This is a genomic window from Thermosynechococcus sp. PKX95, from assembly GCF_031583295.1.
Taxonomy (GTDB): Bacteria; Cyanobacteriota; Cyanobacteriia; order Thermosynechococcales; family Thermosynechococcaceae; genus Thermosynechococcus.
Window position 1 is genome coordinate 2558573 of record NZ_CP134171.1, and the last position, 57350, is coordinate 2615922.

The following is a 57350-nucleotide window of genomic DNA, read 5'->3' on the forward strand; positions in this document are numbered from 1 at the left end:
TCGTTCCCTTTCAGCCACGGGAAGAGCCACCGCCACCCCCCATAGAACCAACCTCTACTCCACCCCCGCCCCCTCTCACCACTGCCCCGGATCCTGTGCGTGAATCTGCCGAAAAACTGGCACGATTCTTTAACGGGGTGGTTATTCGCTTACCCGATGAGGGAGAAAGTCCAGACACCCCAATTGCTGAAGCCTCTGAGGAGGATGAGCTTGAGTTTTAAGGGCTGTCGGGGTCTAGGCTTGATCGAGGGATTGCGCAACAGCAAGATGCAATTGAATTTTTGGCTCTGAGTCAAGGGGGGTCTGAAGCTGCGCCTGTAACGCCGCCACTGCCGTCAAAAAGGCTGTCAAATCTAGGCCGCAAAAGTTCGGATCACACTGCTCTAGACGACGCCGCCCTTCCCCCAACAGCAAAATCGCCCCCCGCTGGTTACCCCGACTCAGGTGATAGCAGGCCACGGCAATTTGTAGCAGACCTTGGTAAAACGTGCGCTCAGGTTCACTGGCCTCTAACCAGATGGCTTCGAGGGTGTCATGGCAGGCATAGAATTCGCCGCTGTTGAATTGAGTGATGGCTAGGGCAAGCTCAGGACGCATCATTGATTGGGAAAGCGCAATGGGCGATAATAGTAAAGAATCATGACATTTTTTAACGAATATCGGCAGAGCTTGTGCAAAATCCTCGAACTGTCTCTGATACCAAACGCGCCTTTTATGCAGCTCACACGCGACCGATTCACTCGATCTACCGTCGCTTTATTGAAGAACTGCTGGTCGAAATCCACCTGCTGCGCGTCAATGTAGATTTTCGCTACTCTCCCCTATTTGCCCTTGGGGTCGTGACCGCCTTTGACCAGTTTATGGAGGGGTATCAGCCTGAGGGCGATCGCGCCAGTATTTTTCATGCCCTCTGCGGCGCTGAGGAAATGAACCCGCAACAGCTGCAGGCGGATGCCGCCAGTTGGCAACAGTACCAAGGCCGCCCCTTGAGTCAAATCCTCGATGAACTCAACAGGGGTCAACCCAGTGCCCCCCTCAACAGCCTCAACCACGAGGGCAAATATAGCCGCCTCCATGCGGTAGGACTGTATGCCTTCCTTGAGGAGCTGGCGGGGGATCTGACAACGAATCTCAACGAGACACTGGATCAACTGGCTCCCGTCATTAAGCTGCCGATCGAGAAAGTCAAGCGGGATCTTGAACTCTACCGCAGCAACCTCGACAAAATCAATCAGGCTCGCAGTCTGATGAAAGAACTTGTGGAGCAAGAACGCAAGCGTCGTGCTCAGGAGACCTCTCCCCCACCCGCTGTAGATGCTAGTTCCGATGCACCGGCCTGATCCGCCCCAACTCATTACCCTCGATGCGGTCGGCACCCTCTTTGGCCTACGGGAATCCGTGGGTACCGTTTATGGTCGCTTTGCTGCTGAAGTCGGGGTTCAGGTTGATTCAGCCGCATTAGATGTGGCCTTCTTTAAGGCCTTTAGGGCTACCCCGCCCTGCGCTTTCCCTGATCTTGAGGCTTCACAACGGGCAGAGGCAGAATTGCGGTGGTGGCAAGGGGTTGCGGCAGACACATTTCGCCGCGCGGGCGTCTTGGATCAATTTGCTGATTTTGAGACGTTTTTTGCTCCAGTCTTTGCCTACTATGCCACGGCTGAACCTTGGTCTCTGTATGAGGATGTCTTGCCTGCTTTGAAGAATTGGCAAACGCAGGATATTCCCCTGAGGGTGGTGTCCAATTTTGATAGCCGTTTGTATGGTGTCCTCGAGGCCTTGGGGTTAGCGCCGTTTTTCAAGGAGGTGTGGATTTCCAGTGAGGTGGGGGCGGCGAAACCGAATCGGCTGATCTTTGAGCGGGCGGTGACCCCCTATGCGACCTCTCAGGTTTGGCACATTGGTGACAGTTGGGAGGATGATGTCCTCGGTGCCCAAGGTGCTGGTCTGCAAGCGATTTGGCTGCGGCGCGATCGCCCGCTCTTGCCAGATCCAAGTATCAAGGAGACCCGAGCAGTGCCACAAATTGCTGACCTCTCAGAGGCGCAAGTTATACTGAGTGGGAAAGCGTCATAACGGAATCAGCGGTGACAAGCCAAATTTGTATTCTAGGTGGTGGGTTTGGCGGCCTTTATACCGCCCTCCGCCTTGCTCAATTTCCTTGGTCTGCGCCTCCAGAGATCACCCTTGTGGATCAGAGCGATCGCTTTGTCTTTACTCCCCTCCTTTACGAATTAATTACAGGGGAGCTACAGGCGTGGGAAATTGCCCCGCCCTTTGTTGAGTTGCTCAAGGAGACTCCGGTCGTCTTTCATCAGGGAACTGTGAGCGCTGTGGATCTCAAGGAAAAAACGGTGCACTTGACTGAGGGCACCCCGCTCACCTACGACAAACTGGTTCTCGCCTTGGGAGGGGAAACCCCTAAAAACAGCATTCCCGGTGTCGCAGAGTATGCCTTGACCTTCCGAATTCTCAGTGATGCCTACCGTCTCGAAGAAGCGTTGCAACGGCGGGAGCGCTCCGATCGCGATCGCATCCGCGTGGTGGTGGTCGGTGCTGGTCCTAGTGGCGTGGAATTGGCCTGTAAACTAGCGGAGCGCTTGGGCAGCCGCGGGCGCATTCGTTTGGTGGATCGCAACACCGAGATTCTCAAGTCTTCTCCAGAATTTAATCGCAAGGCAGCTCTGCGTGCCCTTGAAGAGCGGGGGGTTTGGATTGATTTAGAAACAACCCCGGTTGCTGTCACTGCGGATCAGATTTCCCTGCAATACAAAGACCGCGTGGATGATCTGCCCGTTGATATTGTCCTATGGACGGTGGGTACAGCCGTTTCACCCGTGATTGCTGCCCTTGATTTGCCCAAAACCTCCACGGGGCGCCTGCAGGTGATGCCCACATTGCAAGTCGTTGATCATCCAGAGATTTTTGGCCTTGGGGATGCCGCGGATGCGGTAGATGAACAGGGACAACCGATTCCCCATACGGCACAGGCGGCTTTTCAACAGGCGGATTATGCGGCTTGGAATCTTTGGGCCAGTCTGAGCGATCGCCCGCTACTGCCCTGTCGTTATTCCCATCTCGGTGAGATGCTCACCCTCGGAACTGATCGCGCCGCCTTGGCAGGGCTAGGACTGACCCTCGATGGCCCTCTGGCTTACTTGGCACGCCGACTGGCCTACCTCTACCGCATGCCCACCTTTGAACATCAACTGAAGGTGGGGCTGAACTGGATGGCGAAACCAATTTTGGATCTGTTGACCGGCACCGTGAACTAGAACGTGTGCGCATTCTTGGCCTAGACCCCGGCCTTGCTACCCTTGGCTATGGCTGTATTGAGGTGCAGAACAACACCTGCCAAGTGTGTGATTTTGGTGTGATTACCACTCCTGCGGATATGCCCGCGGGCGATCGCCTCCAGAGTCTCTACAGCGATCTGCACACGTTAATTCCTGCCCTCCAACCAGATTTAGTGGCTTTGGAGCGCCTCTTTTTCTACAAAATGAGCCATACGATTGTGGTTGCTCAAGCGCGGGGCGTGATTCTTTTAGTCCTGAGTCAACTGCACTGTCCCCTAATGGAATTCACCCCTCCCCAAGTGAAGCAAGCCCTCACCGGCTATGGCAATGCCGCGAAAATAGACGTTCAACAGGCGGTGCAACGGGAACTCAATCTCAGCACGCTGCCCAAGCCCGATGACGCTGCCGATGCCCTAGCGATCGCCCTCACGGCCAGTCGTCACTGCCCCTGCCTCGACACTTGACCAAGCCATTGCCACCGCTTCACTGAGCCATTGGCGGGTTTTGCGATCTAGCAGATCATCCTCGGCGAGTACCCATTCCTGAACCTGCGCTAGACTGTGGCCTTCGGCACGGCAAATCGTAATCACGCCGGCGATCGCTGCCGCCACCACCTCTTCACTGACAGGCTGCTGGCTGAGGGCTGCTATTTCTTCGAGACTCCTTGGAATGGGATAATGCATAGGGCAACAGGGTAATTCTGAGAAACCGTAAACTCTCTTAAACTGTTTAGTACAGTGAAGTTTACGCCAAATCGTGCCGTTGTCAAGCTCCTTAGCGGACTTTTGAAACAAAATGCAAGAACTGTTATACCTTGAGGTGCCCACTCCCGATACCGCAGCGGTGATTCACTGGCTGCACCACACCTTTGAGCCGCGCATTGGCACCATTGCGCCAAAACCGACCGGGGGTTGCTGGCAGGTTCCTGAGGCGCCCACGGAACTGGCCATTTTCCTGTGGAGCTTGCAGCGAACCACATACCTCAAGGTGATGCGCTGGGGAAAGCGGCCTTTCCCCCAGGAGCGTGCCTGTCTCCAACACCTTCAACAGCATTTGCGTTTGGCCTTTCCACTGCAACCTGAGGCGCTTCCCCCTTGGCCGGCTGGCAAGACAATTTTTGAAGCTTTGGCCGATCGCTATCCGCTGACCGTGAAATACTTCCAACACATGCCCCAAGGTGAGGCGGATTTAGAGCGGGTTTATTGGTGGGAGCAACGCTGGCGCCAAGGGGTACAACAGCCCACGCCCCCGGTTCCTGTTTTGCACACTGCAACGACACCCTGTGATCCCCCTCGCTATGACCTAGTTTATGTGGGGGGTGCCTTGGGGGTGATCCACGCAGCGGTGATGGCGCGGTTGGGCTATCGGGTTCTGGTGATCGAGCGGTTGCCCTTTGGCCGCATGAATCGGGAGTGGAATATCTCCCGCATGGAATTTCAGAGTCTGATTGATTTGGGCTTGTTTACGACTGCGGAGTTTGAGAGCCTGATTGCCCGCGAGTACCGCGATGGCTTTAACAAGTTCTTTGATGCCACTAGTCCTCCCCATTGTCGGGCACCCGTACTGCACACCCCGACGGTTCTCAATATTGCCCTTGACTCGGCCAAATTCCTGCATCTGTGCGGTGAGAAACTGCGCCAAGCGGGGGGTGAGATTTGGGATTGGACAGAATTTGAGACAGCCACGATTCATCCCAATGGTGTGGTTCTGCAAACCCAGCACCGCCAAACCCAAGAACAGCGACAGGCGATCGCCCGTGTCCTCATTGATGCGATGGGCACCGCCTCCCCCATTGCCCGTCAACTGAACGGCGGTCGTGCCTATGATAGCGTCTGTCCGACGGTGGGGGCGATCGTCAAGGGCATTGTCCCAGAGGTTTGGGATGGCAACTATGGCGATGTTCTCTTTAGCCACGGCGATATTTCGCGGGGACGGCAACTCATTTGGGAACTGTTTCCGGGAGCGGGGGAAGAGCGCACCATTTATCTCTTTCACTACCACCACATCCAGCCAGAGTTTCCCGGCTCTTTGCTGGAACTGTACGAGGACTTTTTTACCATCCTGCCGGAGTACCGCCGCTGCGATCTCGATCAACTCACTTGGGTCAAACCCACCTTTGGTTACATCCCCGGCTACTTTAGCCACCACCGGGGCGATCGCGCGGTGGCCTTTGATCGCGTCTTGGCCATTGGCGATGCCGCCTCACTCCAGTCTCCCTTGGTGTTTACTGGTTTTGGCTCCCTGGTGCGCAACCTGCCCCGCTTGACGGATCTACTGGACACCGCCCTGCGTCATGACCTTGTGCAAAAGCAATTCCTCAACCAAATTCGCGCTTATCAGAGCAATACAGCGGTGACATGGCTCTTTTCACGGGGAATGATGGTGCCCAGCGATCGCCCCCTGCCCCCAGAGCGCGTCAATGCCACGTTGAACACCTTTTTTGGCATCCTCGCCCAGGAATCCCCCGAATTGGCCGATCGCTTTATCAAAGACCGTGCGGGTTGGCTCCCCTTTAACCGTATGGCACTGCGAGCTGCTTGGCAAAACCCCGGCCTCCTTTGGTGGATCTACGAAATGGTGGGGGTTGGGGATCTGCTGCGCTGGCTGCAAAGCTACCTCAGTTTTAGCTTGGATGCCCTGTACCATGCCCTCTTTGGCTTTTGGCTGCCCCCCTTGGTGCGCCGTTGTCAACCGTGGCTAGAACCCATGGCACCACAACTTTGGTTTTGGCTCTTGGTGCAAAGCTATGCCCTGAGCTACTCTGTGGGGCAACCCCGCCTTGAGCGTCCTTTGGCACCGCTGCCAACCCCTAGAGTTGATCAAGCGGTTTCCCCTCGCTAACCTTGGGAACAAAGGTGTTGCGGAGAGAATGACGGTGAATGCAGCAGAGCAGGCAGTGACCGTGCAGATGGCCAGCAAATTGGGGGCGATCGTCCACCTCTTTAAGCAGTGCAATGCGGATCTGCGGGCAGACCTGCACCCTTGGGCCGATGACCCCCATACCCGCAACCTAGTGGATCCCGATTCAATTGACATTGGTTTTCACCTACCGGGCTGGAGTCGCCGCTGGCAAGCCCGCAGTTTGCTTCTGCAAATTCGCCTCTATTGCGATCCAGACTCTCCCCAGCGCCGTGCCATTGGTCTAGACATCGTGGGGTTTAGCTATATGAGTGAGCAGTGGCGGTTCAGTAGTATTGGTGCTGGCGTATTCAGTGGTAACAATCTGCCCAGCGAAGACCTCCAACAGCAACTGCGCTCGATTAGTCAAAAAATCCTTGCGGTCTTAAATACTTAACTTGTAGGGCAGCAACTCTTCGGCAATGCTACATCCAACCGTCTCCTTTCTGGTGGGAACCTTGGCTGCATTGTTTCCAATTGCAGACCCCATTGGTGCAGTGCCTGTCTTTTGTGCCCTAACAGCTAGACATCCCCTCAAATACCGTCGGCAGAAAGCCAAAGAAACGGCCGTGAACGTTTTCGCGGTTTTAGTCACCTTCTTTCTCGTGGGTAAGTTTATCCTTGGCTTTTTTGGGATTTCCTTAGCAGTGGTGCGCATTGCTGGGGGCTTAATTGTCGCTCACACCGCTTGGCAAATGGTCACTTCGCATCAGCGCTTAACGCTTCAGGAGCACGCCGAAGCCATTGATAAAGACGATATTGCATTGACACCCATGGCGGTTCCGTTGATTAGTGGCCCAGGGGCGATCGGGGTGACGATGACGTTATCAACACGCTGCCAAATTTGGGAAGAGTACCTCGGTTGTCTATTGGGAATTGGATTGTTTAGTGGCGTAGTTTATCTTTGTCTTTTGTTAGGTGAATCTGTGATGCAAAAGTGGGGCAAAACGGGTGTCGGTGCATTAACCCGTATTCTCGGATTCCTGATTCTGGCGATCGCTGTGCAGTTTATCGCCGATGGCAGTCTGGAATTGATGAGGACAAAGCTATGTGAAAGTCGCTAAACTAAGCCCTTGATGGCATGAACCTAATTGATTTTCAACATGACCCTATTGCGCCTTTTTGTCTATGGCACCCTTAAACCCGGCTATCAACCCCATGAAATCCTCTGTCGGCCTTGGCTGAGTGCCCATCAATCAGCGCTGGTGAGAGGTCGCCTTTATCACCTACCGATGGGGTATCCCGGTCTGACGGCTGAGGAAGGTTGGGTGCAGGGGGAGTTACTGATCTTTCATGATCCACCTCCCAGCGTATTGGCGCGGCTGGATGCCTTTGAAGGCTACCATCCGAACTTGGCTCCCGAAGTAAATGCCTACCATCGCCAACAGGTGCCAGTGTATGACTTGAATCATCAACCTTTGGGCACAGCATGGGCTTATATGATGAGCACTGAGCGGGTGCGGGATGTCAACGGCGAATGGCTGCTAGAGGGGGTGTGGAATCGGCCAACAGACCTACGTGCCTAGACTTGGGTTTTAGCAGTGGTTTTTGCGGGCTTGGCGGAAGCCACATGGAGTTCCTTGAGTTGCTGTGGCTCAACACTGCTGGGGGCACCGGTAAGAAGGCAACGCGCCTGTTGGGTTTTCGGGAAAGCAATGGTGTCGCGAATGGAGTCTTCGCCGGCAAGGAGCATGACTAAGCGATCTAGGCCATAGGCAATACCCCCGTGGGGAGGGGTACCAAATTCAAAGGCCTCGAGAAGGAAGCCAAATTTTTCTTGGGCAGCCGTCTCATCAAGGCCGATGGTTTCAAAAACTTGCCGCTGCAATTCCGGTTGATAAATACGCAGACTGCCGCCGCCCACTTCGTAGCCATTGAAGATCAGATCGTAGGCTTGGGCACGGGCAGTTTTGAGATCCTCAAGGTCGGCGGGATGGGGTGCCGTAAAGGGATGGTGCAAGGCCTCAAGGCGCTTTTCTTCGGCATTCCACTCAAACATGGGGAAATCCACCACCCACAGCAGATGGGTTGCCGTCGGATCAATGAGGTCAAATTCACGGGCAATGGTCTGGCGCAGGCGATCAAGGGTTTTATTCACCGTTGCCGTATCCCCTGCCCCAAACAGGAGGAGATGCCCCGGCTCGGCACCCGTGCGCTCTAAGAGCGTGGCTTTCTGCTCTGGGGAGAGGTTATCCTTGATGGCACCAATGGTGTCAATCTCGCCGTTGTCGCGAACGCGGATATAAGCCAGCCCCTTGGCGCCGGCAGTGGTGGCCTCTTGGAAGAGATCGCCGCCGGGTTTAATGCGCACGTTCGAGATGCGGTCGTTACCATTGGGAATCGGCAAAATTTTCACCACGCCCCCTTGGGCGATCGCGCCACTAAAAACTTTGAAACCAGAGTCTTTCAGAATATCGGAGACATCCACCAGTTCAAGGCCATAGCGGGTATCGGGCTTATCGGTGCCATAGCGATCCATGGCCTCTTGGTAACTCAGGCGGGGAAAGGGGCGCGGCAGATCAATGCCCTTCACGGTTTTGAAAATGTGGCAGATGAGTGCTTCGTTGAGATCAATAATTTCATCCTGATCCATGAAGCTCATTTCCATGTCCAGTTGCGTAAATTCTGGCTGGCGATCGGCCCTTAAGTCCTCATCGCGAAAGCAGCGAGCAATCTGGTAATAGCGATCGCACCCCGCCACCATCAACAACTGCTTGAACAATTGCGGCGATTGAGGGAGGGCAAACCATTCTCCCGGATTCACGCGACTGGGCACTAGATAATCGCGAGCCCCCTCCGGCGTCGAGCGGGTGAGAATAGGAGTTTCCACCTCAATAAAGCCCGCCTCATCCTCGAGGAAGCGCCGCATGGCTTGGACAACGCGATGGCGTAACTGCAAATTCCGTGCCATCCGTTCCCGCCGTAGATCAAGATAGCGGTAGCGCAGCCGCACCTCTTCCCGCACTGGCTCATTCTCGGTGCTGGAGATGGCAAAGGGCAGTTGCTGGCGCACCGTATTGAGGACATCAATGTGATCGGCGTAGATCTCAATGTCCCCCGTGGCCAATTTTGGGTTCACCGAATCCGCAGGGCGCTTGCTGACACGGCCAACAATTTTTACCACATACTCACTGCGCAGGCGATCGGCTTGAGCATAGGAGTCGGGAGTGCGCTGGGGATCACTGACAATTTGGACAATGCCGGAGCGATCGCGCAAATCAATAAAGATCACGCCGCCATGATCACGCCGCCGATCCACCCAACCGTAGAGGGTGACGGTTGTTCCGACATCCGTTAGCCGAACATCGCCACAGTAGTGTGTGCGCATAGACCCCAATGATTTGTGAGTATGTTGGTAAAGCCTTACTATTTTAGCGGTTCACCGCCCTACCGTTAGCGGAGCATCCCCAAAGAATCACAGGTTTGCAGGAGGGCTGCACTTTAGAAATCGCAACAGAAGTTTGCAGGACTTCATGTGGATTCCCTAACTTTAGTTGCAGCTTCAGCAGATTGCGCCCCAATTTCCGAGGGGCAACGTATGGTAGTAGATAGGTAAAATCTAAAGAAAACCTTAAAAGGAGGGCAAGTATGACCCCCTCTCTCCTCCGGCAGTTCTGGCACTTTGTTGAGCAAGTACAGGTGGGACGATTGTTGAGTATGGATGATCACGCCCTACAGGGGTGGCTGGTGACGCAGTTTAGTGACGTTTATCCTTTAGAGCATAACCAGCGCTATCATCTGGAACGCTACATTTCCTCGCGTCTCTCGTTAATCCGCGATGTGGCAAGGGAGCAGGTGCTGCAAGCTAGGGTCGACTGCCCCTAGGGAACCGTGAACTGAGTTCAGCCTTCAAAAGGTGAGAGGATAGTCCTAGTTCGTGTTGCCGTGCAGAATATCAGTACGTGCGAATGATCAACGGGTATCAGCGATTATGGCGGTGGGGAGCGATCGCCCTTGTGACCTTCTTGCTAGCCATTCTCTCTCCTTGGCCAAGTGTGGCTCAGCTCGCCGTACCCGGCATCAGTCAAACCGCAGTCACCCCCCCACCTCCCGGTGTTACCCGCATTGGTGAGCTGGAAATTGCCGATGTTCGCTTCGATGGCAGCACCCTTTTTACCATTGCTGCGCCGACGGTGCGCGATCGCGATAACCCCGGTAACGCAATTCCCGTTGAAGTCCGAGCGGATTTAATTCAATCGAACCTACGGCGGGTACTCCAGAGTGCCCTTGAGCATGGGCGGCGATCGCCCGAACTTGTAAACATTGGTGTGGCTCGCCTCAATAATGTGTTGGTGATCAGTGCCCGCATTGGCCAAGCGGAACGCACCACTCGCCTCCTGACGGTGACAGAGGCCGACAGCGACTACCATCAACTGCCCCCTGAAACCCTTGCCCAGCAGTGGCGAGACATTTTGCAACAGCAGATGAACCGAGCGATTCAGGAACGCACCGACACAGCCCTGATGTCGCAAATTCAGGAGGCTGTCTTGATCTTTATCAAGGTGGGTGCAGGTAGTTTCGTCATTTTAATTGTGCAACGCTTCTTGATCCGCCAACGCAAGCATCTACAAGGGCAACTGGACACAGTGACCACTCAAACGACGGAACCGGAGTGGGTTTTGCCGCTTCTGCCCCATCTGCGGCACCACTTTTTTCTCAAGCAGCGCATCAAGCTCATTAGTCTCGTTCGGTATCTACTGTTGTGGGGACAAGTGGCTTTGTGGCTACTCGGCCTAGCGGCAATTCTGCGCCTCTTCCCCATGACCCGCTGGCTGAGTTCCCAAGTCTATGGCTTGCCGATTCTGTGGATGGTGGTCTGGTTTGGCACGGGGCTGCTGAATCAATTTGCTGACTTGGCCTTTGATCGCATTCGTGTTTTCTGGGAGCAAAATAATCTGCTCAAGTTTGCTGATACCCAGCGTAAAACCCTGCGGATTAGTACCACTGTGGAAGTGATGCGCGGCTTTAAGACCGTTGTCATTTATTTGATTCGACTAGTGGTTATCTTGGGTTCCTTAGGGGTACCTGTTTCCTCCATTCTCGCTGTGGGGGGCTTTTTAGCCTTGGCCATTTCCCTAGGGTCACAGAACTTGGTGAAGGACATTATCAATGGTCTGCTCATTGTCTGGGAGGATCAGTACGGCATTGGCGATGTGGTGGAAATTGAACCCTACTCCGGCTTAGTGGAAAATCTCAATTTGCGCATTACTCAGTTGCGCAATGCCGAGGGTCAGCTGATTACAATTCCCAATAGTACGATTACCAAGGTAGCCAACCTGACCCGCACTTGGTCACGGGTTAATCTCGAACTGTGGGTGGATATTGAAACCAATCCCGATCGCCTGTTGTCGTTGCTGAATGACTTGAGTATCCACTTTTACGAAGAACCGGAGTGGCAACTGAAGATGCTGGAGCGGCCAGAAGTTCTAGGAATTGATCAGATTACCGCCAGTGGCTTACTCGTGCGCATTTGGATTAGGACCCAACCGGGACAACAATGGGTCGTGGGGCGGGAGTTTCGGCGGCGGGTGCTCAACCTGATGGCCACAGAGGGGATTGCCGTGGGTCGGCTGCATCAACAGCTTCACCTTGCCGATCGCAACGGCAAAGGCGAAAGTACTCATCCTTTGGAATCTTGATGGCAGGTCAGCGCATTTTAGTCATCGGCGGTGGTGCCGCTGGATTTTTTGGAGCGATCGCCTGTGCGACGGCTAATTCTCGCAATCTCGTCACGATTTTAGAAGCTGGGGCAACGCTGCTGAGCAAAGTCCGCATCTCTGGTGGTGGTCGCTGCAATGTCACCCACCACTGTTTTGATCCAGCGCTATTGGTGCAGCACTATCCCCGTGGTGGCAAGGCCTTGCGGGGTGCCTTTAGTCGCTTCCAACCCCAAGACACGATCGCTTGGTTTGAGGCGCGGGGGGTGAAGTTGAAAACCGAAGCCGATGGGCGAGTCTTTCCCGTCAGTGATGACTCAGAAACCATTATTGACTGTCTGGTGCGAGAAGCAACGGCTCTGGGCATTCGCCTCCGTACCCGCGCAGCGGTGAAGGAGATGGTGAAAGTCGGCAATGAGTTTCAAGTCACGGTTGCTCAGCAGCCTCAACCCCTTGTGGGCGATCGCGTCCTTCTGGCCACCGGCAGTAGTTCCCAAGGCTATCGCTTGGCGGCACAATTGGGACACACCATTATTCCCCCCGTCCCTTCGCTGTTTACGTTTCACATTGATGACCCGCTCTTGCAGGAGCGCTCAGGCCTCAGTGTCGAACCCGTGGAAGCAACCCTCAAACTGTTGCAGCAGCCGCCCTTAACCCAAACCGGTGCTATTCTCGTTACCCATTGGGGCTTGAGTGGCCCTGTGGTCTTGAAACTCTCGGCATGGGGGGCGCGTGCCTTAGCGGCGCAGAACTATCGCGGCACCTTGGTGGTGAATTGGCTCCCCCATCTGTCACTGCCGCAGATTCAAGGGGAGTTGGCAGCCTGTCGTAGCCATACCCCGAAGCGAGCGATCGCTAGCCATTGTCCCTTTCCGCTGCCGCGCCGCCTCTGGAGCTACTGGACAACCAGCGTGGGGATTCCGGCTGAGCAAACTTGGGCACACCTCAGTAAAAAACAACTGCTGGCACTGGCGGAGGCCTTGCACCGAGGTACCTTCGCGATCGCTGGCAAAGGCGCCTTCAAAGAGGAGTTTGTCACCTGTGGTGGGGTGGCTCTCAAGGAAGTGGACTTTAAGACCATGGCCAGCCGCTGCTGTGAGGGGCTATTCTTTGCGGGCGAAGTTCTCGATATTGATGGCGTGACGGGGGGCTTTAACCTGCAAAGTGCGTGGACAACGGGCTGGATTGCCGGTCAGGGATTGGCAGAGGGTTCGACGGGCACCGTTTCGGCAGGCGCTTCCACGGCCAAACTCTCTTGAGCCGCACCTTGGAGGGCAAGGGGTTCGGTTTCTTTTTGCTTGAGGGTGAGGGGTAGGCGCAGGGGTTGCAGTTCCCGTTGTAGGGCGGGTGCCAAGGGCAACGATTGATCCAAATCCTCAAGGGGACGAGGTACCAACATCACTGCATGGAGTTCACCAATGCGATCGGCTTCTGCCATCCCGGCCTCAAGGGCGATCGCGGTATTGGAGGCCGTGCCGCGAATAATGGCCGTACATAGACCGGCGCCAATGGTTTCGTAGGCCGTTAGGATCACATCTGCCGCCTTGAGCATGGCATCCGCTGCCCCCACCATGGCTGGAAATCCTCGCGTTTCCAATAGGCCAACCGCGTGGCTACTGAGGCGATGGCCGCGACTTTTAGAGGCAATCTGGGCGAGGAGACTGCCAATCGGAAGAATTTTCTCTAGGTTGGGGTCAGGCCGGGGAATGACTAAGGTACTGAGTTCTTGACCAAACTGCTGTGCCCGCTCAGCGCCCTCTTCCACAGCTAGACGCACATCGGCAATTCGCCCGCGCACGATGGCGGTACAGTGGCCACTGCCAATTTTTTCATAGCCCACTAGGAGGACATCGGCGGATTTGAGCATGTGATCGGCAATGCCCACTATCGCCGGAAAGCTCTGGGCTGAAACCAGTCCCAAGGCTAAATCCGTAAAGTCATCCCGTCGCTCCATTAGCGGAAGTCGTCAATCCTGTTCATCGGGTGCATTTCTATCTTAACGGTTGGGTTGCGGAGGGCGCGGATCCCCCAAAAAACCAGATGATCATCTTCATGCCAGCGATCGGCATCTAAAAATGTCTTTAACAGTTCACTGAGAAAGGGGCGATCGCCCCCGGTCACAATCACCGTACCTTGGGGAAACGCCTGAAAAAAGGCGCCCAGATAGGCGTGCAACATGGCGGCAGTACCGTAGTAAAGACCGCTTTCAATCGCTGTGGTAGTAGTGGTTCCCCAACGGGGGGGTGGGTCTGGGGGAAGCGTCACATAGGGTAACGCTGCCGTATAGTCCGCCAGTGCTCGTGCCATTAACCCAACACCCGGGAGAATCACACCGCCCGCAAAGTCACCGCGATCGTTGGCTAGGGTCAGCGTTAATGCAGTTCCCGCATCCACCACACACACTGGTGCCCCATAAACCTGAAGCGCTCCCCAGAGGGCAAGGGCACGGTCAATCCCTAGGGTGGGGTACATCCGAGGAATGGGAATATCCTCGAGGGTGAAGGCGATCGCCGTCGGATAGACTTGGTGCAAGGACACAGAACCAACACTCGCACCCCAGCAGGGGAGGTTGGGATAGTCTTGGGCAGGATTAAAGGCAAATTCCTCAGGGGTGAGGTGCCAAGTGCGGCTGAGGTGTTCACCCGTAAAGAGGGCCCAGTGCTGCCGACTATTGCCAATCATTAGGGCGAACCATTGATTACTCTGTGGGGGCACCATCCACTTCTTCTGGATCGATGAGATAGAGATGAATATGTTTGTATCCCTGCTTAATTTTGAAGGTATCCCCCGGCTTTAGGTTCATGGCTTTGGTATAGGCAGCACCAATGACAATCTGACCATTTTGGTGCACCTTCACTCGATAGGAGGGCGATCGCCCCCGTCCTGATTGACCATTGACGTCTTTTTCTGATGACTGGACTTCTAGTCCGCCGGCAGCGAGTACCGCTTCGTAAAATTTCCCTAAGTTAACACGCACCTCACCAGATTTTGTGACGCGATAGTAGCCACAGAGCTTTGCGGCTTCTTTACGGGATGCAGAACCCAGTTCACTTAATCGCTGCAAGAGTGCTTTACCAGTTAGGGGCTTTGGTTTTTCCATTCGCTCTATATTTCCTCTGTCAGAACACTATTCAAATGAATAAAGCAACTCAATTGTTCTTTAATCAACAGGTACCCACACTAGAGAGAAAAAGGGGGTCTGCGAGAATGATCTGACTAGAAATCATTAGACTTATATTAAGCTACCACTTTGTTTGAAACACAAAGTATTCTTTTTAACAATATGTTAGTTTGAAGCAATCAGTATAATCATATAGTGATACCGAATCTATTTAACAAGAAAAGGAATTTGATGTTAGTTTGTTAAGTTTTATTTATCACTTATTGATTTTTGAGTCAAACTTATCTATAGCATCATGCCTCTCTAAAAATAGGGAAGCCATGTCGGCATTGAGTCTGTCAGAGCAGCCCTAGGATAGAAAAAAGGCTGTATAGTGGCTGTACCCTAGCAGATGAGTGACGAATGACCCCTTGGCAAGCGTTGCGGCGCAACCCCTTAGTGATGCTCAGTTTGGGGGTGTTGCTGACGTTGTACCTGCTGGCGATCGCCGCGGATTTTATTGCTCCCTATAGTCCCTATACCTTTCAAGTGGAGGGTGCCCTGCTGCCCCCTACCCGCATTTACTGGCGCACCCCCAACGGTCAGTGGCTTGGCCCCCATGTCTATCCCACCCGCTTGGGGCCTGTGAACTTGGAAACAGGGGAACGTCCCCTGATTGTGGACTGGCAGGAACCGTCGCCGATTCGCCTCTTTGTCAAGGGCAGCCCCTATCGCTTCTTGGAAATTACCCTGCCCCTACCGACCCGCTGGAGTCTCACCAATCCACAAATTGAACCACGTACGATCTTTGCCGGGTTCCCCAGCGATCGCCATCTCTTTGGCACGGTGGGTAAGGGCTATCTGAATCTGTTGGGCACGGATGACCAAGGACGCGATCAGTTCAGTCGGCTGCTCTTTGGTGCCCGCATTAGCCTCAGTATTGGCCTAGTGGGGGTGGCGATCGCCTTCCCGATTGGCATTCTGGTGGGGGCAATTTCTGGCTACTTTGGCGGTTGGCTCGATGCCGTTTTGATGCGGGGCATTGAGGTGCTGATGACGCTGCCGACCATCTATCTGCTGGTGGCTTTGGCGGCAGTACTCCCCACGGGACTCAGTAGTGGTGAGCGATTTTTGCTAATTACCGTAATCACATCCTTTGTGAGTTGGGCGGGGCTAGCACGGGTGATTCGCGGTCAGGTTCTGGGGATCAAAGAAATGGCCTTTGTCCAAGCGGCGCAGGTAATGGGGGGGCGATCGCTCTATATTATTGTGCGGCACATTATTCCCCAGACAGCAACCTACGTGATGATTGCCGCAACGCTCTCGATTCCCAGCTTTATTGTGGCGGAATCGGTACTCAGTCTCATTGGTCTAGGCATTCAGCAGCCGGATCCCTCTTGGGGCAATATGCTCTCGTTGGCAACGAATGCCTCAATCTTGGTCTTGCAACCGTGGCTAGTTTGGGCACCCGCCACACTGATTGTACTGACGGTGCTGTGTTTCAACATTGTCGGCGATGGCCTGCGGGATGCCCTTGATCCGAGGCAAACCCCAAAATAGCCAAGAGCCTTGGGATACACTAGGGGGAGATTTTGCAGGCTGAAGCTATGAGCGGCGATCGCCAGCCCTATCGAATTCTCGTCATTGATGATGACCCTACTAGCCGACTGCTGCTGCGCAAAACCCTAAAGGATCTGGGCTACCAGGTCTCGGTTGCTAGCCATGGCCGCGAGGGAATCGCGATCGCCACCGCTGAGAAACCCGCCCTGATCATCTGCGACTGGATGATGCCCGAACTGGACGGCCTAGAGGTGTGCCGTCAAATCAAGCAGGATCAGGAACTCTCCCGCAGTTTTTTTGTGCTGCTGACCGCCAAGGGGGAACTGGAGGATCGCATTCAGGGCTTGGATGCTGGTGCGGATGAATTCTTATCCAAGCCCATTGACCCCAATGAACTGCGGGCACGGATTCAGGCGGGTCTGCGCCTTTATCAGCTCAACCAAGATCTGCTCAAGCAGAAACAACTCCTTGAGGCGGAACTGCACGAGGCTGCGGATTATGTGCGATCGCTCCTACCAGATCCCCAAGAAGCCCCCTGCAAAATTAACTACTACTTTTTGCCGTCAAGTCAGTTGGGCGGCGATTGCTTTGACTTTTTTGGGGTGGGCGATCGCTATTTAGTGCTCTACATTCTCGATGTTTCCGGCCATGGCTTGGGGGCGGCTCTGCCTTCGGTCTCCGTCTTGAACCTCCTGCGCAGCACCACGCGAGAGCAAACGAGCGGCACATTTGACTATCGGCACCCTGCCCAAGTCCTCGAAGCCCTCAACAATGGCTTTCAAATGACGGATCAGCACGAGAAGTATTTCACGATTTGGTACGGCGTGTACGATCGCCAAACACGGCAGTTGACCTATGCCAGTGGTGGACACCCGCCGGCACTGCTCCTCACCCCTGAGGCTGATGGCTGGCGAGCGACTCTCCTCAAGACACCGGGCATTCCCATTGGCATGTTTGCTGACATGGTCTTTAGCCAAGCCACGATTGAAGTCCCCCCTTCGGCAGTTCTCTACCTCTTTAGTGACGGCATCTATGAGTTTGAAACAACCGACAATCGGGTTTGGGGTCTCGAAGCCTTTAGGGAGTTGCTCATTGCTGCCCACACCCAAGACCCTGTGCCGGCGCTGCCCCAGTTGATTGCCCAAGTGCAGAGCCATGCAGCGCCCGATGCCTTTGGCAGTGATGATGTTTCATTGGTGCAAGTGGCCTTTCCATCGGCTTAACTTTGCATCTGAGATTGCATAATGTGGCCTTTTCTGTGCAATATCCTAAGCAGTGGGAGAGTGAAAATGAGCTATGGGCGGATGGGAGTTTTTACTGCAAAAGGAGGGCGATCGCGCTTGGTTGCCCCTAGAACCACCCTCGGCGGAAGTTTTGGAGGGCAGTTACCGCTTGATGGCGCGCTGTCCGGTTGCCGAAACCTCGGTGGAAGTGCAAATTACCCATCTTTACGATGATCAGGGGGTGCCCAAGCAGCGCTACCAACGCCGCACCCACCGCAGCAGCTCCACAGGACTCATGGGTATTCTGCCCTTTACGTATTTGCAGGCGGGGCGTTGGGAATTTCAATGCCGTGTGGCCCAAGACGGGGTGCTGGATGCAGAGGTGTTTGCGATCGCCCTTGATGTCCTTGCCCAAAGCGAAGAGTGGGATTTGCCGGCACCAGAAACCTTGCCTGCGGTTCCAGAGCAACCAGTGAAAGCTGCCGACCCCCCTAAGCCGCAAGCACCCTCCCCTGCTGAGCTGCCCACGACGCTCATTGAGCTGCCCCAAAGTGCCTATACGATCTTTGCCGATGAAACGCTGGTTTTAGAGGGCACAGTTGCCGTTCCCGGTACGGTGGTGATTCGTTTGCGCAATCCCGTCACGCGCGATGTGGTGCAGGAGCACTCAGTGCCCGCGATCGCCCGCGAGGGGAAATGGGGGTTTCATTGTACACTCACCCCCTTGGCCGATTATCCAGTCATGGTGGGGGAAGCCCGCCTCCTGCCCAACCAACCCCTAGAGCACAGCGATCTTCGCCAAGTGCAAGCCTTTATGGTCACGGTGTTACCGGCACCGGAGATTCCTGCCGTCTCTGCGCCCCGCCAACCCGCCCCATCTAAGAGCGAAACACCCGCTGGCCCGCAGTTGCCCATCTTAGGGGATAGGACTCTCGAACCTGTGCCAGTGAGCGGCTTTTCCCTACCGCCCCAACTGAAGCCTGTAAAAGCCCCTGTTGTCGTGGATTTGCCTAGCTTTTGCCAGCCCCTATCTGCCGTTACCGTACCGCCGCCTCGGGATTTGCCCATTGATCGCCAAGAGCGATTTTGGTCGCGATTGCAACAGTTAGCGGAATTAGCGCCCCCCGTTGAACCCACACCGCCAGTATCCACAAATCCTGAGAGTCCCTATCTATTGACCCCCCCCCAGCTCCTGCTGTCACCGGAGCCACTGGTATCGCCGCTGCACCTCAAGGTGAATTTGCCGGCAACACAACGGGGTTGCTCTGTGAAGGTGTGGATCACCAATGGCGAAACAGGAGAGTTAATTGCTGGCCCCCGCTGGCTCGTGGAGTTTGATTTTTATCGCTATGGGGACTACTGGCAAACCGTCCTTCACATTGACGTGCCCGCGAGTGTGCGTTCCATTGCCCTGATGGCGATCGCTATTGACCCCAAAACAGGCGCGGAAAGTCCGACGGTCACCCTGCGGCGGCAGCTCCAAGTGGCCTAGCTTTCGGGTTCGGGTTGTGTTTCTGCCCGCTCAAAGGCTGGACAATAGCCCTCTGGTGCCACTTTGAAGTTGTAGAGCGCAGAAGCCTCATTCCAGCAGCGCTGACCCCGATAAAACTGGCAATTAAAACAGCTCTCCTGATCGGGGGCGATCGGGGTCGATGCCCCACCCAGCACTTCCTTGGGGGTCATACCGCGAATCAGTAATTGCTCCCCCTGCCATGAGGCAAGGACAAAGCCCGTATCCGCCAACCGTCGCCAGCGTGGATCTGTGGTAATAGAAGCGGGTAGGCGAATCATCGCTTCATCGTTCCACTCACTCACCTCCCCCTCATAGGCCAGTTGCACCAACGAACTCGGCGTCGAAAGCGTCAGTTGGCCAATGGGAAATTGAATCGTTGAGCCACTGGTGGGGGTGTGCAGATGGTAGCGGTTGCTCAATTCATTCAGGCTGGCTAAATCGGCAAGGTAGTTGGGGTCGCCGTGGATAAGCACCACATGCTGCGGGCGAATATTGTGAATCAGTTGCGTCGTTGCAGGGCCATCGGCATGGAGGGAAAGTAAAAACGTATCCACCTCTACATTGGGCAAGCTGGCTAAGGTAGGATCACCGCCCCGAAAAGGCTGACCATAGCGCAGACGTGGATAGAGTACCAGCCAAGGCCGTTTCCCCTGAGCTAGGTAGGGACGCAGGTCTTGATCCTCCTCCACAAGGACAATGGTGGGGGCTGCGCCTCGAATTTGCGCCAAATCGCTTAAGGGCTGCACTTGGGGTTTGACCCGCTGATCCCAAAAGAGGGACTGGTGTTGGGCAAAATTTTGAATGGCCGTGGGTAAATGGGGCAACACCGTGAGGTAGGCATCACAGCCGCGAGCGATCGCTGGCGTGACCCAAATTTGAATCGGCTGTCCCGTAAAAAGATGATGACTGCGCAGTAGGATGAGAATTTCTTGAGCGGTACCGAGGGGCGGCAGCGGCAGTAGGACATTGTAGCCTTGATCAACCGCCGTGCGGATGCGTTCTGCCAGTTGGTTTTCCTGTTGACGGCGGTGGGGATGACGCGCGGTGCCCAAGCTGGCCTCAATGATCAGCACATCCGGCTGCAATCCTCGCAGATCCGCAAGGGGTAGTCCTTCCGTAAAGCGAGTATGGGACAGGAAAAAATCCCCAGTATAGACCACGCTCAGGGGCGGTTGCTCTGGGTTGGGGTCTTGGTAGGTGAGGGCAAAAACAGCAGCCCCCGGTAAATGCCCTGCAGGAAAGAGTTCGGCGGTCAGGCCATCCCCAAACTCAACGGGCGATCGCCAAGGCAAAGCACGACAGAAAGGGGGAACCGTTTCATCCGGCCAATTGAGGGGCAAAAGCTGGGTCGTGACCTCACTGGCATAGATGGGAATATGGGGAAAACGGCGATGGAGTGCCAACAGACTCTGGGCATGATCCGCGTGGGCATGGCTACAGAGCACCAAATCAAAGGGATGCTGTTCAATTTCATCAAGGGGCAAAACATCAAGGGACGGCACACCACAGTCCAGCAAAATCCGATAGGTGCCAATTCCTAAGCCAATGCACACCCCCTCATCTGCGTGACCCACCCCATAGTTGAGGCACTCGATCATGAATGACGAACAGTCACCCTCCTTGGTTAGCTTTAGTGAGCAGAACCGTTGCCGTGGTAGTTATCGGTGTCGTAGAAGCCATTGCGGGTGCCAAAGACCAAACACAGCACAATAAACACCGGCGTAATGGCCAGTAGAATGGGTTTCACGTTAATAGCAACGTCCATGGCTGCACTCCTCGCTCTTGTCAACTCAGTCAATGGTGTCTTCTGCTACTCAGTGTATCGTGGATCATTCGCGGGCATGTGCTGATTTTCTCTCCTCAAAGTAACGCAACTGCCGCCAACCCACAAAATTGGCATAGGGCTGGCGATCGCCCATGCATTCTGCCACGTGTTCTAGGGGCGACAGGTGCTTCGGTTCTGCCCCCGCCAAGCGTTGATAAAGCGCCAGATCAGAGGCGGGGTCACTGCGTTGGCCATCCCGCAGATAGTAGGACACCCGTGCACAGCGAGCCACAGACATGTACTTACACTCCTCAAGGCTATATTGCTCGCGCTCACTGGGATCGATATAGGGAAGGTGCCAATCCCCCACCGCCACGGGTGTCGGTTCATGGGTTTCCAGCAAATGCTGAATCAGCTTAGCCAAGGCTTGCATTTCGGGCTGGGCATCGGGGTGGTTGCGCAGGCGCAAAAAATTATCCCACTCCGTGCTACTCACCACCGTTTGCATCCACAGCCACGGCTCCAGCATGCGGTTCACCACCTGCTTGTGAATGCCTAGTTCATGGAGTTGGCGTGCCCCCTCAAGAACCGCGAGGCGGGTTTTCAGCCAAATTTCCTTGGCAGCCTCCTTATGTTCACTTTCTTGGCGCGCCTGCATCCCCCGCTGGTTTTTTCCCCAATGGTAAGGAATGACCGGGTTGTGTTCGACTTGCTCCATCATTTTGGCCACAGGCACCGCTCGCGAACTAGCGGAATTACGGGAAAACACGCGATGGGTGAGCAGTTCACTATGGATAAAACGCGGGTACGTCAGTTGCAGCGTCACCAAGCGCACCCCTGCTGGCGAAATTGAATCGGCAATCACACGCCCGTCTTGCATCTTTGTCTCGTCTGAATCTCTGCCTTTTCTAGGCTAGTGCAAGGGGAACACTGTCCGCGCGATTCGCAACCGCAAAGCGCGTCAACCTTGATGCTGTGGCACAGTGGAACTAGACCTGTTGTGGATATACCTTGCCATGTATGCGGTTGTTTCTCCAGCCAAAATTATTCTTCCCCCCGGCAGTGTCCTACGCATGCCCGGTACGTGGCAAGATTACTGTTGCCTCCGCAACAGCCGTGGCGATGGTTCGATTCCCCGCATCAAGTTTCGTCGGGGGGAAATTTTGCTCATGAGTCCCTTACCCCGTCATGGCCGCGAAGCGAATATCGTTGCCGATGTTGTCAAAATTTTGCTGGATAGTGAGGAGCGCAATTACGAAGCCTTTACGCCGATCACCATGGAGATTCCTGAGATGGGTGGCATTGAGCCTGACTATTGCTTCTATATTGACAACTGGGCGGCAGCCGTCGGCAAAGACCGTATTGATTGGCAAACCGATCCGCCACCCGACTTGGTGATTGAAATTGATGTCACCACCTATACGGCGGCTGAGGACTACCTTCTTTATCGCGTTCCTGAAGTGTGGCTCTTCAAGTCAACGGGCTTGAGCATTTATGCTCTCGATGATCAGACCTATGTCCCTCGATCCAAAAGCCGCTATTTTCCAGACATTAACTTAGTAGCGTTGATGAGTGCTGTCCTCGAAGAGGCGGCAACCCAAGGCACAGGGGCTGCGCTGCGACGGTTGCGGCAACGGTTCGCCGGTCAATAGCAAATTGTTAAAGATTTCTTTCTCAGGTGAATGGAGTTTTGTAAGATCATCTAGGTGCTATGTTTTTTCTAGCATTGCCCTTCAAGTTTCGAACTCAATTTATCCACTGAAAATTAAAAAAACTTAATTAATTGGCTGAGTAGTGCGAAACGTTTATGCAAATCACGCATCAAGTTGCTGGTCTTCCCGAGTCTCTCAAGCCATACGTCCAGATTGACCAGTGGGGGACAGTTCCCGTTGTTCTAGGACACGGTTTTGGTACCGATAAAAGCGCTTGGGATTACCTAATGCCTTTCTTCCCTGAGGGCTTCACCTATATTCGCTATGATCTTGCAGGCTGTGGCTCCGACGAAGACACGTTGCGCCGCTACGACCTGCAAAGACACAGTCATTTGTATGGTTATGCTGACGATCTCATTGAATTACTAGATAGCCTTGGTGTCCAATCCTGCATATATGTTGGTCATTCCGTCAGTTGCATGATTGGCGCAATTGCCGCGATCGCCAGACCTGACTTGTTTCGACGACATATCTGGCTCAACCCCTCCCCTTGCTATCTCAAAGATGAGAATTATCCCGGTACCCTCACCCCCGAAGACCTACAGGCCATTTATGACGCCATGGTCACCAACTACCAAACATGGGCTGCGGGTTTTGCTCCCCTGATGTTTGGCCTGACCGAGGATCACCGGCTAGCTGATTTTTCAAAAACCCTCTTTCGATTGCAGCCAAGTGTTGCATTGCGCACACTTCAGGTCATTTTTGATTCTGATACAAGGGCGTTTGTGGGCAAAGTCTTTCAACCCGTGCACCTCATTTTCAATCGTGACGACTTTGTGGTTCCCCAACCTGTGGCACTGTGGCTGCAGGGGAAACTGCCAAATAGTACACTTGATTGGATCGACGCGCGAGGCCATCTTCCCCACATGACTCATCCTGAGGCCGTTGGCTCTTTACTCAAAAAATATATAATCCATTCTGATTAGGGCATGCTCAAAAGTTTGCACGAACACCTCGCCCGCCAACTTCTCCCTACTCCCGATGCCATTACAGCATTTTGTCATCTAGTTGCTAATTGGTCGCAGTCTGAGCTTGTCTTAGCCTTAACAGTCGATGAACATGGCAATCGGGCAGAGATTATCACCACAACCAGCACCAGCCGATTTCCCAACGTCGAAATTATTGCTCCGTGGCCAGATTTGGTTGAGGAGGCTGTCATTGATATCACGCCTTTTCTAAAACTGCCTTCTATCTTTTTCTGCCTTTTGGATAAGGTTGAGCGAATCGTTTATATTCCCTGCGGTGAGCCAGAGCAGTGGCGGCAAGGGTTGCTATTGGTGAATCCCGTAGAGGGGCTGCTGTGCCAACTCGCAGAACAAAAAGGCTACATTGCAGCTCTTTACCGGCAACTGTTGGCTCATCATCGCCAACGGCAAAACAGCTTCATCTTTGAAGTGCAATTCCAAGATATTTTCGACACCGTGCCGCTGGGCTTGGTTTTGATCAAGGGGGATGGCTCTACAGCGATGGTTAATGCCTATGCCAGTCAATGGTTGCAACTGCCAGCCGGAAGCCATCCGGTTCAGATTGTTGCCGAGCACATGAAACAAGCACGCCAGAGATGCGATAACCGCGATGAGTTAACCAGAATTTTTCAAGGGCTGAGTGCCGATGCCAACTTTAGTGCAAAGGGGGAGTGTCTGATGGGCGAGAAAACCTTCCTCATTGATACCCACCCCGTGCGAGGCGACAGTCGGCTAGGGCGTGTGTGGATCGTTTCTGACATCAGTGATATGCGCCAGCGAGAGCAAGCACTTTTGGCCTTGGCTTGGTTGGATCCCTTGACTGGGGCGTTTAATCGCCGCTTTCTCTTGAGTCGGGTTGAGGCTTATCAGTCCCAAGCAGCGACAGGGGACGCGCTGCTAATCGTCATGATTTTCGACATTGATCACTTTAAGCGCATCAACGATACCTATGGGCATGATCAGGGCGATGTGGTTCTGCGCACATTGGCGGCAAGGACAAAGCAGGTGATAGAGGCCTGTAAAGATAGTATTTTGGTTCGCTGGGGAGGCGAAGAATTTGTGCTGTTGTTTTTTGCCACCAATGAAGACCATGCTAAATCCGTTGCCGAGGAACTTTGCGCTGTGGTGAGAAGCCAACCAATTGAACTAGGGGATCAGCAGTTTTTGACTGCAACCATTAGTTTGGGTGGCACGCTTTTTCGACCCGGTGAACAGGTGCTCAGTAACTCGATTCCTCGCGCGGATCAAGCCTTGTATAAGGCGAAACATGGGGGGCGCGATCGCTGGGTTTGGGCATGACACTTTACCCCACTGACTGGGATGAAAGCTCAGAAACGATTTGTTAGAGTAGCGGTGTCTAAAGGATGACTTGTACACCAGTTAAACTTGCATGACCTCCCCACGGTTTAGTTTTAGCGGCTTGGCGGTGACCCGCCACATCGGCACCCTGATGCTGACCCTGACTGTCATTGTGTTGGCGGTCTTTATTCTCATGCGGCTGCAAGTGGATTTGTTGCCGGCGATTACGTACCCGCGCATTGGGGTACGGCTGGATATTCCGGGCGTGGTACCTAGTGTTGCTGTTGAGGAGGTGACCAAGCCCCTTGAGGAAGCCCTGAGTCGCACGGAGGGGGTGGTGCAGGTCTATTCGCAAACCCGCGAAGGTCAAGTCAGTATTGATTTATTTTTTGAACCCGGTGGCGATGTCGATCAAGCCTTAAATGAAGCCACTGCTGCTTTTAACCGTGCCCGCAGTAGGTTGCCGGATATTATTGAGTCGCCGCGCCTCTTTAAGTTTGATCCGTCGCAATTGCCGGTCTATGAGTTTGCCCTAACCTCAGCAACCCTCAGTGGCCGTGAGTTACGGGTCTTTGCTGACGAAGATTTGGATCGAGAGCTGAGTGTTGTCCCCGGCGTGGCGGGAGTCGATGTCTCTGGGGGGACAACCGAAGAAGTGCGAATTCTTGTGGATCTGGATCGATTGCAGGCCACGGGGGTGGGGCTAAATCAAGTTTTAACTGCTTTGAGCGATCGCAACCAAGATGTCTCAGGGGGACGCATTCGCGGCCAAACGGCAGAACCCCTAACCCGTACAGTGGGACGGTTTCGTAATGCCAGTGAAATTGAGGAGGTGATGCTGACGGGTGCCAATGGTCAGCGAGTCTATCTGCGGGATGTAGCGCAAGTCATAGATGGCAGTGCCGAGCAACGGGTATTTGTGACCCTCAATGGCCAACCTGCCGTCAAAGTCAGTATTCTTAAGCAGCCGGAAGCCAATACGGTGGAAGTGGCTGATGGTATCAAGCGCCGTTTAGCCGAGTTACAGGCAGCCAATCTCGTGCCCCGCGATGCGCAGATCATTCCTGTCCTTGATGAGTCGGTTTATATCCGCAACTCCCTGAACAATGTGATCACGGCAGGCCTGACGGGAACCCTGTTGGCGGCGATCGCGGTACTGCTGTTCCTTGGCTCGGTGCGGCAAACCCTGATTATTTTGCTGGCCATTCCCCTGTCAACGATGGCCGCGATGTTGCTGATGGGGCTATTTAACTTCTCCCTCAATGTGTTTAGCTTGGGTGGACTCGCCCTTGGGGTTGGCATCGTTGTGGATAACGCCATTGTGATGTTGGAAACCTTGGCGGATATTGACCCCCACCCCATGAGCCAAGAACAGTACCTTGAGGAGGTAAAACGGCGTAGCCAAGGCATCGAATCAGCGCTTTTGGCCTCTACCCTCACTAACTTGGTCGCTATTTTGCCCTTTTTGTTGCTGGGGGGCTTGATTGCGCTGCTCTTTAATGAGTTGATTCTAACGATTAGTTTTGCGGTTGCCGCATCGCTGCTGGTGGCACTCACGGTCGTGCCGGCCTTGGCCTCCCGCCTTTTGGGGGTGCCGGTGCAAAATCGCCTACGGCAGGTCGCGTTTATTCGCCTTTTTAATGAAAAGTTCCTCTGGCTGACGGGGCGCTATGAATGGGCCTTGGGGCAGGTGCTACGGGCACGCTGGCTGGTGGTGGGGCTGGCGATCGCCCTTCTAGGGGGAGGCAGTTGGCTTTTGGCTCAGCAACTTCCCCAAGAACTGCTGCCGCGCATTAATACGGGTCAAGTCAACCTCATGGCCATTTTTCCACCGGGAACCCCCCTGCCCACCAGTCGGCGGGTCATGGCGGCAGTGGATCAGGTGCTGATGGCACAACCGGGCACAGAGGCCGTCTTTACCACAACGGGGGGTGCCCTCTTTGGCACGAATACAATTGCCAATCCGCTGCGAGCTAATAGCAACATCATTCTACGGCGTGGGGTGAATGTGGATCGCTACATTACAGAAGCAACAAAAGCCCTTGATCAACTTAACCTCGTGGGGGTGCGGCTGCGCTTGAGTCCCGGCCAAGTGCGCGGCATTATTCTCACCAACTCACCTGTACGCGGTGCCGATGTGGATGTGATGCTGCGGGGCAGTGATGAGCAGACCCTCAACCGCTTTGGTCGCCAAGTCCTCCAAGTCCTTGATGAAAAGGCCACATTGGTGCGCTTTCGTCCCGATGTAGATCCTCGCCAGCCAGAAATTGCAATTCTGCCGGATTGGGAGCGCGTCAGTGAACTGGGGCTGAATACCCTCAACCTTGGCCAGACGATTCAAACCGCCTTGGAGGGGTTTGTGCCCACCCGCCTGCAACGGGGCGATCGCCTAGTGGATATTCGTGTCCAACTGGACAGTGAAAGCATTCAAACGCCCGCTGACCTGACAACGATTCCCCTTTTTACCGCCAATAACCGTCCCCTCCGCCTTGGGGATGTCGCTCGCATCGAACCCAGTCAAGCCCCCGGTGAAATCCGCCGCATTAACCAGCAGCAGGTCTTTATGCTAGCGGGCAATCTTGTTGAAGGTGCCAGTCTCAGTGCTGCCCTTGCCCAAGTGAATGACATTCTCAACGATCTGGAGTTTCCGCCGGGGGTGTCCCTAATGCCAAGTACGGCGGCTCAAGCCAATCAGCAATTGCAACAGGCCTTAGTGGTCTTGGGTAGTTTGGCGGCCTTTCTCGTGTTTGTGGTCATGGCGGTACAGTACAATTCGCTGCTTGACCCCCTAGTGATTATGTTTACCATTCCCTTGGCCTTGGCCGGTGGCATTTGGGGCTTGTACCTGACACGGACGGCCATTGGCGCCACGGTCATTGTCGGTGCCATTTTGCTTGTGGGGATTGTCGTCAACAATGCCATCATCATGGTGGAGTTGGCGAATGAGATTTACCGACAGGAGGGCTGTAGCCGTAGCCAAGCCATTCGCAAAGCTGCCCCTGCCCGTCTGCGCCCGATTATGATGACCACGATTACAACGGTGGTGGGGATGTTCCCCTTGGCATTAGGGCTAGGTGAAGGCTCAGAATTTTTGCAGCCCCTTGGCATTGTTGTGTTTTCTGGCTTGGCTGTGGCAACACTGCTCACCCTCTTTCTTATTCCCTGTTTTTATGTGATTCTGCACGGCTTTGAGCGTATCGCCCAGCGCAGTCTTCCTGAGCCATTACCAGCACCAGTCGTTCCCCCCACGAGTCCCTCCCCTGAGGAGCTTCAGGAACGCTAAGCTGTAGGCCAACATTACTGTTTAGAGTGGTAGTGACGCCTCTGCCCAAGTCCTGCCGATGACTGCTGTTGACCCGCTTGCCGTTGGCCAACATACTCTCCTTGAGGTACGCCAACTGAGCGTGTTTTACCGCAATCAACCGCTGCTCAGCAATGTCAGCCTCACGATTCAGCCGCGCCAACTGGTGACCTTGATCGGTGCCTCTGGGTCTGGCAAGAGCCTACTGTTAAGCTGTTTGAACCGCTTGATTGAACTTTTTCCGCATCTCCATGTGACTGGCGAAATTCACTATCGGCAGCACGCCCTCAAGGAGTGGAATGCGTTGCAACTGCGCTGTCGTATGCCGATGATTTTCAGCAGACCGAGTCTCTTTCCAACATCAATCTATGAAAATGTCGCCTTTGGTGCTCGGGTGCATGGCTATCAAGGGGATCTCGATGCCCTTGTGCAATCTTCCTTGGAACAGGTGAATCTGTGGCAAACTCTGAGGAATCATTTGGGCGAGCCGGCACTAGAGCTATCCCTAGAGCAGCAACAACGCCTTTGTCTGGCGCGGGCGATCGCCCTGCAACCGGAGATTCTGTTACTGGATGACCCCTGCAGGGGGCTTGATACTACTGCGACCCGCCGCATGGAGGAGTGTCTGTGCCACCTCAAACAAACCTACACCCTGATCATGGCAACCCATCACCTACGACAAGCAGCGCGGATTTCCGACTGGACAGCCTTTTTAGCCCTGCAAACCAATCCTCAGGGACAGACAGTGGGTCAACTGATTGAGTACGCTCCCACGCGCTTACTTTTTCAAAGGCCACAGCATCCCTTAACCTGCGATTATGTCAGTGGTCGTTTCTAATCATTCTCACTGAGCAGCAGTTTGGCAATGAACCCGTATAGAATTGGGGTGTAAAAGCTAACCTAAATATAGAGGCAGCTAGCTTTTTTAGCTTTACTCTGGGAAGTAGAGAGAAACGATGGGTACCTTAATCTTAGGTTGGTTGGATCGGCAGTGGCATAGGACATCATTTCTATGATGATCTGTTCCGAGTGTTTCCATCCCAATCCCGTTGGTGCTGTTCAATGTGAAGTGTGCTTTTCGCCCATGCCCAGTATGACTCCTTGTCCAAATTGCGGTGCCCCAGTTCAACCAGACGCTAGTTTTTGTGGCCAGTGTGGTTTCAATCTGCGTCGCCTTGCCGTCAGTGCACCCCCAATGCCAGAGGTAATGCAACACACAGCCAGTGCTGCACCAACCGTGGAAGCCGTTGCCCATCAAGGCCGCCTGACAACGCTACCCCCGCCGCCCCCACCACCGGCCCATGTCTTCTCGGTTGAGATTGCCACCATTGAAGCCAAGCTGATTCATGTGCAAACTCGCACAGAACTGCAAATTCCCACAGGGCGTCCCGTCATTCATATTGGCAAGCCCAATGATCGGATTCCCCCCGATATTGATGTGGCTGGCTTTCCCAACTCAGAAATTGTCTCCCGTATCCACGCAGATCTGCGGATTGAGGGGAATGCCCACTATATTGAAGATGTGGGAAGTGCTAATGGAACTTACATTAACAATACTCCCCTTTATCCGGGCAATCGTCACCGCCTGCAATCGGGCGATCGCATTGCCTTAGGCAAGGGAGATTTAGTCACTTTTATCTATGAACGCATCTCCTAGTTCTTTAGAGTGTATTCAGGTACGAAGAGGCGGTTAGACAACGTGATTACATTGACATTACTCCATCCCGTTCAAGCCACCCCAGTCCAAAGCTGGACCTTTGAGAATGAAAATGTCATCCGTATTGGCCGAGCAGTCGATAATCACGTCGTGCTCTATAGCGCGGTGGTGTCGCGTCACCATGTGGAACTCCGTCGTAATGGCTTGCAATGGGAAGTGGTCAATCTTGGCACCAACGGCACCTATTTGGATGGCAAACGTATTCAACAGGCAACCTTGATGGATGGTGGCATCCTGCGTTTGGCTCGCTCTGGACCCAATATTCAAATTCGCCTCGGTTCTGATCAGCGTCCCACCACTCCCAATGTCCGCATGGAAACGGTGCCCGAAGGTCGCTTGGTGGATGTTGAGAAGGGCACCTATTCAGGGGAAGAAGAAGCCATCGGTACAGCCGCCGAACCCACCTCCCGTGCTGAAGAAAGCACCCCCACCACCAGTAGTAGCAGTGCCACCGCCCAAGCGGAGGAAGAGGCTGAGTTTGCGGTGACAGGCCAACTACCGGTTCATTTACTCAGCGAGTGGCGTGCTCCCCCCGATTGCCAGCACAACCATGCCCAAGAGAACGATGTTTTTTGCATTGACTGCGGTGTGCCTCTGCGCGTCTGGAAAACCCTCGGCAACTACCAGATTATTCGTGCCCTTGGTCAAAGCAACATTTATTTGGGCTGGCGCAGTGGCTTAACGGCGGTGATTAAGGGACATAGTCTTGCGGCGTCACGCAACGAAATCCGTGCCTTTCAGCGCCAAGCGCGGCAATTGTGCAAAATCGAGCATCCGGTCTTACCCCAGTTTTGGGAGGCCTTTCAGTGCGGCAGCGATTCCTACTTGGTCTCAGAAATGATCTATGGCCAATCCCTAAAACAGCGGATTCAGGATCAAGGGCCAATGAACGTGATTGAGGTCAGTCGTTGGCTGATTCCTGTGTGTGAATTGCTTGAGGTGCTGCACCAGCAAGCCCCCCCTGTGTTGCATTTACACATTCGTCCCTCCAATCTCATTCATCCCTACGTTAAACGGGAAACAACAGAACTCGTGCTTGTGGGCTGGGGCAAAGCATCCGTCTTAACCTCTGACTCAGGGACATTTATTGGGACAGTGGGCTATTCGGCGCCAGAACAGCAGGAGGGAAAACCCGAACCCGCTTCCGATCTATTTGCCTTGGGGGCAACGATGGTGTACTTGCTCACGGGCTATGAACCAGAAACCTATTTCCGCTGGGGCACCCGTGAATATCGTCTCTATGCCGAGGACATTCCCCATTTGGATCCGCTGATGGTGGATTTAATTAACTGCTTGACCCATCCTGATCCTCGGGAACGCTATCCCAACGCCGCCGAAGTCAAGAAACGCTTGCAGGAAATTGCGACGATTACCCCCGCCGTCTCTTCAAGTGCCTCATAGAACATCAATTTTCACCAAACACTTGCACGCTTCCAGAGGGCATCAACACTAACCGCAGTAAAATCGGGCGATCGCCCCCCAAGGGACTGGCAAGGGGGCTTTGCTGTAAAGGAATTGGGGTGCGATCAATAAAGCGAACGGCTGCACCATTGAGGGGCAGCGCTTGAGCAAGGGTGCCATCGGGGTTGAGCACAATGCGGTATTCCAAACTCGTGTCTAAACTGGCCGGTGGGCGCCAACGGTCTTGAAAATAGGTTTTCACCTCCCGCAGGGTGGTTGCAGGGACGGGGGTGGTTTCGGCTGGAGGGGTGATCATTGGGGCAGGTTCAATACTGGCGGGCGCGCGGCCAGCGGGAGCTTGCACCACCACGTTATTTTGATCAGGGGGTTGCGGGGGAGGTGCCTCTTGGGGAACAGGGGGCGGGGGTGGCACGATCGCTGGGGGCGGCATTTCTGGCGGTGAGGGCAGCGGCACAAGGGTAGATGTTTCAGGGGCAGCTGGCGGCGGGCTAGGTAGGGGAGCCAGTTGTGGGGTTTCCGCAGGTTCTGGCAATTCTGGCAAAGGGGATGGCATCGCTAGGGGAGGCAAGTTAGGTTCCTCACGGGTGGCCTCAGAGGAAGTGACGACCATTGAAGCGGGAGGGATGAGCCAGCGTTGGGTAACAAGGGTGAAGGCAGCAACCACACCCACGGCCACCGCTGCACTTTTGACCCAGATTGGGATTTGAGCAACAGTTGATTGGGCGCGCTCCACCAGTTCCGGCAACGGCTCCATCACGGCAGACCAGTCATCAAGAACCGTCACCAAATCGTATAGTTCTGTCAGTTGCAGAAGAATTACCCGCCCATCGGGTAGATGGAGTTCATGTTCGAGGGGCGATCGCGATCGCAGGACAAAGCCCTCTGCGGTTACTTCTGTCGGTGTTTGGTGATGACTCAGGAAAGCCTCAATATACTCGTTGACCAGCGTTTTGAGTTGATAGAGCTGGCGATCGTTGCCCTCAAAGCAGAGTTTTTCTCCGACAGCCAGTGTAAAGTGGAGCGATCGCACCGGCGCACGGCGCAGCTTCTGACTGAAGGGCAAAAATTCAGCAGCAACATCCAATTGGCAGGTGGGTTGAGAGTAGCTGAGGGTGGTACTCATTAGACATCGGAATGGGGAAACAGGGTGGGCAATTCAGGAGCTGGTGCAGGTATTGGTTCAGGTTCCACCAACGATAGTGAGGGGGGCGCGGGAGTAGTGCGTTCTAGCAGGGTGATCCAAAGGCGACGTGCCCCTTGGGGCGTACTGTAAAAGAGCAAATCCACGAGTAAATCTAAGGCCAGTTGTGCCAATTCACGACCATCGCTGCTGTTGTCGGCCATTCGCTCTTGATACAAATTGGTGAAGCGGTCAATGTAATCCCCGAGAATGGGTTCTAAGTGGGGCGGGCGACCTTGACTCGTCTGCTGTTGCCAGCGTTCAATGGCGGTGCGGATGGTTTGCTGGTGTTGCTGCGCTAAGCGGGTGCAGATCAAGGCCAAGGCACGGGCTTCATCCACATCCAATTTGCGTCGCCCATTACGACCTCGCCGCAGAGGACTTGATTGCCGCAGTCGCCATAACCCCACGCGATCGGGCAAATAGGCCTCAAACCCCATGGCTTCTGCCAATGCTAGTACCTCTGCCGAACCCACATGAGCCAAGGCTTCGAGACTCAGCAAAATCAGGTCAATTTGTGCCTTGATGGGCAGGGAAGAGGTCATCGTGCCACCTTATGCAGCGGTTAAACCCAACATTGCGCGTAACGTCAATGCCACAAATGTGAGGAGTCCCACCATGAGGCCAATAAGGGCGATCGCGCTCAGCGGACGCTTCAAAAGAGGCACCAATGGCTCAACGACATTCCACACTACGCCCAATAGAACCGTAACAAAATACCGTTGGTAGCGCAGGACATTTTCCCAAAAGCCATCCATTGATTGATGCTCCTAACTTGGTGACGCCAGTGGGCTTGAAATTGCTTTCATGATACTACTCCTGCGGAGACTCTAGGGAAGCACCACCCTTGGCCTATACCATAGGCACATAACTAGACGGCAGCACAAAGCCCTCCCGACTCACAACGGCACGGGTCAGTTCTTGGTAGGTGTGTTGCAACTGCTCTAACAGGCCTAGAGGAATAAGATGAGCACCCTCAAAGGCAGCAATCAACTCGCGGTAGTACCAAAGAACCCCCTCTCGACCCGCCCGAAAACGTGCCCAAACATCACCACCAATGTTGCCATAGTCTCTAAGAATGCACAGTAGGTTGTGCAATTTATCACTGGCGGAGACCAGTTGAGTGTCGCGATCGGCAGTGGTGCCCTGTTGGATGTCTTTGATATAGGCTAGTTTGCGAGTTGCCCAAGGCAATTTTGCATCTCCTTCTAGGGTATTGGCCACTGAATCAGAACAGGCGCGGACAATTGCAGCAACGCGATCGCCATAACGCTCACGAATAGCCTCTAGGGTCAGCAGTCCCCCTTGATCTTCAACAGCATCATGGAGCAAGCTGGCGATCGCCACATCCTCATCGGCACCATACTCAAGGGCGATCATTGATACTGCGACTAAGTGGGAAATATAGGGCACATTTGATCCCTTGCGCGTTTGTTCACGATGCAGAACAGCGGCATACTCCAAAGCATCGAGATAACGTAGAGAGGGCATCTGCTTCACCTCAAGCATCTATTGCTATTGTGCAACAGCTCTTTTCTGAAATGTGGCGTACATGAAGGGGATGCGATTCTCTTCTGTACCAGTTTTCAGAGTTTTGAGTGTCTTTGGCAGCAATACGAACTCGATCAAGACATTGGCCGCAGTTGCCAAGACCCTGATTTCTTTAGCATTTCCTTTTGGAAGAGTCGGGTGGCTTCCCAAGTTATTTTTATCAAAGGGGCGGTGAAACCGTTGATTTATTATCCCCACTGGATTCCAATTACTTGTATGAATGGTAACATTCTGCGATACATTAACCTTGACCCCGCGCCCACAGGGACGATCGGGCAAGTGATCGAGGTTTGTAACGAAAACTGTAGCTATGAAGTTCTTGTCAATTCCTTTGAAGAGTTACTCAGTCACGATGCTCAGCAGTTGATCGCAGGTGACTATCAATTCAATCCAGAGTATGAAGAAGTCATGCTTCAAACCCCCAAAAATATACTGGAGTGGGAAATGCCAGACTGGCTGGCACGCTTGGCTTAAGGGAGAATCACCATGCACTTGTCATATTTAGATCATATTATAAAGATTTGTTAACAAATTGAATTGCTTATTGTTGTCAAGGATAATTTTGTTAGATGTGCCTCTGAGCGCGCTCCCTGCATAGCGGCTTCCCATGGGCAATGAAGCAAATACGGAACAGAAAATTATCCTACCGTTGCTCAAGCAGTGGGGCTATCAGTCTTCTGAGTATCAAGCCAAACCTCGAATTGGAAAGGGCTACCCTGATTTTTTGGTGACCTTACCGATGGCGGGCGATCGCCCCCTGAACTATCTGATCATTGAGGTGAAAACCCCAGTGCAGTCCCGGCTGACGGGTGGCCAGCAATTGAGGTACTACATGGAAGCAGCGCAGGCTGTTTTTGGGTTACTCACCAATGGCCGAGAATATCACCTTTTGTATCAAAATCCCCTTAGAGAACCACTTCAGCCGGTGACATGTGCTTCAGGGATCCTCGATAAACAAACCATTCAGAAACTGACTAAAATTTTACACCGCTCTGCAGCCGCTGCTCTAGTGACTGCCTTAACCCAGCAAAGGCTCAAAGTCTATCATTATTTTGAAAAGGCACTTGCAAAGAGTTTTTCTATCTCCTCAACTGCTTCTCAGGAGTCACCCATGATCATTACCGTCTTTAATCACAAGGGGGGCGTTGGCAAAACAACGCTAACCCTCAATCTTGGTGCTGCCTTTGCCACGATGGGTAAGCGAGTTCTCTTGATTGATATTGACCCACAGTCCAACTTAACCATTGGCGTCGGCATTAACCCCCTCAAAGATGTAGAAGAGCAAGGCAAGAAGGATATTGCTGACCTATTGCTAGAGCCAAAGGTTGGCCTAGAAGATGTGGTCTATCAAAGAGCTTGGGGCAACCTACACCTTGACATTGTTCCCGCCCACATTCGCCTAGCTGACAAGGAACCCGCACTCATCAGCACGATTGATATTGATCGGGTATTACAACGAAAACTCAAAAATCATGGCTATGACATTGTGCTGATTGATCCACCACCCGCCTTTGGTAAAGTCAATGCCATTGCTTTGATGGCATCTGATGGGGTACTCATACCGACGCAATTTGCTCCCTACCCTATACGGGCAATAGAGTACGTTCTAGCCCGCCTTGAGGCCATGAGGGATGCCATGGAAACTCCGCCTCGACCCCTTGGAATCGCTGTGAGTATGTATAATCGTACAACATCGGCAGCTAACTATGAGATGAAAGAGAAGTTGTCGACTATTCTTGAAAAAGCAGCCAATGGAAGACAGACCGTGCAAATTCTACCCGAATCAACATGGATTGCACACCGAGTTGTGATGTTGCGAGCCACAGAGTCTCAGCAACCGATATTTAGTAGAAAATTTTATGAAGAATTAGATCGATCAGGTAAAGAATCGATTGATGATTTAACGACTTCATTTGAAAATTTAGCTCGCTATCTTTTTACTCAGGCATCATAGAGTATGAGTCACTCCAATCGCATCTCAAAGCACCTCGGCTTACATCAGACACATCAGGGTCAGATTCATATTGATTATCTGACAATCCCAGAGACCTATCCCAAAGACTTATTCTCTGCTTCACCACAACTGATCCGTGAAGACTTAGACAAATATAAAACCAACCTCATCCCCCTCATTATTCGTCCAGTCACTACACCAGAAGGTGAGACAGCGTATGAAGTGGTCTTCGGCAAGGAGATAGTTGAATTTGCCCGTGAATTGGGTATCCATCAATTATGGGCATCAAGAATTGAGCTTGAAGATGAAGAAGTTCTAACCTTCCAAGAAAGATGCAAATCTATCTTGCAAATAAATTCTAAAGATGATGGCTCTTATTCACAAAAATCAGAGAGAAGTAACTTAGTTGATCAAGATTCCCAATTAGCTATGAAATTATTTTCTGAGTTACAGAAGAGCTTAAATGACCAAAATAAGGCTATTGTAAATTTTCTAGAAAAAATTTTCCAAGAATTGGATGATCTGAAAAGAAAATTTAGTGAATTGCAGCAGGATATCTCTAAAGAGACAAAGACTAATCCCAATCCACAAAAACAAAAATCTGTGCGCATCAACTCCTATAAAAGCGCTAAGAATCTTGCCAAGAGTGTTCCGAGGTTAGAGCTTAAAGAAGCTGAAAAAATTATTCAAGAAATTAAACAGGGTAGAAAATTTAAGTCTATTGATGAACTGAAGGCAATCGCACTATCAGGCCGTTGGGATGAAGTTAGCATCTCATTTGGGTAGAGCTTTCTGCAATACAGCCCTTGTAGTTATTGGATAACCCGCGGAGGCATGCAGGGTCAAACTGTTCGATTGATGAAGTGATTCGCAAGTATTGTGCTGGATGATATCTCATTCTCTATTGGAATAGCTATAAAAGTCGGTTTCATACAGCGTACTCATGGCTGGTGCGCCTCCATCTAGAAATGCAGGCAGGTTATCGCGTTTTTAGGGTGTGCAGAACCTGCTCAATATCAACGATAAAGATCGGGGGTAGCTCCTGATCTTCTTGACTACTGACCATGAGGGAACTGACGTTGTGAATACTCCCCCAGTGGAGATAGTTACTGGGAATAGGATGAATGGCATCCCGTGGAATGCGCTCAATCACGGGGGGTTCTATGAGGGGCAGGCCAAGCCATTCCCCTGCTAAGCGGGGCTGGAGAATGAGCAAAAATTTTAGCTTCTGGGTTTCTGAGGTTGAGAGGGGATCATCAAAGAGACAGCGGCCAATATCAATGACTAGAATTTCGTGATTTTCATAGGTGACAAGGCCAATCCCCCGCTGGTGGGGATCGCCATGAATAGGTGGTAAAGGAATGACCCGATAGGCCTGTGCCATGGGCACGGCAAACTGCTCTTGACGCACGATAAAGGTCAGGAACTGCTCTAAAACAACGGGTTGGCTTTGGCGGCGACGGCGGCTTTTAAGCATGGCGGATCAACTGATCAAGGGTGGCCAAGAGGTCACTTTCGCGGAAGGGTTTGCTAAAGTAGGCAGCTGCCCCTAGACGTTCTGCAAGCTGGCGATGTTTTTGACCCGTGCGGGAGGTGAGCATCATGACGGGGGTGTTTTGGCACTGGGGAATGCGGCGAATTTGAGTGAGGACGCCAAAGCCATCGAGGCGGGGCATTTCAATGTCGCAGATAACAGCGTTGACGTGTAGCCCCCCTTGGAGTTTATCAATGGCTTCCTGACCATCTTTGGCCTGCTCAACCCGATAGCCGGCTTTTTCGAGGGTACTGGCGAGAAAACGCCGCACGTTTACTGAATCATCAACCACAAGGACGGTGTCTTGGCTAGGGGCAACGGGGCTAGCCACAGGGGCATGAGAACTCTCTTGTTCTGCCCAATTAAAGAGGGCAAGGGGATCGAGTAGGGGGACAATGCGGCCATTCCCTAAAATTGTGCAGCCACTAAAACCCTTGGGCAGGGCTAATTCGCCTTCGACTTGGCGAATGGTGACTTCCTGCTCGCTCCAATAGCGATCGACCCGCAGGGCAAGGGCACTATCCCCTTGACTGACAATCATCAGGGTTGGTTCGTTAATCGTCGGTGCGCCCTCCATTTCCACGGGACGATAGGGGCGCTGAAAGTGGAAAATCTGGGTGAGGTCAATTACAGGAATGAGATAGCCTTCCCAGTCAATTAGGGTTGAGCCAAGGGTTTCGATGGGCGGGTAGCGATCGCCCAGCACCATTTCCTCGATTTCTTCGGTGGGTACCGCCAAGAGCATGCCAGTGGCCTCCACCAAGAGCACCCGTACCACTGAGAGGGTGTAGGGAATTGTAATTATAAATCGCGTGCCTTGGCCGGGGGTACTGTGGATCTGGATGTCCCCACGAATTTGCCGCAGATTGGTGCGCACTACATCCATGCCAACACCGCGCCCAGAGAGGCTGGTCACCTGTGAGGCCGTTGAAAAGCCCGGCTCAAAAATCAGTTGCCAAAGGTCGCGATCGCTCGCGGTTTCCAACCAGTCGCGGGCTAAGCCCAATCGCCGTGCCGTTTGCCGAATTTTCTCTGGATTTAGGCCTCGGCCATCATCCGCCACAGTAATAACGGTTTGGTTGCCGCGATAGGCCGCCTTTAGGGTAATGGTTCCCGCTGTGGGCTTACCAAGGGCTTGGCGTTCCTCTGCGGGTTCTATTCCGTGATCAAAGGCATTGCGGACAAGGTGCAAGAGGGGATCCGCCAACACACTCAACACCGTGCGGTCAATGAGAACGTGGCTGCCCTCAATCTCTAAGTTGACATTTTTACCATGCTCGCGACTCAATTCGCGGATTAGGCGAGGATAGCGGTTGGCCAGATCCGCAAAGGGGCGCATCCGCACTTGGGTAAACCGAGCTTGAAGTTGCTTGGCGGTGCGGTTGAGATCACGGCCAGTGCGTTCGGTGTCCTCTAGGCTCAATTCCAAATCGCTGGTGATTTCCTGCACTTGGACAATGGTTTCCATCACCTCTTGGGAGAGCAGATGCACATCGGTATAGCGATCGAACTCGAGAACATCGAAGCCATGCTGATTTTGGGGATTAAAGTGATGGGGGGCACTGACACGGTCATACTCTGTGCGCAGACGAAAGTTGGCACGCTCAAGGGCACGCACTTTTTGCTTGAGACCCACTAGCAGATCATGGAGGCGTTCCCGTTGTAAATCCAGACCATTACACTCAATGAGCAATTCCCCCATCAGATCACTCAGTTGATCCAACTGATGCCCCGGCACCCGCACGGTCATTTCCTTGGCTTCTTGGGGCTGGGGAGTTACTGGGGTGGTCTCAGCCTCTGGCGCAGGGGAAGGGGCTGCTGTAGGGGTGGGTGGGGGGGACAATAAATCACCTAAGGAGAAGGTCTCCACTTCAGCACTGGCAAAGTCCTCGACCCCTAATTCTTGATTGAGGTTGGCCAGCGGTAAATCAATAATGGTTTGATCCTCGTCCTCCTCTTCGTCATCGGTTTCCGGGATTTCCAAGCGCGTGGGCAGAGCGTCAAGTTGACCAGTGATCACAAGGGCTTGACAGCGTCGCCATTGCTGCACAATGTGGGCAGCCGCTGCGCTGACATCACAGTTGGGTTGCTCCAGATAGGCACTGACGGAGGCACAAAACTCAGCAAATTGAGGCAGTTCGAGCATTTGTCCGAGGCCTTCCAGTTCTTGGGCGGCGATCGCCAGCTCCTCTCTGAGGCAGGGTTGGCCGGGGGTGTCCAGAACAGTTTCCAAGCGTTGTAGGCAGGCTTCCACCTCGGTTTCAAAGAGAACCACCCGCATCTGCTGGCCATCATCGCCACTGAGGAGCGTCAAATCATCCTCCGCCGTGGGATCGCCCAAGCGTCCGTGCAACTCATTCAAAAGTGGCTCGACTTGGGTGCGCCACCAGCCCTCATTGGGGTTCACGCCTTGGCGATGGAGGGTAATAACTGCTTGCAGTTGATCCACTGCTTTGAGCAGGAGGTGTTGCACCTCGACATCGTCGCAGGGGCGCGATTTCAAGACCTTGAAGAAATCCTCAAGGCGATGCGCCAGTTCACTGAGGGACATAAAGCCCATCATCGCTGCCCCCCCTTTAATGGAGTGAGCCGCCCGCAGTACAGCATCAATCATCCCCGGCTGGTGGGAGAGTTCCAGTATCCCTGCTTCAATCGTTTGCAGGTAGTCCTGAGCCTCCTCGAGGAACTGGAGACGAATCGTTTCCTCAACGCCGGGTTCGGGCATGGTTATCCCTCAGCAGTCACCTTAAAGATGTTGACGGAGTTTTGGAGTTCTTGGGCCATGTCCACGGTGGCTTGCAGCGACTCAGAAATCTCTTTGGATGTGGCCGACATCCCCTCTGAGACCTTGGCAAAATCGCGCATCAACGTGTTCACCGTATTGGCGGTGCGGGCTTGGGAGACAGTAGCTTGGGAAATGGACTGCACCAACTCGTCAATGTGCTGCGACACCTGCACAATTTCTTGGAGATTCTGCTTGGTTACCTCCACAAGGCGGGTGCCTTCAACCACCTGAGCGGTACCTGTTTCCATGGCACTCACCACCTCATGGGTTTCCTGCTGAATTGTTTCTACGATGTGCTCAATTTCGCGAGTTGCCGCTGCCGATCGCGCCGCCAGTTCACCCACCTCTTCGGCAACCACAGCAAAGCCGCGGCCTTCTTCACCGGCACGAGCCGCCTCAATACTGGCATTGATGGCCAAGAGGTTGGTTTGTAGGGCAATCTGGTTAATCAGCGAAATCACCTTGGAAATCTGTTGCGAGGATTCGCCCAAGCGTTTCACCTTTTTGGCGGTTTCGGCCACGGTTTCCCGCAGGTAGAGAATGCTATCAACGGTGGCATCCATCGTTTCACCACTGATGACCGCTCGCTCTGAGGCTTTGCGCGCCACTGCTGCCGCCTCGTTGGCACTATTGGCCACGGATTCAATCGAGCTGGACATGGCTTCAACGGCATCTAGCATCCGCTTCACTTTCTTGGCTTGCCGCAGCGATTCTTCCGCCAGCTCAGTCATGGCTGTCTCATCCGCCAAGAGGGCGGTGTTCACTTTTTCCGTGGTGGCTTTCACTTGCACCACCACATCCCGCAGACTCTCAATGAGGGAGTTGAAGATGTCAGCAACGGTACCAATTTCATCGGCGGTGATGTCGGCCCGTACCGTCAGATCCCCTTGGGAGGCTGCCTCGACTTCGGTGAGCAGGTTAATCAACTGCATTTGAATGCGTTCCGTACGCTGCTGTTGCTCTTGGGCAAGGCGTTCGGCCTCTTTTTGGGCAGCGGTGGTCTGCTCCAGAAATTTGCTGCGCTCAAGCACCAGTCCGGCTTGGTTGGCCAACTGGAGGAAAGCATCAATTTCGGGCTGCTGCCACTGACGCGGCTCACTGCACTGGTGGGCAATTAAAAGCGCCGCCAATTTTTTCTCCACCAACACGGGAACGACTAAGTTGGCTCGCACCTTCAACGGAGCAAGTTGTTTGAGGTGGCAGTCTGTCAGACCCGCATTGAGAATGTCTGCTGTGGCTTGCACGCGTCCTTTGGTGTAGGCATCAACCCAATTTTGACGGAAGCAGGGATCGTCAATCACCTGTTCGAGGGCTTGGGGCCAGCCGACGGCTACAGACTCGGCAACGACTTTGCCGACATAGTTCTCATCAAATTCATAGAAGATCACGCGATCGCACTCCAAAAGATGGCGCCCCTCATTGACCAGATTATCGAGAATTTGCTGGCGATCGCTCTGCTGGGTTAAATGGAAAATACTATCGCGCAATTGTTGTGCCCGCTGAGCCGCCTGTTGGGCTTCAGTGAGGGACTGTTCTAGCCGTTCAGCCATCTGGTTAATCGTGCGGTTGAGGGTTGCCAGTTCATCATCCCCCTCCACAGGCAGACGGGTTTGGAGATCCCCTTCACCAATTTTCGTCACCGCCTTGGTGGCTCGCAGCAGGGGTTGAATCTCGCGATCGCTGGCATAGATGGCAATTGCTGCCACCACAATGGCCGTGACCCCCACCCCTAACAGGAGGGTCCAAGTGAGGTTTCGCAGCGGTCTGAGCGCATAATCGCGATCCGTATCTAGGACAACCGCGGTAAACGGGTGGTTAGCACGGGCGTAGCTAGCAAACTGAAACTTGCCATCAGAGCGGCGTTGTTCAACCAGCGTGCCCACTGCGAGGTTGGTTTCCCACTGTTGACTGAGTTGGGGAAAGACTTCCGCCAAGGGTCGGCGCTGCAACTCTGGGATAGAGGCAGCCACGATTTTTCCCTGCGACCCTATCAGGTAAAAATTTTCATATTGGTTATGCTGATAGTCTCGCAAGGCCTCTTTAAGGCTACTTTTGGGTACCCGTAACCGCAGCACTGCCGTGATTTGCTGGTTTTGGGGATTGATCAGGGGCATTGCCAGAAACAGCCCGAAAGGACGGCTAGGGGCAGGCAGCGACAGCGTAGGCTCAAGCGTTAAAACCAAGCCCCGAGTTTGGATTGCCAGCTTAAAGTACTCGTGATTTTGGAGAATGTTGTTGGCTAGCTGGTTGCCTGCTGCAGATTGGGCAATGACAGTCCCTTGGCCATCGTTGGCAATGATGGCGGCACTGTCGAAACGAGCAGAGTTCTCAACAAACTCATTCAAAACCCCTTCCAGCTTGCGGCGATTCCGCTGCTGAAGTTCTGCAGTATAGTGCCTGTTTAAGAACAGACTGATAAGCCGTGCATCCCCTTGCCGGTCTTGCAGATACTCATTCAGCGCCCTTGCGGCATCCCCTACCTCCTGTTGTTCGAGTGAGATAACCTGCTCTATGAACTGTTGCCGTACCAGTTGATTGGCCACGAAGCCCACCCCCACCATGGGCAGTGTAGCCAAGACAACAGCATGGGTAATGAATTTTGGACGAAGACCCCAACCCCTGCGCCGTGGCGAAGGAGGCGGCAAGGGTTGTTCAGGGGATTTGCCGTTGGTGGTTGCTTTTTTCTCCTCTAGGGGAGGGAGTTGGTAGTTCAATACCGACGGTGGTAGAGGGGGAATATCAAGGGAGGGTTTGGCAGTGGTCATTGTTGGCACATCCTAACAGCATTAACAGCAGGGCTATCCGACATCAACAGCAAGAACACTTGAGCAAGACCTTTCGGCGATCGCTGCCCCATCAAGGATAAAGAACAACTCCTCTCCTAAGCGACAACAGCCTTTGAGGTAGGGAACCAGCGCCGCACTCACTGTACCCACAGGCGATTGAATGGCTCCCTCAGCAAGACGGACGATCCCCCGTACCTCCTTGAGCGCCAATCCTAGGTATCCCTTGGGGGTGTGCAGCAGCGCGATCGTCAACACCGAAATATCCGCATCCAGTGGCTCCAAGTTGAGCAAGTGGGCTAAATCCAGCACCCAAACAATGCGGTTACGAAAGTTCAGCAGTCCCATCACCACTGCGGCCATATTAGGAATCACCGTGAGCTGTTGCGGTGGGATCACCAACACCTGCTGAATCTCAGTCATCGGCAGCAATGCCGTTAATTGGTCGTGGATAACCAAACGCAAATAGGGCGCCCCTTGGGGGCGATCGCGTAGCGTACCCTTTGGGGAATCGCCCCGCCCTTCACCATGATTCAACCAAGGTGCTGCCCCAAGCATCGCTACACCACCACCGACTTCAGTGCCCGCAGGAGATCCTCACGGCTGAAGGGCTTCGTGACATAGGCATCTGCCCCCTGCTTCATTGCCCAAAGGCGGTCTAGCTCTTGGTTTTTCGACGTGCAGACAACAATGGGGAGCTTTTCTGTTTCCGGATTTTTCTTGAGACTGCGGCAAAGTTCAAAGCCGCTCATCCCTGGCATCACCACATCCGTCACCACCACATCGGGCTTGTACTGCGTGACTTTTTCTAGAGCCTCCTTGGCGTCGGTGGCTGCAATGACGGTATAGCCCGATTCCTGAAGAAGCGAGGTAATCAGTGCCATTTCCGAGGGGGTATCTTCCACCACTAAAACCGTCGTCATGTCATCTCCCAAATGTCAATTCAAATAATCGATTACTGTCAATATACTGCCCACAGGTTGCCTGTACTACGTCAAGTACTGAAACACCATTTTTAAGAGTTCCGCTTGGGTAAAGGGCTTGGTCATATAGTCCGTCGCTCCCACGAGGCGGGCTTTAGCGCGGTCAACGAGACCCGTGTTACCCGTGACCATAATGATCGGCACTGACTTAAAGCGTTCATGGTTGCGAATGACTTTACAAAACTTATAACCATCAATGTTGGGCATCCCCACGTCCAGCAGGATCAGATCTGGATTGAGGCGCATCACCTCCATCAGGGCTTTTACAGAATCATTGAGGGCAATGACTTCAAAGGCATCATCCGCCAAAAACCGCTTAATTTCATTGAGCATGGTCGGACTATCGTCAATGCAGATGATCCGATAGGTACGGTTTGGCACTTTTGAGGTAAAAAAGCCACTGCCCAAATCGCCACTCTCCTCTGTAACGGTAGGCGTGGTTTCCTGCCACAAACTGGCATCAAAACTGGGCAGCAAATCAAAGGGATGTTGCGGCTCACGAACGACTACGGCTCCTTTATCAATCAAGGGTAAGAGGCTACGCACCAAGGCAATTTCATTTTGGTTCATGAGCACGGCCAAGTGGCGGAAGCTAAACCCCCGCAACATCGACCCCAAGCGTTGCTGCTGCTCTGGGGTTAAATTGACTTGCGCACCACTAAAGAAGTAGGGGCGCTGAAAAGGCGAGACAATTTTGTGGCCAAGGCTGAGCCACTGCTGAATTCGGGATTTGCACTGCTGAATCAGTCGGGTGGCGTCAAAGCGGCTGACAATTGGCACTTCAACATAGGGCACAAGTTGATGGTGACCGCTCTTGAGATATAAAAACGACTCTAGGACTTCAACGATTAGCCCCTCGACTAGATGGCTAAAGTGCTCTGGGGTAATGATGTCTTGAGTAAGCAACCAGCGCAGACTCTCATATTCATAGATCGGGGTGGGGGTGTTGGCCTGTTCCCATTGCTGTCGGACTTGGACACGTAACTCGCGATCCAAGGCGGAGACGTCCCAGCTCAGTTGCCGCAAATGGCGCTCAAAGCGATCGCCCGGTTCAATCGTGTGGGTAGCATAGACAATACTTCCCTGATCAAAGTAGAGAAACCACTGCTGCCCTTGAACGCTCACCCTGAAGCAACCTGTGCCTCCTGAAGTGCTGAGTTGCTGGAGTAATCGTTCCGGCTGAAGCGTTTCTGTAAACTGTGGTGTTCCCCCGCCACTAAAACCGCGATCTGATGTCATCATATTAACCTCCAAGCTGCTACCCCCACCGAAGTTTCGTCCTACTCCGGCAGCAGCCAGCGATATTTGACAATAAAACCAATTGAGATGTTTTCCTCTCCTTAAAGTGAGAGATGTGCTTCAGAATACTGGTGTGTTGATTATATTAAGCGGTATCGGCGAAAAAATGAAAGAAAACTTCAGAAAAGTTAATGACCTTCACAAAGGATAGTAAAGCAGATCCGTTGTCTCAAAAATAATGATTCCTCTCCTCTCTGAACCATAATTATCTATGACCTCTGCACTTGAAGAAAAGCTACGGACGGCGTTCTCGCCAGAACAGGCGCACCTACTGGCGGAAGTAATTCGCGAGGCCTATGACGACTTGGTGAAGGCCAAAGACTTCAATGAACTGAAAGTAATTGTGGCCGATCTGTCTCAAGCCCAGAAGCGCACGGAAGAACGGCTCGAAGAACTCGCGGCAGCTCAGAAACGAACAGAGGAACGAGTTGAAGAACTCGCGGCAGCCCAGAAGCGGACGGAAGAACGGCTCGAAGAACTGGCGGCAGCTCAGAAACGAACAGAGGAACGAGTGGATCAACTGGCGGCAGCCCAAGAGCGCACCGAGAGAGCAGTGAAACAACTCGCACGCCAAGTGGGCGGCCTTAGTGAAGCCTTGGGTGGGTCGCTGGAAGACCTCGCCCTTGAGGTGGTGCCCGAGATTCTGGAATATCGCTGGGGCATGGAAATTGAGTTCTGTGACCGCGACACCCTCCCCCTGCGCAATGGGGAGTATGAATTTGATTTAGTGATTCGGGGTCAGGTGGCAGGGCGACCAGTATTGGTACTCGGGGAAGTGAAAAGTAACATCACCGAATCAGAGGTGGAGCGATTTTTGAATCTTGTGGCTCAAGTGGAAGCGCCCGAGGAGATTCGCCCCCTCTTCTTTGGCTATCGCGTTGAGCGTGCAGCCAAGGCGTTGATTCGCGATCGCGATGCGGTAATGGTCACCACACGCGGCAAGTACTTTCCCTAGAATGGGAATATGGCTAATCAGCACTAGCAATGACCTCTGCACTCGAAGAAAAACTACGGACAGCGTTCTCGCCAGAACAGGCGCACCTACTGGCGGAAGTAATTCGCGAGGCCTATGACGACTTGGTGAAGGCCAAAGACTTTAACGAACTAAAGGCGATTGTCGCGGATCTGGCGCAAGCCCAGAAGCGGACGGAAGAACGGGTGGATCAACTGACTGTCACCGTTGCAGAACTGGCTCAAGCGCAGAAACGGACGGAAGAACGGGTAGAAGAACTGGCGGCAGCTCAGAAACGAACAGAGGAACGAATGGATCAACTGGCGGCAGCCCAAGAGCGCACCGAGAGAGCGGTCAAACAACTCGCACGCCAAGTGGGTGGACTCAGTGAAGCCTTGGGTGGGTCGCTGGAAGACCTCGCCCTTGAGGTGGTGCCAGAGATTCTGGAATATCGCTGGGGCATGGAAATTGAGTTCTGTGACCGCGACACCCTCCCCCTGCGCAATGGGGAGTATGAATTTGATTTAGTGATTCGGGGTCAGGTGGCAGGGCGACCAATCTTGGTACTCGGGGAAGTAAAAAGCAACATCACCGAATCAGAGGTAGAGCGATTTTTGAATCTTGTGGCTCAGGTGGAAGCGCCCGAGGAGATTCGTCCCCTCTTTTTTGGCTATCGCGTTGAGCGTGCAGCTAAAGCGTTGATTCGCGATCGCGGTGCGGTAATGGTCACCACCCGCGGTAAATACTTCCCGTAAAAAAATCCCCCTCCACAGGGGAGAGGGATCTAGGGTGAGGGCAAATTCACCCGCTCTAGAACGTGAACGTAGTCCGAATCACGCCTTGCAGAATCGGCTGACCAGAAATAACCCCACCCCCATTGGTATTGTTGGGGTTGATAATCGCTGTGAAGATAGGCGTGATGCTGATGTTGTCACTGATGGGGAATTTGTAAAAGGCCTCAATGTTGACCTGATTGGCATTGTTAATGACACCAAGACTAGGTGCACTGTTGATAAACGGCGCACCCGCCGCTGCCGCCAGTACTGAACCTGGCACCAGCAAGTCTTTGTAGCCAATACCCGCCATAAAGTTATAGGCCATCATGCCAGCGGCAGGGGCACCAAAAATAGAAAACGGTAGGGGCGAAACATTGGGGAAGTAGCCATTGGGAATCCCTGCTACCCCTGCACGGCCAAAGATGCCCAAGCGACCCAGATTGAGCTCAAAGTTGATGCCCCCCGCTTGCGCCTCAATGCCATAGGTTTTGGAGTAGGTACCTTGAAGCTTCACCACATAACTGTTGCGACCATTGCCAAAGGTGTTGGCATACTCCAACTCCAAGGAAGCTTGGTAGGGATCACCCGCAAACCCACCCCCCGGACTTGGAGGGGCAATGCCAGAATTAGCTCGTCCTGGCTCTGCCGCAAGATACAATGCCCGCACGGTAAAAGGACCTTCATTGGGGTTCCACTGGATAGCAACCCCTGCACCCCCTAGGTAGTTCATGGCGTAGGGCACAATGAAGGGGTTATTGAGGAAGAAGTAAGTGCCAAAGTCACTGGTAGGAGAGTTCGCCCAGCTATTGGTGTCAATGATGTCGCTCGGATAGAACCGTGTCCCTGCAGTAATGGTGATATCTTGGGTGGGCTTAAACGTATAGGCTAGGCGGTATAGCTCCACATTCGGACCAAAGTTCGACCAGTAGTACTGGCTGGGGCTAAAGTAGGGAAGCGGCCCCAGTGCATTATTAAATGTATTGCCAGCTCCGAGGGTCGAGTTTATTTGCAAACCCAGACCATAGGTGCTAATGGCATCGCGACCGCCATTGCCCGTAGACAGGGTGGTTTGCAGCAAGTCAGTGCCGGTAAAGCTGGTATTCAGGTTCAGCAGAACGGCAGAAATAACTGTCGGATTTGGACGTCCGGAGGCGAGTGAAATAAAGTTACCGCCGCCAAGAGGAATATTGTTACCTGGGTTGGCAGGATCGGGACCAGGACGCACGGAGCCCAAAATGCTATTACTACTTTGGCGACCACCGTACTGCACCGACATCACCGCCGTACCCGTAAGCTTGGTCGTTGTCGAGAACTGAGTGGCTTCAAGGGCAGCGGTGCGGGCTTCGAGGTTGTCCACACGACCGCGCAGGGTGGCGAGTTCGGCAGCGAACTCATCCATGAGTCTCTGAAGAGTGGCGAGGTCTTCTTTGGTGGCAAAGCGATCGCTAATCACATCGAGGCAGGCGTTCAATGCTGCTGCCATTTCATAACGGGTGGCGGCACGGTTGCCACGGAAGGTGCCATCAGGATAACCCGCGATACAGCCATACTTTTCAACCAAGGAGGCGAGGGCTTGGTAGGCCCAGTCGGTGGGACGCACGTCAGACAGCTGCGAGACAGAGGTCACCTGCCCCATGGATTCTTCGTTGGCCAGAAGCTGATTGACAGAGGTAATCGTGCTCGAAGCGTCTGCAATGGTGTTGGGGGCAGGCAGTGCTTCAGAAACTTGGAGATTTTGTGGTTCAGCAGCAATTAGGTTTTCGAAGTTGGCGGGTTCATTCGCGGTAGCAATGTTAGCCCCTGCGACCACACCCAGTAGGCTCAAGCTACCTGCTAACAGGTACGTCTTTTTCACGATGTTACTCCTCACTCACGAGCGTCTGGGTTCGGCAGAGCGATCAATTCATTCTGCTGTCCCCTAGTACTTAGCTTACACAATATGGCTTAAATGTGTTGCAAGCCGATTATGCAAGTTCTGATAGATTCTAAGTGCTTCCCCTTTGATTTGTCAAATACTTTGTTTTGATTTGTTGACACTGGAATTTCATCCGTCTGGCTGGCGTGGTACGAGCTGCACACAAGGAGCCTTTCTGATAGAGGGGGTGGCAACCAGAGAAGTTCTGCTTGGTCGGTACAATAGAAAGTACAGCCAAGACTTCATAGATGCAATGACCTCTGTCCTTGAAGAAAAGCTGCGGGCGGCGTTTCCTCCCGAACAAGCGCATCTGCTTGCAGAAGTCATCCATGAAGCCTACAACGATTTGGTGAAAGCAAGAGACTTCAATGAGCTGAAGTCCATCGTAGGCGAATTAGCTCAAGCCCAAAAACGCACTGAAGAACGAGTTGAAGAACTCGCCCAAGCCCAAAAACGCACTGAAGAACGGGTTGAAGAACTCGCCCAAGCCCAAAAACGCACTGAAGAACGAGTGGATCAGCTAGCTGTTGCTGTTGCAGAACTGGCTGAAGCGCAAAAGCGCACTGAACGAGCCGTCAAACAACTTGCACGCCAAGTGGGCGGCCTCAGTGAAGCTCTCGGTGGGTCCCTAGAAGACCTTGCTCTGGAAGTGGTGCCCGAAATCCTAGAACATCGCTGGGGCATGGAAATCGAATTTTGTGAGCGGGATGCCCTACCCCTACGCAACGGCAGTGATGAGTTTGACTTGGTCATCCGGGGTCAAGTTCATGGAGAGCCGATTCTAGTGTTGGGGGAAGTCAAAAGCAATATCACCGAATCTGAGGTGGAGCGTTTTTTGGATCTTGTGTCTCAAGTAGAGGCCAACGAGGAGATTCGCCCTCTGTTTTTTGGCTATCGCGTTGAGCGGTCAGCCAAGGCGTTGATTCGCGATCGCGGTGCGGCAATGGTCACCACAAGGGGCAAATACTTTCCTGATTGAATGAAGTACCCATCACGCTTCTTGGGTTGGCGCGGCATCTGCTGCATGGTAGGAGCTACGTACAAGAGGCCCCGATCGCACATGGGAAAAGCCGAGTTCGCGGGCAATCTTGCCCAAGGTGTTAAATTCTTCAGGTGTCCAATACTTGACCACAGGCAAATGACTCAACGAGGGGGGCAGGTATTGTCCCAAGGTCAGGCGATCGCACCCCACGGCTCGCAAATCTTTTAGAGTTTGAATCACCTCTGCTTCGGTTTCTCCCAAGCCCAACATCAAGCCCGACTTGGTGGGAAGGTGGGGATTCAGTTCCTTAACCGTGGCCAAGACCCGCAGTGAACTCTCATAGGTGGCACCCCGTCGCACCGGGCCTTGCAAGCGGCGTACAGTTTCGAGGTTGTGGTTGTAGCAGGCAGGCTGTGCCGCCACAATTTGGGCAATGCAGTCCCGTTGGCTCAAGCGTCCCCGATCCATACGAAAGTCGGGGGTAAGGACTTCAATTTCCGTGCCGGGACAGCGTTGGCGAATCGCGTGCATGGTCGCAACAAATTGACCCGCCCCCTGATCGGGTAAGTCATCGCGAGCCACAGAGGTTAAAACCACATAGCGCAATCCCAAGGTAGCCACAGCAGCCGCAATTTTTGTCGGTTCCTCTGGATCAACGGCAGCAGGAGCGTGACCTTTCTCCACTTGGCAAAAGGCGCAGGCACGGGTACAGGTGGCACCCAAGAGTAAAAAAGTGGCGGTTTTTTGGGCATAGCATTCACCGCGATTGGGACAGCGCCCCTCTTCACAGATGGTGTGAATCCGATACTGGCGCACCAACCGTTGCACGGTGGAGATCTCACTGGCTTTGCCAAGGGGTTTGCGCAGCCACGGCGGCAGGGGTTGGGAGATAGTCATAGAGTCGGGTTAATCCTGAAAATAGGGGAGAGGCGAGCTAGATACAAAACTTGATTAACTATCGAGTCTATTTATTAAGTAACTGTAAATGATCCCTAGGGGTGCGCCTAGGGGGCGATCGCTTCTATGGCAGGATCAATAGCGACGTTACCGCAGGTATGCCACAGAACCTATGAGTGATCAGCCACGCCCAACGGTCATTATTACGGGTGCATCCTCTGGAGTCGGATTGTATGCCACCAAAGCCTTAGCTAATCGGGGCTGGCACGTTGTTATGGCCTGCCGCAATCTTGAAAAAGCAGAGCAAGCCGCCAAAGACTTGCAGATTCCGCCGCAGGCCTACACGATTTTGCATTTGGACTTGTCCTCGTTGGCCAGTGTGCGCGGCTTTGTGGAGTCATTTCGGGCATTGAATCGCCCCTTGCGTGCCCTTGTCTGCAATGCCGCTGTCTATTATCCCCTGCTCAAGGAACCGATCTACAGTGTGGATGGCTATGAAATCAGTGTGGCCACCAACCATTTGGGGCACTTTCTTTTGGCCAACCTCCTCCTCGATGATTTGAAGAAGTCTCCCGAAAGCGATAAGCGCTTGGTGATTCTCGGCACGGTGACGGCCAACCGCAAAGAACTCGGCGGCAAAATTCCCATTCCTGCTCCCCCCGATTTGGGTAACCTCGAAGGCTTTGAGAAGGGCTTCAAGAAACCCATCGCCATGATTAACGGCAAGCCCTTCAAGTCGGGCAAGGCCTATAAAGACAGCAAGCTCTGCAATATGCTCACGGTGCGGGAACTACATCGCCGCTTCCATGATTCGACGGGGATTGTCTTTAGCTCCTTGTATCCGGGCTGTGTGGCGGACACCCCCCTCTTTCGCAACCACTTTCCCCTCTTCCAGAAGCTCTTCCCCCTCTTCCAGAAAAACATCACGGGGGGCTATGTCAGTCAAGAACTAGCGGGTGAGCGCGTCGCAATGGTGGTGGCCGACCCAGAGTTTTGCCAGTCGGGGGTGCACTGGAGTTGGGGTAACCGCCAAAAAGAGGGCCGCAAAGCCTTTGTCCAAGAACTCTCGGCAGAGGGCAGTGATGAGCAAAAAGCGCGCCGCCTGTGGGAGTTGAGCGAAAAACTGGTGGGTTTGGCCTAGCCGATGCAGTGGTGGTTGCCCCTCGGCGTTAGTCTTGCCCTTGTCATCGAGACGGGGGCGATCGCCAGCTCAGCACCAGAAACAGTGGTGAGCCAATTTTATCAGTGGTGGGTGCGAAACCAAGATCAAGGCCGCCAACGGTTCTCTCAGCAGCGAGCAGCGTTTACGCCCGATCTATACCAGCAGTTGATGCAAGCCTTTCGCAAACAGCCACGGGATGGCGCTTGGCTAGACTTTGATCCCTTTTCCTTTACCCAAGTGAGTACTCAAGGGGTGAAAGTGCGCAACGTGCGGCGATCGCCCAATCATCCCCAAGTGGCGGAAGTGGATATTGAGGTTATGGTAGGTCTACGGGGGCGATCGGGAACGCCTGTGCCGATAAAAGTACTCCTGCGCCAAGGGAGCGATCGCTGGCAAATTGATAACCTGATCTACCTGAGCACGTGGGACAACCTGCGCTGTCTGCTGCGGGACATCAACCGCTAGTGAACCTTAACGTCTTCTTCCATTCCTCTGGCTGAGCTTGCCGCTATGGTGGAAGTGATCCTTGCCATTGCAGGACGGATGTATGTCACAGCAAGATTTTGGCGTCATTGGCCTCGCTGTCATGGGGGAAAACCTTGCCCTCAATGTGGAGCGAAATGGATTCTCCGTGGCGGTTTATAATCGCACCCCCGCCCGCACTGAAGCTTTCATGGCCGAACGAGCCGCCGGCCGTCGCTTCAAGGCCACCTATCGTCTTGAGGAATTTGTGGCGTCGCTGTCGCGTCCCCGCCGCATTTTGGCGATGGTCAAAGCCGGCAAACCCGTGGATGACCTGATCCAGCAACTCAAGCCACTCCTTGAACCGGGCGACATTCTCATTGATGGGGGCAACTCCCTCTACACGGATACCGAACGCCGCGTTGCTGAAATGGAGGCAGTAGGGCTGTGCTTCTTTGGCATGGGCGTCAGTGGCGGTGAAGAAGGTGCCCTCAATGGTCCGAGTCTCATGCCCGGTGGCAGTCGGGAGGCCTATCAAGCCCTCGAACCCATTCTCACCAAAATTGCAGCGCAAGTGGATGATGGCCCCTGTGTCACCTACATTGGGCCGGGGGGATCGGGGCACTTTGTCAAGATGGTGCACAACGGTATTGAGTATGGCGATATGCAACTCATTGCCGAGGCCTATGACCTGCTGAAAAACCTCCTTGGCCTCAATCACCAGCAACTTCATGAGGTTTTCAAAAGTTGGAATGAGACCCCCGAACTCAACTCATTTTTGATTGAAATTACTAGCCAGATTTTCACCTATATTGACCCAGAAACCCATTTGCCCCTTGTGGATGTGATTGTGGATGCGGCAGGTCAAAAGGGAACCGGTCGCTGGACGGTGGAAAGTGCCCTTGAAATGGGGGTGGCCATTCCAACGATTACCGCTGCCGTGAATGCCCGCATCATGTCCTCCATCAAAGCCGAACGGATGGCGGCTGCCCAAGTCCTCCCCGGCCCTGCGGCTCACTTTAGCGGCAATAGGCAAGAATTCATTGACAAAATTCGCGATGCCCTCTACTGCTCAAAGATTTGCTCCTATGCCCAAGGGATGGCGCTGATTGCCAAAGGCTCCCAAGAACTCTTTGATAATCAACTAAACCTTGGCGAGATTGCCCGCATCTGGAAAGGGGGCTGCATTATTCGCGCTGGCTTCCTGAATAAGATCAAGCAGGCCTACAGCGAAAATCCCCAACTGGCCAATCTGCTGCTGGCGCCGGAGTTTCGGCAAACCATCCTCGATAAACAGGCGGCGTGGCGGGAGGTGTTGGTGGAGGCGACCCGTGCTGGGATTGCTGTGCCCGCCTTTGGCGCGTCCTTGGAGTACTTCGATAGCTATCGGCGCGATCGCCTGCCGCAAAATCTCACCCAAGCACAGCGGGATTTCTTTGGTGCCCATACCTACGAGCGGATCGATAAACCGGGAACCTTCCATACGGAGTGGGTACCGATTCAGGAGGCAGGAAAAGCATCCGTTTAAGAGGTAGGCAGTAGCGTTGGCGGCGTTGTTCCCCAAGGGGGCAATTCTTTAGCCTATCTTAAGAATTAGGCGAGTGATTTGCTTGCCCGCGATCATCCTGCACTTTGGGGAGGCCAAGAAGCCTTGCATCCGTTTTTACGACTGCTGCACCACAGCCAACGCTACCAACGCCAAGTGGGGCTTGCCTCCCTCTACTCTATCCTCAATAAAATTTTTGATCTCGCTCCCCCCGTTCTGATTGGGATTGCTGTGGATCTGGTGGTGAAGCGGCAGGATTCCCTCTTCGCCCGCTGGGGGCTGGTGACCTTTGAGCAGCAACTGTTGGCCTTGGCCGGCCTATCATTTGTGATCTGGAGCTTGGAATCCCTCTTTGAGTATGCCTATGCCCGCAGTTGGCGCAACCTAGCCCAGCAGATTCAACACGACCTGCGCCTTGAGACCTATGCCCATGTCCAAGAGATGGATTTGGCGTTTTTTGAGGAGCGCAGCAGTGGGGTGTTGCTCTCGATTCTCAATGATGACATTAACCAACTCGAGCGCTTTTTGGATGGCGGTGCCAACGAGGTGTTGCAAGTCACAACCACCGTCTTAGTGATTGGTGGGATTTTCTTTTATTTGGCGCCCAATGTGGCGATCTGGGGGATGCTGCCGATGCCCTTTATTCTCTGGGGATCCGTCATCTTTCAGCGGCGACTCGCCCCTCGTTATGCCGATGTGCGGGAAAAGGCGGGACGCCTCAACGAACGCTTGGCTAACAATATCTCAGGTATTCAAACGATCAAGAGCTTTACTGCCGAGGCTTACGAATTGGAGCGCCTGCGCTGGGATAGTGAAGCCTACCAACAGAGTAATCGCCGCGCCATTCGCCTCAGTGCTGCCTATATTCCCCTGATTCGCTTTGTGATCCTCTTTGGCTTTACGGGAACGTTGGTGCTGGGTGGCTTTGCCGCTTTTCAGGGGCGCTTGGATGTGGGCGCCTACAGCACGATGGTCTATCTGATTCAACGGTTGCTCTGGCCCTTGACCCGTTTGGGGGAAACACTGGATCAGTATCAGCGAGCCATGGCCTCAACGCAGCGGGTGCTGAATTTGCTGGAAACGCCGATCGCGATTTGTACGGGCGATCGCCCCCTTGATCCGCGCCATGTCAAAGGAGAGGTGCGCTTTGAATGCGTTAGCTTTGCCTACGCGGGTCGGGCGCCGGTGCTAAAAAATGTCAGCTTGCACGTGCCTGCAGGTCAGACGATCGCCATTGTCGGCTCCACGGGATCCGGCAAAAGTACCCTTGTGAAATTGTTACTGCGGTTCTATGAGGTGCAAGAAGGGCGCATTCTCATTGATGGGGTGGATATTCGCGAGTATCGGCTGCGGGACTTGCGCCGTGCCATTGGTTGGGTGAGTCAGGATGTCTTTCTCTTCCATGGCACCGTCTTTGAGAACATTGCCTATGGCAGCCCCCAGGCCACCCTAGCAGACGTTGTGCATGCTGCAAAATTGGCGGAAGCCCATGACTTTATCGAGCAACTGCCCCAAGGTTACGACACGGTGGTCGGCGAACGGGGGCAAAAACTCTCCGGCGGTCAGCGGCAGCGGCTGGCGATCGCCCGCGCCCTGCTCAAAGATCCACCGATTCTAGTGCTCGATGAAGCCACCTCCGCCGTGGATAACGAAACCGAAGCCGCCATCCAGCGATCGCTAGCCCACATTACCGCCCATCGCACCACCATTGCCATTGCCCACCGCCTCTCGACGATTCGCCACGCCGACTGCATTTACGTTCTAGAGCAGGGCGACATTGTTGAACAGGGGACACACGAAGCACTCTTGGCGCAGCAGGGCGTCTATTACGGCCTCTGGCAAGTCCAGGCCGGCCAGCTCCTCCCTGAAGGTTAGGGTGTGAGGTTATAGCGTGCCCGCTCAGCGGCTGTTTTCTCGCGATCCAGTTTCAAGATCAGCACTGCCAAGGGGGGCAAGCAGAGATCAAGGGAGTAGCGGCGGTTGTGGTAAGGCCACTCATCCGCCCATTTACCGCCCAAGTTACCCATGTTGCTACCGCCATACTCGCGGGCATCACTGTTAAACAATTCACTATAGAAGCCATGCTCCGGCACGCCAATGCGGTAGTGGCTGTGGGGCTGTGGTGTAAAGTTACAGACGACAACCACAAAATCTTGGTAGTCCTTATCCCAGCGGATAAAGGACACAACGCTATGGCGGTTATCGCTACAGTCAATCCACTCAAAGCCCTCCTGTTTGAAATCTTGGGTGTAGAGGGCAGGTTGTGAACGGTAGAGGCGATTGAGATCCTCAAAGAAGCGTTTGGTTTGCTGGTGGGGTTCGTATTGCAGCAGGTGCCACTCTAAATCGCTCCAGACATTCCACTCGCTCCATTGGGCAAACTCCATCCCCATGAACATTGTTTTCTTGCCGGGGTGAGTGAACATGTAGGCAAATAAACAGCGCAGATTGGCGAATTTCTGCCAGCGATCGCCCGGCATTTTGCCAATGATGTGACTCTTGCCGTGCACCACCTCATCATGGGAGAGCGCCAGCATGAAGTTCTCGCTGTGGTGATACCACATACTGAAGGTGACATTGTTTTGGTGGAACTGGCGGAACCACGGATCCATGCTGAAGTAGTCCAGAATATCGTGCATCCAACCCATATTCCACTTCAGGTTGAAGCCCAATCCCCCCATGTAGGTTGGCCAAGAGACCATCGGCCAGGCCGTTGACTCCTCCGCGATCGAGAGAATTCCCGGAAAGTAGCTAAAGATCACATGGTTGACTTGGCGCAGGAAGTTGGCCGCCTCTAAATTTTCCCGTCCGCCGTATTCATTGGGTACCCACTCACCCTCCTTGCGGGCATAGTCAAGATAGAGCATCGAGGCCACGGCATCCACGCGAATACCGTCAATGTGGTACTTGTCAAACCAAAAGAGAGCATTGGCCACCAGAAAATTGCGCACTTCGTGGCGACCATAGTTAAAGACAAGGGTGCCCCATTCCTTGTGTTCGCCCTTGCGCGGATCCGCGTGTTCGTAGAGGTGGGTGCCATCAAAGAAGGCGAGGCCGTGGCCATCCTTGGGAAAGTGCCCCGGTACCCAATCCACAATCACACCAATACCGTTTTGGTGGCACTGATCCACGAAATACATAAAGTCCTGGGGACTGCCATGGCG

General features: G+C 53.6%; 54 protein-coding genes (2 of these 54 running past the window's edge). 32 read left to right on the forward strand and 22 right to left on the reverse strand.

The features are described 5' to 3' along the window. On the forward strand, window positions 1–221 hold the 3' portion of the coding sequence (locus tag RHH81_RS12555; RefSeq protein WP_302678469.1) for a DNA polymerase III subunit gamma/tau. The gene continues 1585 nt to the left of window position 1, outside the view; 221 of the gene's 1806 nt are visible here — the last part of the coding sequence; the start codon falls outside the window, past its left edge; it ends in the stop codon at window positions 219–221. A 13-nt stretch (window positions 222–234) separates the two neighbouring features. Here the strand turns inward: RHH81_RS12555 and RHH81_RS12560 are convergent, their stop codons facing one another. Next, complete coding sequence (locus RHH81_RS12560) at window positions 235–600, reverse strand: DUF309 domain-containing protein (RefSeq protein WP_206200458.1); 366 nt, start codon at window positions 598–600, stop codon at window positions 235–237. A gap of 71 nt (window positions 601–671) precedes the next feature. Between RHH81_RS12560 and psb29 the strand changes: the two genes are divergently transcribed. The 4 genes from psb29 to ruvC are packed head-to-tail and all read left to right on the forward strand — an operon-like array spanning window position 672 to window position 3757. Further along, entirely contained in the window at window positions 672–1340 is a 669-nt protein-coding gene (psb29, locus tag RHH81_RS12565) for a photosystem II biogenesis protein Psp29 (protein ID WP_302677349.1), read from the forward strand. Further along, window positions 1327–2073 carry an HAD family hydrolase gene (locus RHH81_RS12570; RefSeq protein WP_206201708.1) on the forward strand — a complete coding sequence of 249 codons (747 nt, stop codon included), beginning with the start codon at window positions 1327–1329 and terminating at the stop codon, window positions 2071–2073. The genes psb29 and RHH81_RS12570 overlap by 14 nt, the downstream gene beginning before the upstream one ends. Before the next feature lie 11 nt (window positions 2074–2084). Then, the gene (locus RHH81_RS12575) at window positions 2085–3272 is read left to right on the forward strand and encodes an NAD(P)/FAD-dependent oxidoreductase (RefSeq protein ID WP_310438637.1); all 1188 of its coding nucleotides are present in this window, start codon (window positions 2085–2087) and stop codon (window positions 3270–3272) included. A 5-nt stretch (window positions 3273–3277) separates the two neighbouring features. After that, complete coding sequence (ruvC, locus tag RHH81_RS12580) at window positions 3278–3757, forward strand: crossover junction endodeoxyribonuclease RuvC (RefSeq protein WP_206200461.1); 480 nt, start codon at window positions 3278–3280, stop codon at window positions 3755–3757. Here the strand turns inward: ruvC and RHH81_RS12585 are convergent. After that, entirely contained in the window at window positions 3707–3976 is a 270-nt protein-coding gene (locus tag RHH81_RS12585; protein WP_206200462.1) for a hypothetical protein, read from the reverse strand. The genes ruvC and RHH81_RS12585 overlap by 51 nt on opposite strands. 112 nt (window positions 3977–4088) lie before the next feature. On the opposite strand from RHH81_RS12585, the gene RHH81_RS12590 reads away from it, so the two are divergent. From RHH81_RS12590 to RHH81_RS12605, 4 genes are read left to right on the forward strand one after another with little or no spacing between them, the layout of a single operon-like run. Beyond that, on the forward strand, window positions 4089–6134 hold the full coding sequence (locus RHH81_RS12590; RefSeq protein WP_310438638.1) for a flavin-dependent dehydrogenase: 2046 nt from the start codon (window positions 4089–4091) through the stop codon (window positions 6132–6134). Between the two features lie 34 nt (window positions 6135–6168). Continuing rightward, a complete protein-coding gene (locus RHH81_RS12595; RefSeq protein ID WP_206201709.1) occupies window positions 6169–6588 on the forward strand; it encodes a hypothetical protein in 420 nt (139 codons plus the stop codon). 25 nt (window positions 6589–6613) lie between these two features. Further along, the gene (locus RHH81_RS12600; protein WP_206200464.1) at window positions 6614–7255 is read left to right on the forward strand and encodes a MarC family protein; all 642 of its coding nucleotides are present in this window, start codon (window positions 6614–6616) and stop codon (window positions 7253–7255) included. Between the two features lie 39 nt (window positions 7256–7294). Then, a complete protein-coding gene (locus RHH81_RS12605; RefSeq protein ID WP_206200465.1) occupies window positions 7295–7717 on the forward strand; it encodes a gamma-glutamylcyclotransferase in 423 nt (140 codons plus the stop codon). On the opposite strand, the gene aspS is transcribed toward RHH81_RS12605, so the two are convergent. Then, window positions 7714–9519, reverse strand: coding sequence for an aspartate--tRNA ligase (aspS, locus tag RHH81_RS12610; RefSeq protein WP_206200466.1), 1806 nt, complete (start codon window positions 9517–9519; stop codon window positions 7714–7716). The two genes, RHH81_RS12605 and aspS, sit on opposite strands and share 4 nt — an antisense overlap. Before the next feature lie 260 nt (window positions 9520–9779). Here aspS and RHH81_RS12615 point away from each other — a divergent pair, with 260 nt between their 5' ends. The 3 genes from RHH81_RS12615 to RHH81_RS12625 all read left to right on the forward strand — a co-directional run bounded on the left by RHH81_RS12615 (window position 9780) and on the right by RHH81_RS12625 (window position 13107). After that, on the forward strand, window positions 9780–10016 hold the full coding sequence (locus RHH81_RS12615; RefSeq protein ID WP_206200467.1) for a hypothetical protein: 237 nt from the start codon (window positions 9780–9782) through the stop codon (window positions 10014–10016). Window positions 10017–10099: 83 nt separating this feature from the next. Continuing rightward, window positions 10100–11830, forward strand: coding sequence for a mechanosensitive ion channel family protein (locus tag RHH81_RS12620; RefSeq protein ID WP_310743131.1), 1731 nt, complete (start codon window positions 10100–10102; stop codon window positions 11828–11830). Beyond that, the gene (locus RHH81_RS12625) at window positions 11830–13107 is read left to right on the forward strand and encodes an NAD(P)/FAD-dependent oxidoreductase (protein ID WP_310743132.1); all 1278 of its coding nucleotides are present in this window, start codon (window positions 11830–11832) and stop codon (window positions 13105–13107) included. The genes RHH81_RS12620 and RHH81_RS12625 overlap by 1 nt, the downstream gene beginning before the upstream one ends. Here RHH81_RS12625 and RHH81_RS12630 read toward each other — a convergent pair. Genes RHH81_RS12630 through RHH81_RS12640 form a run of 3 tightly spaced genes read right to left on the reverse strand, consistent with a single transcriptional unit; the run spans window position 13041 to window position 14948 of the window. Next, the gene (locus RHH81_RS12630; RefSeq protein WP_310743133.1) at window positions 13041–13802 is read right to left on the reverse strand and encodes a BMC domain-containing protein; all 762 of its coding nucleotides are present in this window, start codon (window positions 13800–13802) and stop codon (window positions 13041–13043) included. The genes RHH81_RS12625 and RHH81_RS12630 overlap by 67 nt on opposite strands. After that, window positions 13802–14566: a pantothenate kinase gene (locus RHH81_RS12635; RefSeq protein WP_310743134.1), complete on the reverse strand. Its 765-nt coding sequence runs from the start codon at window positions 14564–14566 to the stop codon at window positions 13802–13804. The genes RHH81_RS12630 and RHH81_RS12635 overlap by 1 nt, the downstream gene beginning before the upstream one ends. Further along, window positions 14547–14948, reverse strand: a complete 402-nt coding sequence (locus tag RHH81_RS12640) for an AbrB family transcriptional regulator (RefSeq protein WP_310743135.1) — start codon at window positions 14946–14948, stop codon at window positions 14547–14549. Before RHH81_RS12640 ends, RHH81_RS12635 begins: the two co-directional genes overlap by 20 nt. Before the next feature lie 423 nt (window positions 14949–15371). On the opposite strand from RHH81_RS12640, the gene RHH81_RS12645 reads away from it, so the two are divergent. The 3 genes from RHH81_RS12645 to RHH81_RS12655 all read left to right on the forward strand — a co-directional run bounded on the left by RHH81_RS12645 (window position 15372) and on the right by RHH81_RS12655 (window position 19223). Continuing rightward, window positions 15372–16508 carry an ABC transporter permease gene (locus tag RHH81_RS12645; protein ID WP_206200472.1) on the forward strand — a complete coding sequence of 379 codons (1137 nt, stop codon included), beginning with the start codon at window positions 15372–15374 and terminating at the stop codon, window positions 16506–16508. Between the two features lie 47 nt (window positions 16509–16555). Next, entirely contained in the window at window positions 16556–17731 is a 1176-nt protein-coding gene (locus RHH81_RS12650) for a PP2C family protein-serine/threonine phosphatase (RefSeq protein WP_399379010.1), read from the forward strand. Between the two features lie 73 nt (window positions 17732–17804). Next, window positions 17805–19223 (forward strand): hypothetical protein, encoded by a 1419-nt coding sequence (locus RHH81_RS12655; RefSeq protein WP_310743137.1) that lies wholly within the window; start codon window positions 17805–17807, stop codon window positions 19221–19223. Here the strand turns inward: RHH81_RS12655 and RHH81_RS12660 are convergent. The 3 genes from RHH81_RS12660 to RHH81_RS12670 form a co-directional block, all read right to left on the reverse strand. Continuing rightward, window positions 19220–20842, reverse strand: a complete 1623-nt coding sequence (locus RHH81_RS12660) for an MBL fold metallo-hydrolase (RefSeq protein ID WP_206200474.1) — start codon at window positions 20840–20842, stop codon at window positions 19220–19222. The genes RHH81_RS12655 and RHH81_RS12660 overlap by 4 nt on opposite strands. A 32-nt stretch (window positions 20843–20874) precedes the next feature. Continuing rightward, on the reverse strand, window positions 20875–21009 hold the full coding sequence (locus RHH81_RS12665) for a hypothetical protein (protein WP_255451743.1): 135 nt from the start codon (window positions 21007–21009) through the stop codon (window positions 20875–20877). Window positions 21010–21073: 64 nt separating this feature from the next. After that, window positions 21074–21889, reverse strand: a complete 816-nt coding sequence (locus RHH81_RS12670; protein WP_206200475.1) for an FAD-dependent thymidylate synthase — start codon at window positions 21887–21889, stop codon at window positions 21074–21076. Window positions 21890–22025: 136 nt separating this feature from the next. On the opposite strand from RHH81_RS12670, the gene RHH81_RS12675 reads away from it, so the two are divergent. From RHH81_RS12675 to RHH81_RS12705, 7 genes are all read left to right on the forward strand, one after another. After that, on the forward strand, window positions 22026–22661 hold the full coding sequence (locus RHH81_RS12675; protein ID WP_206200476.1) for a Uma2 family endonuclease: 636 nt from the start codon (window positions 22026–22028) through the stop codon (window positions 22659–22661). Between the two features lie 155 nt (window positions 22662–22816). Further along, window positions 22817–23647, forward strand: a complete 831-nt coding sequence (locus RHH81_RS12680) for an alpha/beta fold hydrolase (protein ID WP_206200477.1) — start codon at window positions 22817–22819, stop codon at window positions 23645–23647. Between the two features lie 3 nt (window positions 23648–23650). Then, window positions 23651–24985: a GGDEF domain-containing protein gene (locus RHH81_RS12685; RefSeq protein WP_206200478.1), complete on the forward strand. Its 1335-nt coding sequence runs from the start codon at window positions 23651–23653 to the stop codon at window positions 24983–24985. Between the two features lie 91 nt (window positions 24986–25076). Continuing rightward, on the forward strand, window positions 25077–28268 hold the full coding sequence (locus RHH81_RS12690) for an efflux RND transporter permease subunit (protein WP_310743138.1): 3192 nt from the start codon (window positions 25077–25079) through the stop codon (window positions 28266–28268). 58 nt (window positions 28269–28326) lie between these two features. Continuing rightward, window positions 28327–29124: an ATP-binding cassette domain-containing protein gene (locus RHH81_RS12695; RefSeq protein WP_310743139.1), complete on the forward strand. Its 798-nt coding sequence runs from the start codon at window positions 28327–28329 to the stop codon at window positions 29122–29124. A 174-nt stretch (window positions 29125–29298) separates the two neighbouring features. Further along, a complete protein-coding gene (locus RHH81_RS12700; RefSeq protein WP_206200481.1) occupies window positions 29299–29943 on the forward strand; it encodes an FHA domain-containing protein in 645 nt (214 codons plus the stop codon). Between the two features lie 42 nt (window positions 29944–29985). Further along, window positions 29986–31404, forward strand: a complete 1419-nt coding sequence (locus tag RHH81_RS12705; RefSeq protein WP_302678477.1) for a protein kinase domain-containing protein — start codon at window positions 29986–29988, stop codon at window positions 31402–31404. A gap of 4 nt (window positions 31405–31408) precedes the next feature. On the opposite strand, the gene RHH81_RS12710 is transcribed toward RHH81_RS12705, so the two are convergent. From RHH81_RS12710 to RHH81_RS12725, 4 genes are all read right to left on the reverse strand, one after another. Next, a complete protein-coding gene (locus RHH81_RS12710) occupies window positions 31409–32548 on the reverse strand; it encodes a DUF4335 domain-containing protein (protein WP_206200483.1) in 1140 nt (379 codons plus the stop codon). Beyond that, entirely contained in the window at window positions 32548–33150 is a 603-nt protein-coding gene (locus RHH81_RS12715) for a DUF3038 domain-containing protein (RefSeq protein WP_149821313.1), read from the reverse strand. Before RHH81_RS12715 ends, RHH81_RS12710 begins: the two co-directional genes overlap by 1 nt. 9 nt (window positions 33151–33159) lie before the next feature. Next, entirely contained in the window at window positions 33160–33363 is a 204-nt protein-coding gene (locus RHH81_RS12720; RefSeq protein ID WP_149821311.1) for a DUF751 family protein, read from the reverse strand. Window positions 33364–33457: 94 nt separating this feature from the next. Continuing rightward, window positions 33458–34096 (reverse strand): HD domain-containing protein, encoded by a 639-nt coding sequence (locus RHH81_RS12725; protein WP_310743140.1) that lies wholly within the window; start codon window positions 34094–34096, stop codon window positions 33458–33460. A gap of 21 nt (window positions 34097–34117) precedes the next feature. Here RHH81_RS12725 and RHH81_RS12730 point away from each other — a divergent pair, with 21 nt between their 5' ends. The 3 genes from RHH81_RS12730 (at window position 34118) to RHH81_RS12740 (ending at window position 36896) form a co-directional block, all read left to right on the forward strand. Further along, entirely contained in the window at window positions 34118–34630 is a 513-nt protein-coding gene (locus RHH81_RS12730; RefSeq protein ID WP_310744299.1) for an SMI1/KNR4 family protein, read from the forward strand. 133 nt (window positions 34631–34763) lie between these two features. Then, window positions 34764–36110 carry an AAA family ATPase gene (locus RHH81_RS12735; RefSeq protein ID WP_206200485.1) on the forward strand — a complete coding sequence of 449 codons (1347 nt, stop codon included), beginning with the start codon at window positions 34764–34766 and terminating at the stop codon, window positions 36108–36110. Window positions 36111–36113: 3 nt separating this feature from the next. Then, window positions 36114–36896, forward strand: a complete 783-nt coding sequence (locus RHH81_RS12740) for a hypothetical protein (RefSeq protein ID WP_206200486.1) — start codon at window positions 36114–36116, stop codon at window positions 36894–36896. A gap of 193 nt (window positions 36897–37089) precedes the next feature. On the opposite strand, the gene RHH81_RS12745 is transcribed toward RHH81_RS12740, so the two are convergent. From RHH81_RS12745 to RHH81_RS12770, 6 genes are all read right to left on the reverse strand, one after another. Then, the gene (locus RHH81_RS12745) at window positions 37090–37587 is read right to left on the reverse strand and encodes a chemotaxis protein CheW (RefSeq protein WP_206200487.1); all 498 of its coding nucleotides are present in this window, start codon (window positions 37585–37587) and stop codon (window positions 37090–37092) included. Further along, the gene (locus tag RHH81_RS12750; RefSeq protein ID WP_310743141.1) at window positions 37580–40369 is read right to left on the reverse strand and encodes a hybrid sensor histidine kinase/response regulator; all 2790 of its coding nucleotides are present in this window, start codon (window positions 40367–40369) and stop codon (window positions 37580–37582) included. The genes RHH81_RS12745 and RHH81_RS12750 overlap by 8 nt, the downstream gene beginning before the upstream one ends. A gap of 2 nt (window positions 40370–40371) precedes the next feature. Continuing rightward, window positions 40372–43194 carry a methyl-accepting chemotaxis protein gene (locus RHH81_RS12755; protein WP_225901594.1) on the reverse strand — a complete coding sequence of 941 codons (2823 nt, stop codon included), beginning with the start codon at window positions 43192–43194 and terminating at the stop codon, window positions 40372–40374. Between the two features lie 33 nt (window positions 43195–43227). Then, complete coding sequence (locus RHH81_RS12760) at window positions 43228–43770, reverse strand: chemotaxis protein CheW (RefSeq protein ID WP_206200490.1); 543 nt, start codon at window positions 43768–43770, stop codon at window positions 43228–43230. A 2-nt stretch (window positions 43771–43772) separates the two neighbouring features. Next, the gene (locus RHH81_RS12765; protein WP_206200491.1) at window positions 43773–44135 is read right to left on the reverse strand and encodes a PleD family two-component system response regulator; all 363 of its coding nucleotides are present in this window, start codon (window positions 44133–44135) and stop codon (window positions 43773–43775) included. Window positions 44136–44201: 66 nt separating this feature from the next. Further along, window positions 44202–45437 (reverse strand): response regulator, encoded by a 1236-nt coding sequence (locus RHH81_RS12770; RefSeq protein ID WP_310743142.1) that lies wholly within the window; start codon window positions 45435–45437, stop codon window positions 44202–44204. Window positions 45438–45705: 268 nt separating this feature from the next. Here RHH81_RS12770 and RHH81_RS12775 point away from each other — a divergent pair, with 268 nt between their 5' ends. Both RHH81_RS12775 and RHH81_RS12780 read left to right on the forward strand, forming a co-directional pair. Next, on the forward strand, window positions 45706–46449 hold the full coding sequence (locus tag RHH81_RS12775) for a hypothetical protein (protein WP_310743143.1): 744 nt from the start codon (window positions 45706–45708) through the stop codon (window positions 46447–46449). A gap of 29 nt (window positions 46450–46478) precedes the next feature. Then, the gene (locus RHH81_RS12780) at window positions 46479–47201 is read left to right on the forward strand and encodes a hypothetical protein (RefSeq protein WP_310743144.1); all 723 of its coding nucleotides are present in this window, start codon (window positions 46479–46481) and stop codon (window positions 47199–47201) included. 55 nt (window positions 47202–47256) lie between these two features. Here the strand turns inward: RHH81_RS12780 and RHH81_RS12785 are convergent, their stop codons facing one another. Further along, window positions 47257–49077 carry an iron uptake porin gene (locus RHH81_RS12785; protein ID WP_310743145.1) on the reverse strand — a complete coding sequence of 607 codons (1821 nt, stop codon included), beginning with the start codon at window positions 49075–49077 and terminating at the stop codon, window positions 47257–47259. Between the two features lie 313 nt (window positions 49078–49390). Here RHH81_RS12785 and RHH81_RS12790 point away from each other — a divergent pair, with 313 nt between their 5' ends. Next, window positions 49391–50116, forward strand: a complete 726-nt coding sequence (locus RHH81_RS12790; protein WP_310743146.1) for a hypothetical protein — start codon at window positions 49391–49393, stop codon at window positions 50114–50116. A gap of 12 nt (window positions 50117–50128) precedes the next feature. Here RHH81_RS12790 and lipA read toward each other — a convergent pair whose 3' ends face one another. Further along, on the reverse strand, window positions 50129–51016 hold the full coding sequence (lipA, locus tag RHH81_RS12795) for a lipoyl synthase (protein ID WP_310743147.1): 888 nt from the start codon (window positions 51014–51016) through the stop codon (window positions 50129–50131). 172 nt (window positions 51017–51188) lie between these two features. Between lipA and RHH81_RS12800 the strand changes: the two genes are divergently transcribed. The 4 genes from RHH81_RS12800 (at window position 51189) to RHH81_RS12815 (ending at window position 56061) form a co-directional block, all read left to right on the forward strand. Continuing rightward, on the forward strand, window positions 51189–52157 hold the full coding sequence (locus RHH81_RS12800; RefSeq protein WP_206200500.1) for a protochlorophyllide reductase: 969 nt from the start codon (window positions 51189–51191) through the stop codon (window positions 52155–52157). A gap of 3 nt (window positions 52158–52160) precedes the next feature. Beyond that, window positions 52161–52643 carry a DUF3828 domain-containing protein gene (locus RHH81_RS12805; RefSeq protein ID WP_302678494.1) on the forward strand — a complete coding sequence of 161 codons (483 nt, stop codon included), beginning with the start codon at window positions 52161–52163 and terminating at the stop codon, window positions 52641–52643. Between the two features lie 82 nt (window positions 52644–52725). Further along, a complete protein-coding gene (gene gndA, locus RHH81_RS12810) occupies window positions 52726–54168 on the forward strand; it encodes an NADP-dependent phosphogluconate dehydrogenase (RefSeq protein ID WP_310743148.1) in 1443 nt (480 codons plus the stop codon). Window positions 54169–54291: 123 nt separating this feature from the next. After that, on the forward strand, window positions 54292–56061 hold the full coding sequence (locus RHH81_RS12815; protein ID WP_310743149.1) for an ABC transporter ATP-binding protein: 1770 nt from the start codon (window positions 54292–54294) through the stop codon (window positions 56059–56061). Here the strand turns inward: RHH81_RS12815 and glgB are convergent. After that, window positions 56058–57350, reverse strand: partial view of a 1,4-alpha-glucan branching enzyme gene (gene glgB, locus RHH81_RS12820; protein ID WP_302676882.1) — the 3' portion only. The gene runs 1008 nt beyond the window's last position; the window shows 1293 of its 2301 coding nt (coding positions 1009–2301); its start codon lies beyond the right edge, outside the window; its stop codon occupies window positions 56058–56060. The two genes, RHH81_RS12815 and glgB, sit on opposite strands and share 4 nt — an antisense overlap.

Bases quoted from the DNA above. Each gene is read 5' to 3' on its own strand.
- RHH81_RS12660 (WP_206200474.1), bottom strand. From the start codon at position 20,842: ATGATCGAGTGCCTCAACTATGGGGTGGGTCACGCAGATGAGGGGGTG.
- RHH81_RS12715 (WP_149821313.1), bottom strand. From the start codon at position 33,150: ATGACCTCTTCCCTGCCCATCAAGGCACAAATTGACCTGATTTTGCTG.
- RHH81_RS12630 (WP_310743133.1), bottom strand. From the start codon at position 13,802: ATGGAGCGACGGGATGACTTTACGGATTTAGCCTTGGGACTGGTTTCA.
- lipA (WP_310743147.1), bottom strand. From the start codon at position 51,016: ATGACTATCTCCCAACCCCTGCCGCCGTGGCTGCGCAAACCCCTTGGC.
- RHH81_RS12755 (WP_225901594.1), bottom strand. From the start codon at position 43,194: ATGACCACTGCCAAACCCTCCCTTGATATTCCCCCTCTACCACCGTCG.
- RHH81_RS12670 (WP_206200475.1), bottom strand. From the start codon at position 21,889: ATGCAAGACGGGCGTGTGATTGCCGATTCAATTTCGCCAGCAGGGGTG.
- RHH81_RS12765 (WP_206200491.1), bottom strand. From the start codon at position 44,135: ATGACGACGGTTTTAGTGGTGGAAGATACCCCCTCGGAAATGGCACTG.
- RHH81_RS12655 (WP_310743137.1), top strand. From the start codon at position 17,805: ATGGGCGGATGGGAGTTTTTACTGCAAAAGGAGGGCGATCGCGCTTGG.
- RHH81_RS12690 (WP_310743138.1), top strand. From the start codon at position 25,077: ATGACCTCCCCACGGTTTAGTTTTAGCGGCTTGGCGGTGACCCGCCAC.
- RHH81_RS12735 (WP_206200485.1), top strand. From the start codon at position 34,764: ATGGGCAATGAAGCAAATACGGAACAGAAAATTATCCTACCGTTGCTC.
- RHH81_RS12710 (WP_206200483.1), bottom strand. From the start codon at position 32,548: ATGAGTACCACCCTCAGCTACTCTCAACCCACCTGCCAATTGGATGTT.
- RHH81_RS12585 (WP_206200462.1), bottom strand. From the start codon at position 3,976: ATGCATTATCCCATTCCAAGGAGTCTCGAAGAAATAGCAGCCCTCAGC.
- RHH81_RS12780 (WP_310743144.1), top strand. From the start codon at position 46,479: ATGACCTCTGCACTCGAAGAAAAACTACGGACAGCGTTCTCGCCAGAA.
- RHH81_RS12600 (WP_206200464.1), top strand. From the start codon at position 6,614: ATGCTACATCCAACCGTCTCCTTTCTGGTGGGAACCTTGGCTGCATTG.
- RHH81_RS12680 (WP_206200477.1), top strand. From the start codon at position 22,817: ATGCAAATCACGCATCAAGTTGCTGGTCTTCCCGAGTCTCTCAAGCCA.
- RHH81_RS12560 (WP_206200458.1), bottom strand. From the start codon at position 600: ATGATGCGTCCTGAGCTTGCCCTAGCCATCACTCAATTCAACAGCGGC.
- RHH81_RS12760 (WP_206200490.1), bottom strand. From the start codon at position 43,770: ATGCTTGGGGCAGCACCTTGGTTGAATCATGGTGAAGGGCGGGGCGAT.
- RHH81_RS12590 (WP_310438638.1), top strand. From the start codon at position 4,089: ATGCAAGAACTGTTATACCTTGAGGTGCCCACTCCCGATACCGCAGCG.
- RHH81_RS12775 (WP_310743143.1), top strand. From the start codon at position 45,706: ATGACCTCTGCACTTGAAGAAAAGCTACGGACGGCGTTCTCGCCAGAA.
- RHH81_RS12605 (WP_206200465.1), top strand. From the start codon at position 7,295: ATGACCCTATTGCGCCTTTTTGTCTATGGCACCCTTAAACCCGGCTAT.
- RHH81_RS12770 (WP_310743142.1), bottom strand. From the start codon at position 45,437: ATGATGACATCAGATCGCGGTTTTAGTGGCGGGGGAACACCACAGTTT.
- aspS (WP_206200466.1), bottom strand. From the start codon at position 9,519: ATGCGCACACACTACTGTGGCGATGTTCGGCTAACGGATGTCGGAACA.
- RHH81_RS12790 (WP_310743146.1), top strand. From the start codon at position 49,391: ATGACCTCTGTCCTTGAAGAAAAGCTGCGGGCGGCGTTTCCTCCCGAA.
- RHH81_RS12685 (WP_206200478.1), top strand. From the start codon at position 23,651: ATGCTCAAAAGTTTGCACGAACACCTCGCCCGCCAACTTCTCCCTACT.
- RHH81_RS12635 (WP_310743134.1), bottom strand. From the start codon at position 14,566: ATGGTGCCCCCACAGAGTAATCAATGGTTCGCCCTAATGATTGGCAAT.
- RHH81_RS12665 (WP_255451743.1), bottom strand. From the start codon at position 21,009: ATGGACGTTGCTATTAACGTGAAACCCATTCTACTGGCCATTACGCCG.
- RHH81_RS12625 (WP_310743132.1), top strand. From the start codon at position 11,830: ATGGCAGGTCAGCGCATTTTAGTCATCGGCGGTGGTGCCGCTGGATTT.
- gndA (WP_310743148.1), top strand. From the start codon at position 52,726: ATGTCACAGCAAGATTTTGGCGTCATTGGCCTCGCTGTCATGGGGGAA.
- RHH81_RS12645 (WP_206200472.1), top strand. From the start codon at position 15,372: ATGACCCCTTGGCAAGCGTTGCGGCGCAACCCCTTAGTGATGCTCAGT.
- RHH81_RS12740 (WP_206200486.1), top strand. From the start codon at position 36,114: ATGAGTCACTCCAATCGCATCTCAAAGCACCTCGGCTTACATCAGACA.
- RHH81_RS12650 (WP_399379010.1), top strand. From the start codon at position 16,556: ATGAGCGGCGATCGCCAGCCCTATCGAATTCTCGTCATTGATGATGAC.
- RHH81_RS12570 (WP_206201708.1), top strand. From the start codon at position 1,327: ATGCACCGGCCTGATCCGCCCCAACTCATTACCCTCGATGCGGTCGGC.
- RHH81_RS12615 (WP_206200467.1), top strand. From the start codon at position 9,780: ATGACCCCCTCTCTCCTCCGGCAGTTCTGGCACTTTGTTGAGCAAGTA.
- RHH81_RS12720 (WP_149821311.1), bottom strand. From the start codon at position 33,363: ATGGATGGCTTTTGGGAAAATGTCCTGCGCTACCAACGGTATTTTGTT.
- RHH81_RS12640 (WP_310743135.1), bottom strand. From the start codon at position 14,948: ATGGAAAAACCAAAGCCCCTAACTGGTAAAGCACTCTTGCAGCGATTA.
- RHH81_RS12800 (WP_206200500.1), top strand. From the start codon at position 51,189: ATGAGTGATCAGCCACGCCCAACGGTCATTATTACGGGTGCATCCTCT.
- RHH81_RS12695 (WP_310743139.1), top strand. From the start codon at position 28,327: ATGACTGCTGTTGACCCGCTTGCCGTTGGCCAACATACTCTCCTTGAG.
- RHH81_RS12745 (WP_206200487.1), bottom strand. From the start codon at position 37,587: ATGCTTAAAAGCCGCCGTCGCCGCCAAAGCCAACCCGTTGTTTTAGAG.
- RHH81_RS12750 (WP_310743141.1), bottom strand. From the start codon at position 40,369: ATGCCCGAACCCGGCGTTGAGGAAACGATTCGTCTCCAGTTCCTCGAG.
- RHH81_RS12675 (WP_206200476.1), top strand. From the start codon at position 22,026: ATGTATGCGGTTGTTTCTCCAGCCAAAATTATTCTTCCCCCCGGCAGT.
- RHH81_RS12620 (WP_310743131.1), top strand. From the start codon at position 10,100: ATGATCAACGGGTATCAGCGATTATGGCGGTGGGGAGCGATCGCCCTT.
- RHH81_RS12805 (WP_302678494.1), top strand. From the start codon at position 52,161: ATGCAGTGGTGGTTGCCCCTCGGCGTTAGTCTTGCCCTTGTCATCGAG.
- RHH81_RS12725 (WP_310743140.1), bottom strand. From the start codon at position 34,096: ATGCCCTCTCTACGTTATCTCGATGCTTTGGAGTATGCCGCTGTTCTG.
- RHH81_RS12700 (WP_206200481.1), top strand. From the start codon at position 29,299: ATGATGATCTGTTCCGAGTGTTTCCATCCCAATCCCGTTGGTGCTGTT.